This is a genomic window from Paraburkholderia sp. TE9906, assembly GCF_056279605.1.
The window spans coordinates 114,084-170,955 of the sequence record NZ_JBWCCT010000016.1; the positions used below are offsets into that span (position 1 = coordinate 114,084).

At 63.5% G+C, this 56,872-nt stretch carries 48 protein-coding genes and 2 pseudogenes (1 of these 50 running past the window's edge); 21 read left to right on the plus strand and 29 right to left on the minus strand.

Translation table 11 applies throughout. The features are described from left to right. Window positions 1-1,309, minus strand: the 5' portion of a protein-coding gene (locus ACZ9H4_RS31105; protein WP_408146351.1) for a UvrD-helicase domain-containing protein. Its footprint begins 1,043 nt before the window's first position; the window shows 1,309 of its 2,352 coding nt (coding positions 1-1,309); the start codon lies at window positions 1,307-1,309; its stop codon lies off the left edge, out of view. Between the two features lie 329 nt (window positions 1,310-1,638). Here ACZ9H4_RS31105 and ACZ9H4_RS31110 point away from each other — a divergent pair, with 329 nt between their 5' ends. The 7 genes from ACZ9H4_RS31110 (at window position 1,639) to galU (ending at window position 9,605) form a co-directional block, all read left to right on the plus strand. Beyond that, complete coding sequence (locus ACZ9H4_RS31110) at window positions 1,639-1,881, plus strand: carbonic anhydrase family protein (RefSeq protein ID WP_476122423.1); 243 nt, start codon at window positions 1,639-1,641, stop codon at window positions 1,879-1,881. Window positions 1,882-2,599: 718 nt separating this feature from the next. Next, window positions 2,600-2,839: a hypothetical protein gene (locus ACZ9H4_RS31115; RefSeq protein WP_476122424.1), complete on the plus strand. Its 240-nt coding sequence runs from the start codon at window positions 2,600-2,602 to the stop codon at window positions 2,837-2,839. 165 nt (window positions 2,840-3,004) lie between these two features. Next, window positions 3,005-3,211, plus strand: a complete 207-nt coding sequence (locus tag ACZ9H4_RS31120) for a LysM peptidoglycan-binding domain-containing protein (RefSeq protein ID WP_476122425.1) — start codon at window positions 3,005-3,007, stop codon at window positions 3,209-3,211. Beyond that, window positions 3,195-4,334 carry an N-acetylmuramidase domain-containing protein gene (locus ACZ9H4_RS31125; RefSeq protein WP_476122426.1) on the plus strand — a complete coding sequence of 380 codons (1,140 nt, stop codon included), beginning with the start codon at window positions 3,195-3,197 and terminating at the stop codon, window positions 4,332-4,334. The genes ACZ9H4_RS31120 and ACZ9H4_RS31125 overlap by 17 nt, the downstream gene beginning before the upstream one ends. Continuing rightward, complete coding sequence (locus ACZ9H4_RS31130; protein ID WP_476122427.1) at window positions 4,300-4,932, plus strand: hypothetical protein; 633 nt, start codon at window positions 4,300-4,302, stop codon at window positions 4,930-4,932. The genes ACZ9H4_RS31125 and ACZ9H4_RS31130 overlap by 35 nt, the downstream gene beginning before the upstream one ends. An 841-nt stretch (window positions 4,933-5,773) precedes the next feature. Then, entirely contained in the window at window positions 5,774-8,653 is a 2,880-nt protein-coding gene (locus ACZ9H4_RS31135) for a valine--tRNA ligase (protein WP_476122428.1), read from the plus strand. Window positions 8,654-8,723: 70 nt separating this feature from the next. After that, entirely contained in the window at window positions 8,724-9,605 is an 882-nt protein-coding gene (gene galU / locus ACZ9H4_RS31140; RefSeq protein WP_408146331.1) for a UTP--glucose-1-phosphate uridylyltransferase GalU, read from the plus strand. A 143-nt stretch (window positions 9,606-9,748) separates the two neighbouring features. Here galU and ACZ9H4_RS31145 read toward each other — a convergent pair whose 3' ends face one another. The 4 genes from ACZ9H4_RS31145 to ACZ9H4_RS31160 all read right to left on the minus strand — a co-directional run bounded on the left by ACZ9H4_RS31145 (window position 9,749) and on the right by ACZ9H4_RS31160 (window position 13,024). Continuing rightward, window positions 9,749-9,976 (minus strand): sulfurtransferase TusA family protein, encoded by a 228-nt coding sequence (locus ACZ9H4_RS31145; RefSeq protein ID WP_041759012.1) that lies wholly within the window; start codon window positions 9,974-9,976, stop codon window positions 9,749-9,751. 117 nt (window positions 9,977-10,093) lie between these two features. Next, a complete protein-coding gene (locus ACZ9H4_RS31150; RefSeq protein WP_408325166.1) occupies window positions 10,094-11,134 on the minus strand; it encodes a Gfo/Idh/MocA family oxidoreductase in 1,041 nt (346 codons plus the stop codon). Next, window positions 11,134-12,150 (minus strand): inositol 2-dehydrogenase, encoded by a 1,017-nt coding sequence (gene iolG, locus ACZ9H4_RS31155; protein ID WP_408325133.1) that lies wholly within the window; start codon window positions 12,148-12,150, stop codon window positions 11,134-11,136. The genes ACZ9H4_RS31150 and iolG overlap by 1 nt, the downstream gene beginning before the upstream one ends. Beyond that, window positions 12,143-13,024 (minus strand): MurR/RpiR family transcriptional regulator, encoded by an 882-nt coding sequence (locus tag ACZ9H4_RS31160; RefSeq protein WP_408146327.1) that lies wholly within the window; start codon window positions 13,022-13,024, stop codon window positions 12,143-12,145. Before ACZ9H4_RS31160 ends, iolG begins: the two co-directional genes overlap by 8 nt. 275 nt (window positions 13,025-13,299) lie before the next feature. Here ACZ9H4_RS31160 and ACZ9H4_RS31165 point away from each other — a divergent pair, with 275 nt between their 5' ends. The 7 genes from ACZ9H4_RS31165 (at window position 13,300) to iolB (ending at window position 22,344) form a co-directional block, all read left to right on the plus strand. Beyond that, window positions 13,300-14,346 carry a sugar ABC transporter substrate-binding protein gene (locus ACZ9H4_RS31165; protein WP_408146325.1) on the plus strand — a complete coding sequence of 349 codons (1,047 nt, stop codon included), beginning with the start codon at window positions 13,300-13,302 and terminating at the stop codon, window positions 14,344-14,346. A gap of 146 nt (window positions 14,347-14,492) precedes the next feature. Next, the gene (locus ACZ9H4_RS31170) at window positions 14,493-15,662 is read left to right on the plus strand and encodes an ABC transporter permease (RefSeq protein ID WP_408153817.1); all 1,170 of its coding nucleotides are present in this window, start codon (window positions 14,493-14,495) and stop codon (window positions 15,660-15,662) included. A 13-nt stretch (window positions 15,663-15,675) separates the two neighbouring features. Beyond that, the gene (locus ACZ9H4_RS31175; RefSeq protein WP_408146321.1) at window positions 15,676-16,512 is read left to right on the plus strand and encodes an ATP-binding cassette domain-containing protein; all 837 of its coding nucleotides are present in this window, start codon (window positions 15,676-15,678) and stop codon (window positions 16,510-16,512) included. A gap of 67 nt (window positions 16,513-16,579) precedes the next feature. Then, window positions 16,580-18,640, plus strand: a complete 2,061-nt coding sequence (locus tag ACZ9H4_RS31180) for a bifunctional 5-dehydro-2-deoxygluconokinase/5-dehydro-2-deoxyphosphogluconate aldolase (RefSeq protein WP_476122429.1) — start codon at window positions 16,580-16,582, stop codon at window positions 18,638-18,640. Beyond that, window positions 18,637-20,610, plus strand: coding sequence for a 3D-(3,5/4)-trihydroxycyclohexane-1,2-dione acylhydrolase (decyclizing) (gene iolD / locus ACZ9H4_RS31185; RefSeq protein WP_476122430.1), 1,974 nt, complete (start codon window positions 18,637-18,639; stop codon window positions 20,608-20,610). Before ACZ9H4_RS31180 ends, iolD begins: the two co-directional genes overlap by 4 nt. A gap of 10 nt (window positions 20,611-20,620) precedes the next feature. Further along, on the plus strand, window positions 20,621-21,547 hold the full coding sequence (gene iolE, locus ACZ9H4_RS31190) for a myo-inosose-2 dehydratase (RefSeq protein ID WP_476122431.1): 927 nt from the start codon (window positions 20,621-20,623) through the stop codon (window positions 21,545-21,547). Continuing rightward, the gene (gene iolB, locus ACZ9H4_RS31195; protein ID WP_408146312.1) at window positions 21,544-22,344 is read left to right on the plus strand and encodes a 5-deoxy-glucuronate isomerase; all 801 of its coding nucleotides are present in this window, start codon (window positions 21,544-21,546) and stop codon (window positions 22,342-22,344) included. The genes iolE and iolB overlap by 4 nt, the downstream gene beginning before the upstream one ends. A gap of 36 nt (window positions 22,345-22,380) precedes the next feature. Here iolB and ACZ9H4_RS31200 read toward each other — a convergent pair. The 9 genes and pseudogenes from ACZ9H4_RS31200 to ACZ9H4_RS31240 all read right to left on the minus strand — a co-directional run. Further along, window positions 22,381-22,566, minus strand: a pseudogene (locus tag ACZ9H4_RS31200) (hypothetical protein); the annotation flags it as partial. Beyond that, window positions 22,563-23,276 (minus strand): ABC transporter ATP-binding protein, encoded by a 714-nt coding sequence (locus tag ACZ9H4_RS31205; protein ID WP_408146310.1) that lies wholly within the window; start codon window positions 23,274-23,276, stop codon window positions 22,563-22,565. The gene ACZ9H4_RS31205 and the pseudogene ACZ9H4_RS31200, both read right to left, overlap by 4 nt. Before the next feature lie 146 nt (window positions 23,277-23,422). Beyond that, window positions 23,423-24,169 (minus strand): annotated as a pseudogene (locus ACZ9H4_RS31210) (ABC transporter ATP-binding protein); the annotation flags it as partial. A 67-nt stretch (window positions 24,170-24,236) separates the two neighbouring features. Continuing rightward, entirely contained in the window at window positions 24,237-25,553 is a 1,317-nt protein-coding gene (locus tag ACZ9H4_RS31215; protein ID WP_476122432.1) for a branched-chain amino acid ABC transporter permease, read from the minus strand. After that, window positions 25,546-26,484 (minus strand): branched-chain amino acid ABC transporter permease, encoded by a 939-nt coding sequence (locus tag ACZ9H4_RS31220; protein WP_408146306.1) that lies wholly within the window; start codon window positions 26,482-26,484, stop codon window positions 25,546-25,548. The genes ACZ9H4_RS31215 and ACZ9H4_RS31220 overlap by 8 nt, the downstream gene beginning before the upstream one ends. A 4-nt stretch (window positions 26,485-26,488) precedes the next feature. After that, window positions 26,489-26,947 (minus strand): acyl-CoA thioesterase, encoded by a 459-nt coding sequence (locus ACZ9H4_RS31225; RefSeq protein WP_476122433.1) that lies wholly within the window; start codon window positions 26,945-26,947, stop codon window positions 26,489-26,491. Window positions 26,948-27,141: 194 nt separating this feature from the next. Beyond that, window positions 27,142-27,672, minus strand: a complete 531-nt coding sequence (locus ACZ9H4_RS31230) for an NUDIX domain-containing protein (protein ID WP_408146302.1) — start codon at window positions 27,670-27,672, stop codon at window positions 27,142-27,144. Window positions 27,673-27,791: 119 nt separating this feature from the next. Next, window positions 27,792-28,823 (minus strand): threonine aldolase family protein, encoded by a 1,032-nt coding sequence (locus ACZ9H4_RS31235; RefSeq protein WP_408325121.1) that lies wholly within the window; start codon window positions 28,821-28,823, stop codon window positions 27,792-27,794. A 113-nt stretch (window positions 28,824-28,936) separates the two neighbouring features. Further along, window positions 28,937-30,358 (minus strand): YbfB/YjiJ family MFS transporter, encoded by a 1,422-nt coding sequence (locus ACZ9H4_RS31240; RefSeq protein ID WP_476122434.1) that lies wholly within the window; start codon window positions 30,356-30,358, stop codon window positions 28,937-28,939. A 129-nt stretch (window positions 30,359-30,487) separates the two neighbouring features. Between ACZ9H4_RS31240 and ACZ9H4_RS31245 the strand changes: the two genes are divergently transcribed. Next, complete coding sequence (locus tag ACZ9H4_RS31245) at window positions 30,488-31,450, plus strand: LysR family transcriptional regulator (RefSeq protein ID WP_408146296.1); 963 nt, start codon at window positions 30,488-30,490, stop codon at window positions 31,448-31,450. Between the two features lie 209 nt (window positions 31,451-31,659). Here the strand turns inward: ACZ9H4_RS31245 and alaS are convergent, their stop codons facing one another. Further along, window positions 31,660-34,284: an alanine--tRNA ligase gene (gene alaS / locus ACZ9H4_RS31250; protein ID WP_476122435.1), complete on the minus strand. Its 2,625-nt coding sequence runs from the start codon at window positions 34,282-34,284 to the stop codon at window positions 31,660-31,662. A gap of 319 nt (window positions 34,285-34,603) precedes the next feature. On the opposite strand from alaS, the gene ACZ9H4_RS31255 reads away from it, so the two are divergent. After that, window positions 34,604-35,824, plus strand: a complete 1,221-nt coding sequence (locus tag ACZ9H4_RS31255; RefSeq protein WP_408325115.1) for a CaiB/BaiF CoA transferase family protein — start codon at window positions 34,604-34,606, stop codon at window positions 35,822-35,824. 143 nt (window positions 35,825-35,967) lie between these two features. Here the strand turns inward: ACZ9H4_RS31255 and ACZ9H4_RS31260 are convergent, their stop codons facing one another. After that, complete coding sequence (locus ACZ9H4_RS31260) at window positions 35,968-36,525, minus strand: RBBP9/YdeN family alpha/beta hydrolase (RefSeq protein ID WP_476122436.1); 558 nt, start codon at window positions 36,523-36,525, stop codon at window positions 35,968-35,970. A gap of 273 nt (window positions 36,526-36,798) precedes the next feature. After that, the gene (gene ggt, locus ACZ9H4_RS31265; RefSeq protein ID WP_476122437.1) at window positions 36,799-38,568 is read right to left on the minus strand and encodes a gamma-glutamyltransferase; all 1,770 of its coding nucleotides are present in this window, start codon (window positions 38,566-38,568) and stop codon (window positions 36,799-36,801) included. 677 nt (window positions 38,569-39,245) lie between these two features. Between ggt and ACZ9H4_RS31270 the strand changes: the two genes are divergently transcribed. After that, window positions 39,246-40,955 carry a glutamine--tRNA ligase/YqeY domain fusion protein gene (locus ACZ9H4_RS31270; RefSeq protein ID WP_408325110.1) on the plus strand — a complete coding sequence of 570 codons (1,710 nt, stop codon included), beginning with the start codon at window positions 39,246-39,248 and terminating at the stop codon, window positions 40,953-40,955. Between the two features lie 142 nt (window positions 40,956-41,097). Then, window positions 41,098-42,144, plus strand: coding sequence for a transporter substrate-binding domain-containing protein (locus tag ACZ9H4_RS31275; RefSeq protein WP_408325108.1), 1,047 nt, complete (start codon window positions 41,098-41,100; stop codon window positions 42,142-42,144). A 61-nt stretch (window positions 42,145-42,205) separates the two neighbouring features. Here the strand turns inward: ACZ9H4_RS31275 and ACZ9H4_RS31280 are convergent, their stop codons facing one another. The 3 genes from ACZ9H4_RS31280 to ACZ9H4_RS31290 all read right to left on the minus strand — a co-directional run bounded on the left by ACZ9H4_RS31280 (window position 42,206) and on the right by ACZ9H4_RS31290 (window position 45,236). Continuing rightward, the gene (locus tag ACZ9H4_RS31280) at window positions 42,206-42,655 is read right to left on the minus strand and encodes an NUDIX hydrolase (protein ID WP_408146283.1); all 450 of its coding nucleotides are present in this window, start codon (window positions 42,653-42,655) and stop codon (window positions 42,206-42,208) included. An 82-nt stretch (window positions 42,656-42,737) separates the two neighbouring features. Next, window positions 42,738-43,124 (minus strand): hypothetical protein, encoded by a 387-nt coding sequence (locus tag ACZ9H4_RS31285; RefSeq protein ID WP_408146281.1) that lies wholly within the window; start codon window positions 43,122-43,124, stop codon window positions 42,738-42,740. 654 nt (window positions 43,125-43,778) lie between these two features. After that, on the minus strand, window positions 43,779-45,236 hold the full coding sequence (locus tag ACZ9H4_RS31290; RefSeq protein ID WP_476122438.1) for a cytochrome-c peroxidase: 1,458 nt from the start codon (window positions 45,234-45,236) through the stop codon (window positions 43,779-43,781). A gap of 249 nt (window positions 45,237-45,485) precedes the next feature. On the opposite strand from ACZ9H4_RS31290, the gene ACZ9H4_RS31295 reads away from it, so the two are divergent. Next, the gene (locus ACZ9H4_RS31295; RefSeq protein WP_476122439.1) at window positions 45,486-47,063 is read left to right on the plus strand and encodes an acid phosphatase; all 1,578 of its coding nucleotides are present in this window, start codon (window positions 45,486-45,488) and stop codon (window positions 47,061-47,063) included. A gap of 355 nt (window positions 47,064-47,418) precedes the next feature. Further along, window positions 47,419-47,802, plus strand: coding sequence for a DUF427 domain-containing protein (locus ACZ9H4_RS31300; protein ID WP_408146275.1), 384 nt, complete (start codon window positions 47,419-47,421; stop codon window positions 47,800-47,802). A gap of 448 nt (window positions 47,803-48,250) precedes the next feature. On the opposite strand, the gene ACZ9H4_RS31305 is transcribed toward ACZ9H4_RS31300, so the two are convergent. The 8 genes from ACZ9H4_RS31305 to ACZ9H4_RS31340 form a co-directional block, all read right to left on the minus strand. Continuing rightward, complete coding sequence (locus tag ACZ9H4_RS31305) at window positions 48,251-48,583, minus strand: Rieske (2Fe-2S) protein (protein WP_408146273.1); 333 nt, start codon at window positions 48,581-48,583, stop codon at window positions 48,251-48,253. 3 nt (window positions 48,584-48,586) lie between these two features. Beyond that, window positions 48,587-48,898 (minus strand): YciI family protein, encoded by a 312-nt coding sequence (locus ACZ9H4_RS31310; RefSeq protein WP_476122440.1) that lies wholly within the window; start codon window positions 48,896-48,898, stop codon window positions 48,587-48,589. A gap of 5 nt (window positions 48,899-48,903) precedes the next feature. Further along, the gene (locus ACZ9H4_RS31315) at window positions 48,904-49,773 is read right to left on the minus strand and encodes an intradiol ring-cleavage dioxygenase (protein WP_408146269.1); all 870 of its coding nucleotides are present in this window, start codon (window positions 49,771-49,773) and stop codon (window positions 48,904-48,906) included. Window positions 49,774-49,804: 31 nt separating this feature from the next. Continuing rightward, entirely contained in the window at window positions 49,805-50,872 is a 1,068-nt protein-coding gene (locus tag ACZ9H4_RS31320; protein WP_476122441.1) for a maleylacetate reductase, read from the minus strand. A 7-nt stretch (window positions 50,873-50,879) separates the two neighbouring features. Next, the gene (locus ACZ9H4_RS31325; RefSeq protein ID WP_408325101.1) at window positions 50,880-52,346 is read right to left on the minus strand and encodes an aldehyde dehydrogenase family protein; all 1,467 of its coding nucleotides are present in this window, start codon (window positions 52,344-52,346) and stop codon (window positions 50,880-50,882) included. 32 nt (window positions 52,347-52,378) lie between these two features. Beyond that, window positions 52,379-53,398 (minus strand): hydroxyquinol 1,2-dioxygenase, encoded by a 1,020-nt coding sequence (locus tag ACZ9H4_RS31330; protein WP_408325164.1) that lies wholly within the window; start codon window positions 53,396-53,398, stop codon window positions 52,379-52,381. Window positions 53,399-53,432: 34 nt separating this feature from the next. Continuing rightward, window positions 53,433-53,927, minus strand: coding sequence for a cupin domain-containing protein (locus ACZ9H4_RS31335; RefSeq protein WP_408146262.1), 495 nt, complete (start codon window positions 53,925-53,927; stop codon window positions 53,433-53,435). A 114-nt stretch (window positions 53,928-54,041) separates the two neighbouring features. Next, window positions 54,042-54,971, minus strand: a complete 930-nt coding sequence (locus tag ACZ9H4_RS31340) for a LysR family transcriptional regulator (protein WP_408146260.1) — start codon at window positions 54,969-54,971, stop codon at window positions 54,042-54,044. Window positions 54,972-55,190: 219 nt separating this feature from the next. Here ACZ9H4_RS31340 and ACZ9H4_RS31345 point away from each other — a divergent pair, with 219 nt between their 5' ends. Beyond that, window positions 55,191-55,403: a YciI family protein gene (locus tag ACZ9H4_RS31345; RefSeq protein ID WP_476122442.1), complete on the plus strand. Its 213-nt coding sequence runs from the start codon at window positions 55,191-55,193 to the stop codon at window positions 55,401-55,403. 127 nt (window positions 55,404-55,530) lie between these two features. Here ACZ9H4_RS31345 and ACZ9H4_RS31350 read toward each other — a convergent pair whose 3' ends face one another. Then, entirely contained in the window at window positions 55,531-56,805 is a 1,275-nt protein-coding gene (locus ACZ9H4_RS31350; protein WP_476122443.1) for an MFS transporter, read from the minus strand. Window positions 56,806-56,872 lie beyond the last annotated feature (67 nt).

Here is a 56,872-nt window from a genome sequence, read left to right on the forward strand (position 1 = left end):
CCGCGGCCATCGAGCAGTTGTACAGACGTGCCGCGTCGGCCAGCTGCTCGATCGAACGCGCGCCGATGCCGCGCGTCGGGAAATTGACGACGCGCGCGAACGCGGTGTCGTCGTTCGGATTGTCGATCAGACGCAGGTACGCGAGCGCGTGCTTGACTTCCTGACGCTCGAAAAAGCGCAAGCCCCCGTACACGCGATACGCGATGCCCGCATTGACGAGCGTATGTTCGATCGTGCGCGACTGCGCGTTGCTGCGGTAGAGAATCGCGATTTCGCTACGCGACGTGCCAGTGCTGATCAGCGCCTTGATTTCCTCGACGATCCAGCCGGCTTCCTGCGAATCGGTCGCGGACTCGTAGACGCGCACCGGTTCGCCGTGGCCGGCATCCGTGCGCAGATTCTTGCCGAGGCGCCGCGAGTTGTTGGCGATCAGCTGATTGGCGGCGTCGAGAATGTGGCCGTGCGAGCGGTAGTTCTGTTCGAGCTTGATGAGATGACGCACGCTGAACTCGTGCTCGAAGTCGCGCATGTTGCCGACGTTCGCGCCGCGGAACGCATAGATCGACTGGTCGTCGTCGCCGACCGCGAAGATCGAGTTGGTCTGACCCGCCAGCAGCTTGAGCCACGCGTATTGCAGCTTGTTGGTGTCCTGAAACTCGTCGACGAGGATGTGCCTGAAGCGCGCCTGATAGTGCGCGCGCAACGGCGGATTGTGCGCGAGCAGTTCGTAGCAGCGCAGCAGCAGCTCCGGAAAGTCGACCACGCCTTCACGCTGGCATTGCTGGTCGTAGGCTTCGTACAGCTCGACGAACTTGCGGTTGAAGTTGTCGGTGGCGTCGACGTCTTTCGGCCGCAGCCCCTGTTCCTTCGCGTTGTTGATGAAGTACTGGAGGTTTTTCGCGGGGTACTTTTCATCGTCGATGTTGAGGCCCTTCATCAGACGCTTGAGCGCGGACAACTGGTCGGCGGTGTCGAGAATCTGGAAGGTGGCCGGCAGCCCCGCGTCGCGATGATGCGCGCGCAGCATGCGATTGCACAGGCCGTGGAAAGTGCCGATCCACATGCCGCGCGTGTCGATCGGCAGAAGCGCCGACAGCCGCGACATCATTTCGCGGGCGGCCTTGTTGGTGAAGGTCACCGCCAGAATCGTGGCGGGCGACGCGAGACCGTGCTGGATGAGCCACGCGATACGCGTGATCAGAACGCGGGTTTTACCACTGCCCGCACCGGCGAGAATCAGCGCGGGCTCGTTGGGAAGCGTGACGGCGGCGTGTTGTTCGGGGTTGAGATTGGCTAGCAGATCGGGCATTTTTTTGGAGGGGCGGCAGTTCGTGCGTCATTATATGCCCCGACGGGGGTTGGGTTTTTTTGGGTTTGTTGGGCTTTTTCTGGTTGTGTTTTGGAGTTTTGGCCTTTTCTGGAGGTCGTGGGGTTTTGGCCTTTCCTTGAGGTCCCGGGGGTCTATTAGCGTTGCCCCTATGCGGGGATTTGCATACATCGCACGGGTGCTCCATAACGCATACTATCGTTATAAATCAATATCTTAACGATATACGACAGCATGCACCTTGTGCATGCCAACGCCGACGGAAAACTGTTGGTAGCAGCGGTTCAGTTCGTGACGGGCGCGCCCAATGCGTGCAGATTGATCCGAGCGGTCTATTGCCCGCTAAGCTGGATTACTACACCTATTCCGGTTCGCTCACCACACCGCCTTGTAGCGAGGGCGTTACCTGGATCGAGTTGAAACAGCCCGTAACCATAGCGCCGCGGCAACTGGAAGCCTTGCGCAAGATGTACAACCACAATCAGCGTCCTGCGCAACCGCCCAACGGCCCAACGGCCGGCAAATCTGGAAGTGAACCCGTAAGAATTCACTAATCCCTCTGCACATTACCGCGCCGTCGCGACCGCCTTCGCCAGCTCCGGGCCGAACACGCGATTGAAGTTTGCCGAGACGACCGTGCGCGCGACCATCAAAACCAAGACGCTTTTTTCGACTGGCGTATGGAATGCCACCCGCAGCTTGAGCTTGCTGGCCGTGTTGACGGGTCGATCCTTGCGGCACCGTCGCGGGGAATCGCGCCCTGCTCGCGGCCACGCTCCAGATAATCAGCGAAAAATGCGCGGCTGAGGTGAACACACACATGGGTCCGCTAGCTGCAATCAGCGCACTGCAATGGTCTGCCGGACCCGTTGAGGACGGCATGTGCAATCCGTGGCCATTCAAGGCATCAATCATGTGTTCACCAGGTATTGTTTTCCCGGACGGTTTTTTCTGCCTCAAAAAACAGGAGTCCTATGGACGATCCATCAATACTTTATCTCTTCGTAGCGGCGGGTTGTGTCGCGCTGTTCTGTGTTGTCGTGACTGCCGCGACTCTTGCTGATAGATGGTGGGAAAGAAACTGTCACTTGTCGGGACGCGGTGACAGAATCCGCCCTGATACGCCATGAATCAGACGTGCCGGATTTTCTTCAAGAATTGTCAGGACTGGTCTATCCCATATTAATTCCGTTAACCTAACGGTTTTTTAATGCTCAGCTAGCAGGTTTGGCAGCTAACGCTGCGTCGCGGGTCTTTTTCAGGGAGCACGGAGTGGCAGAATTTGATTCATTCCGCCAGGGTGTCGCGGGACGCCAGGCGTATTGTCTCGACGTGCTTGGCACTGCCAGTGCAGCGGCGCTCTCGGTCATGTCGTTCAAGGCAACAGAAAAGATGTCTGAGCTTCCGCTTTCTCCTGACGAGCGCCTTCTCAGCAACCGGGTTGACCTTTCCGGGCAGGTTTTACCGCAGAGAGTCTCGACCATCCCCGGGCGAACTTTCCCTATGTCGTGACGAGCAGGACGGGCACCCAACCGGATTCTGGCCTGCTGGACCAAGCGGGCACCGGCTGGCGCTTCTTCAGCCGGAAAGCCACAGATGTGCAGGTATGGGTTGGCGCCACGGGATGGGATGCAGAAGAGGAAACGCTACCAGACAACGGGGATGAGGAGAAACCGTATGAGTTCCAATCCGATGACGGACGCGCCGGAAGTCTATGTCGTCCAGCCCGGCGATACGCTGGGCGGGATTGCACGGACCCATGGCACGACAACTCACGTGCTTGCAAAGATGAACAGGCTTCAGAATCCCGACCGGCTAGCCGTTGGTCAGCGGTTGGTGGTCAGCGAAAAGAAGGTGTGCGCGGGTCGTGCCACTGTTCATTGATCGGGACCGCAATCCAATCAAGGGGCTGCGCTACCGTATCGAAAGCAGGCTGGCGTCGACGTTTGAAGGGGTGAGCCAGCTAAATGGTCTTGGTGAGCGGTTCATCACAAAGGCCGAAGGCGATGTTGTTCGCATTCAGGTGCGCAAGCTCGATGGCACGTGGAAGCTCATACACGAAACCCAGGCGAGGGTTGGCGAGAAGCTTGTCACGCTGAAGAGCGGCAAGATTCGCCTGCCCCTCAGGATGGAGCCGCATCCGCAGACGCCGGACGGCTTGCCGGTCAGCGATCCACCATCGGCACCCAAGCCCAAGCCTGTTCCGATTGGTACGCCGCGCCACGCCAGCGGAGACATGCATCATCCGGCGGCGCAAGGCGCGGACAAGGGTATGAAGGGGCGACCGGGCAGGTCTCCTGAAGGAGCTGCCAACACTAAATTCAGCAAGGATTTGCCTGATCTGCGCAAGTATTTTGCGCTGTACACAGGGCAGAAAATTAGCGAGGACGATTGGGTCCAGGCGGCAGGCATTATTAGCTGTGAAATCGAAGTCATCAAGGCATTCGCGCATGTCGAAACGAAGCGCGCCCCGTTCGACCAGTTCCTTCGTCCGGTGATCCAGTACGAACGGCATAAATTCGCCAGGCATACGCATCATCGGTTTGATGCCACGAACGCGGACATTTCAGGGAAGGCCTATACGAGCGCGAAATTCACGAAAGACGGAACGCCGATTGCCGCGACGGATCGCTATGTGTCTGATGCATATGCCCGATTCGAGCGGGCATATCTGCTGGACGCCGATGCGGCAATCCAGGCCTGTTCGTGGGGGATGTTTCAGGTATTGGGTGAAAATTATTCGGACATGCAGATAGACAGCCCTGAAAAATTCATGCAGATGGCCTGCACGTCGGATAGGGAACATTTGCTTGGATTGTTTGTTCCGTTTGCAATGGCCAGGCACGATCCCAAATATGGTCACGGCACACTGAGAAATGCCCTGATACAGAAAAACTGGGCAAATGCAGCGTGGCTGTACAACGGCCCGGACTATCAAAAAAATGACTACGCCAACAAACTCAAGGACGCATATGAAGCAATCAAGGCTGGCCATCTGCACGTATAGTCTTATTCTGCTTTTTGCGTGCGGCATTGCCCGCGCGCAAAATAGCGATCTCAAACTGTATAGACGCGGCCTTGATTATGATCGGCTGCAACAGGCTACGGGACTCCCTTGGGACAAGTTTCGTATAGCCCAAACCCAATCCTTTCGGGCGACCTTGGGCAAAGCCAACTATTTTCTTGTGTCTGGCACAATCTATGAACCCGATCCCTACTTTAGCGGTCACGGCTATCCGGGTGGGCACGGCTGGTGCGAATTCGATTTCTTCGACCAGAACTATAGGTACGTGAATGGCATCCGGGTCAATATTCAGGACCATAGCGACACCAACGTCTGCAACTGGATCGAAGGTGTTTCTGCCGTGACGTATAAGGGCCGGCCCGCATTGCTCACGACGGTTCAATACCATCGCGGCATCGATCCCGCTAAAACCCTGGATGAGATTGGGAACAACTACCACCGTTTCACCGCCCTGCTGCTACTGACGCCTCACCCGGATGGCTCACTCTCGATTCGCGAGGACGATAGTTGCCTGGGTTCGGGGAATCAGATTGGAGAGCTTGCTATCGCGCGTAAGCGCATCGCCGAATGTAGCCAATAGCAAGCCCTTGCTGATGCGTCTGTCCTGCGCAAGGCGAGGTTCAGCTTGAACATGCTTCTCCACAGACTTAGTTGTATGAATTATTTTTTCTTTTTTGCTCGACTTGCAGCGGGCGCGGTTCACGCAGCGGAATGCCGGCCAACGTCGTCAAACTCATACCGAAGGGGTTTGAGGTCTTGAGCTACGCAGTGGGCCAGCTAACTGATGATAATCGTCAAGACTATCTGGCAGTCATCCATCATCCTGTTGACTCTATATAAGAGGCATCTGCGCGCCCTCTACTTATCTTTACTGGCAGTTCCGCCCCATGTGACGAAAGCAGGCGGAAAGCATCCGATTACGTTCGAGGCCTGGAGACCAACTCAGTCATTTACTCTCTGGGAGACTGCCAGCGCTGAGTGCCGTTCACGCCACGGAACAGATAGGCGCCACCCACACTTCCCATCAACGGCCGTTCTGTTCAAGTAAGTCAGTCCGGTGACTCGTGCGTGAGCCCGCGCAACCAGGGGCGCTCTGCGCACGTTCCTGACCTCCGGAGGGGACGCATGTAACGCGTGGGCTTCCGCAAAGCTGCCGCGAATTCCTCACTGGCTCCCACGGCACCTGTTTCAGTGGATGGTGCAAACAGGAAAACGTTGAATCCTTTTCTAGCAAGGGTTCAAGAGAATACGGGTTTACCCGCACGACGCCCCGCGCAGGGGCAACGCTAATAGACCACCGCGACCTCAAGGAAAGGCCAAAACCCCCAAAGCCCCCCTCCACCGCGCCAGGCGCAAAAATCCCCCGGCGCCCCGCGCCGCTTATAATCGAGCATTCTTTGCATCCACCAGCCGATCGACACATGAGCGAGACCCCGAGCGACACCACCTCAACGCTTGCCAAAAGCTTCGAGCCCCACACCATCGAAGCCCACTGGGGCCCTGAATGGGAAAAGCGCGACTACGCCGCGCCCTCCTTCGACGAAAACCGCAAGGATTTCTCGATTCAACTGCCGCCGCCGAACGTCACCGGCACCCTGCACATGGGCCATGCGTTCAACCAGACCATCATGGACGGCCTCACCCGCTATCACCGCATGCTCGGCGAAAACACGCTGTGGGTGCCGGGCACGGACCACGCGGGGATCGCCACGCAGATCGTCGTCGAGCGTCAGCTGGACGCCACGGGCGTGTCGCGCCACGACCTCGGCCGCGAGAAATTCGTCGAACGCGTGTGGGAATGGAAGCAGCAGTCCGGCTCGACCATCACGAATCAGGTGCGTCGCCTGGGCGCGTCGATCGACTGGTCGCGCGAATACTTCACGATGGACGACAAGATGTCGGCCGCCGTGCGCGACGTGTTCGTGCGCCTGTATGAACAGGGCCTGATCTATCGCGGCAAGCGTCTCGTCAACTGGGACCCGGTGCTGCTCACCGCCGTGTCCGATCTCGAAGTGGTCAGCGAGGAAGAAAACGGCCACCTGTGGCACATCCAGTACCCGCTCACCGACGGCTCGGGTCATCTGACGGTCGCCACCACGCGTCCGGAAACCATGCTCGGCGACACCGCCGTGATGGTGCATCCGGAAGACGAGCGCTACGCGCAGCTGATCGGCAGGACGGTCACGCTGCCGCTGTCGGGCCGCGAAGTGCCGATCATCGCCGACGACTACGTCGACCGCGAGTTCGGCACGGGCGTCGTGAAGGTCACGCCCGCGCACGACTTCAACGACTATCAGGTCGGCCTGCGCCACAAGCTGCCGATGATCGAAATCCTCACGCTCGACGCGAAGATCAACGACAACGCGCCGGAAAAATACCGCGGCCTCGATCGTTTCGACGCCCGCAAGCAGGTGGTCGCCGACCTCGAAGCGCTCGGCGCGCTCGAATCGGTCAAGCCGCACAAGCTGATGGTGCCGCGCGGCGACCGCACCGGCGTCGTGATCGAGCCGATGCTGACGGACCAGTGGTTCGTCGCAATGAGCAAGCCGGCGCCGGAAGGCACCTTCAATCCGGGCAAATCGATCGCCGAGACCGCGCTGGACGTGGTCCGCAGCGGCGAGATCAAGTTCGTGCCGGAAAACTGGACCACCACGTACTACCAGTGGCTCGAAAACATCCAGGACTGGTGCATCTCGCGCCAGCTCTGGTGGGGTCATCAGATTCCGGCCTGGTACGGCGAAAACGGCGAAATCTTCGTCGCGAAGACCGAGGAGGACGCGCGCGCCAAGGCCGCCGCAGCCGGCTACACGGGCGCCCTGAAGCGCGATGAAGACGTGCTCGACACGTGGTTCTCGTCCGCTCTGGTGCCGTTCTCGTCGCTCGGCTGGCCGAACGAAACGCCGGAACTGCAGCACTTCATGCCGTCGTCGGTGCTGGTCACCGGCTTCGACATCATCTTCTTCTGGGTCGCGCGCATGGTCATGATGACCACGCACTTCACCGGCAAGGTGCCGTTCGACACGGTCTACGTGCACGGTCTCGTGCGCGACGCCGAAGGCCAGAAGATGTCGAAGAGCAAGGGCAATACGCTCGACCCGATCGATATCGTCGACGGCATCGACCTCGACGCGCTGGTCGCCAAGCGCACCACCGGCCTGATGAATCCCAAGCAGGCCGCCTCGATCGAAAAGAAAACCCGCAAGGAATTCCCCGACGGCATTCCGGCGTTCGGCACCGACGCGCTGCGCTTCACGATGGCGTCGATGGCCACGCTCGGGCGCAATGTCAACTTCGACCTCGCGCGCTGCGAAGGCTATCGCAACTTCTGCAATAAGCTGTGGAATGCCACGCGCTTCGTGCTGATGAACTGCGAAGGCCACGATTGCGGCTTCGGCAAGCCGGAACAATGTGGCGAATGCGGCCCGAACGGCCACCTGAGTTTCTCGTCGGCGGACCGCTGGATCGTGTCGCGCCTGCAACGTGTCGAAGCGGAAATTGCCAAGGGCTTTTCAGACTATCGTTTCGACAATGTGGCCAACGCCCTGTACAAGTTCGTGTGGGACGAATACTGTGACTGGTATCTCGAACTCGCGAAAGTGCAGATCCAGACGGGTCAGCCGAATCAGCAGCGCGCCACCCGCCGCACGCTGCTGCGCGTACTCGAGACGGTGCTGCGCCTCGCGCATCCGGTGATTCCTTTCATCACCGAAGCGCTGTGGCAGAAAGTGGCGCCGTTGGCCGGACGTTATCCCGAGGGTGCAGCCGAGGGCGAAGCGTCCATCATGGTGCAGCCTTACCCCATCGCAGAGCCGTCGAAGATCGACGAGGATGCCGAGCAATGGGCGGCCGACCTGAAAGCGGTGATCGATGCGTGCCGGAATCTGCGCGGCGAAATGAATCTGTCGCCGGCGGTCAAGGTGCCGTTGCTCGCCACCGGCAACGCGGAGCGCCTGCGCACCTTTGCTCCGTACGCCCAGGCATTGGCCCGTTTGTCGGAAGTGCAGATCATTGCCGACGAGGCCGCGCTCGACGCTCAGGCGGATGGCGCGCCAATTGCTATCGTTGGCAATGATAAGCTCGTGCTGAAGGTGGAGATCGACGTCGCGGTCGAGCGCGAGCGTTTGTCGAAGGAGATTGTGCGGTTGAGCACGGAAGTCGGCAAATGCAATGCCAAATTGCAGAATGAAAGTTTCGTTGCGAAGGCACCGCCGGCAGTCGTTGAGCAGGAGCAGAAAAGACTGGCCGAATTCGAAGCCACCGTGGGCAAGCTGAAAGCCCAGCTGGCGCGCTTGCCGGTCTGATTAACGCTCCTCGCCCGCCGCTGAAGGCGGGCAAGGACTGATAGCTAACCAGAGGATGCAGGGTATTCACATGCTAAAAGTTACAAAAGCGGTCTTTCCGGTAGCAGGTCTTGGCACCCGGTTCCTGCCCGCCACGAAGGCGAGCCCGAAAGAAATGCTGCCGATCGTCGACAAGCCGCTGATTCAATACGCGGTTGAAGAGGCGATGGCGGCAGGCATCACCGAAATGATCTTCGTCACGGGCCGCAGCAAGCGCGCGATCGAAGATCACTTCGACAAGTCCTACGAAATCGAAGCCGAACTGGAAGCGCGCGGCAAGGACAAGCTGCTGGAACTGGTACGCAGCATCAAGCCGAGCCACGTCGACTGCTTCTACGTGCGGCAGGCGGAAGCGCTCGGCCTCGGCCACGCGGTGATGTGCGCGGAAAAGCTGGTGGGCGACAATCCGTTCGCCGTGATTCTCGCGGACGACCTGCTGTACGGCACGCCGCCCGTCATGACGCAGATGATCGAGGTGTTCGACCACTATCACAGCTCGGTGATCGGCGTCGAAGAAATCCCGCCGCAGGAAACCAAGTCGTACGGCATCGTCGACGGTAAGGAGTGGGAAGATTCGATCATCAAGATGTCGGGCATCGTCGAAAAGCCGGAGCCGAATGTGGCGCCGTCGAACCTCGGCGTGGTGGGCCGCTACGTGCTCAAGCCGCGTATCTTCGATCACCTTCGCTCGATCAAGCCGGGCGCGGGCGGTGAATTGCAGCTGACGGACGCGATCCAGTCGCTGCTCGCCGACGAACAGGTGCTCGCGTACAAGTATCACGGCACGCGTTTCGATTGCGGCAGCAAGCTCGGTTACCTGAAGGCGACGGTCGAGTTCGCGCTGCGTCACCCGGAAGTGGCCGCCGACTTCGCCGAATACCTGCGCACGCGTTCGCCGGTTCTGGAAGGTTGAGCGGCGCTTGCGCGCGCATCTTCCGGTTTCATCGAACTGAAATGAAAAAGGCGCTGTGTCCCGCATTGGCGGACACAGCGCCTTTTGTTTGACGCGTGCGTGTTCGAGCGCCGTGAAGCCGTGAACGCCGTGGCTTCCGTGGCCTAGCGGCGTTTCATCAGGAACGTGAACACCTTGTCATGCGCCGAGCTTTCGACGATTTCATTGCCGGTTTGCCTGGCAAACGCGGCGAAATCGCGCTGCGAGCCCGGATCGGTGGCCAGCACCTTGAGTATCTGGCCGCTTTCCATGTCGGCGAGCGCCTTCTTGGCACGCAAAATGGGCAGCGGGCACATCAGCCCGCGCGCATCGACTTCCTTGTGAATCTGAATTTGCATCGACGATGACCTTCGGGACGAGGCGTCGTGAGCGACGCCGGACAGAGGGTCAAATTCTACAGCAGGCCGCGCGTCGCCGCCCGAGACGGCACCGGCGCGCCGATTGCAGCGCTATAGCGTCACCGCCTCGCCGCTTTCCAGCGACCGCCGCAACGCGACGCCGATGCGCGTCGCTTCCAGCGCGTCGGCCAGACTCGCTCCCGCCTGCGCATGGGCCGCCGCGCCGCCCTGCACCGCCGCGACGAACGCGCGCGCCTCGTGCAGAAACGCTTCTTCGAAGCGATCGAAGAAGTTCGGCGTGCATTCGTTGCGAATTCCCGTCGCGTCGTATATCTCGACGCGATTCGCGCGCGGATTGTGACCGATCGCAAGCGCGCCGGCCGTGCCGATCACCTCGCTGTGCGTGTCGTTGCCGTGCGCCTGGGTGCGCGAAGCGTAGAACATCGCAAGCTTGCCGTCTTCGAACTCGCAGATCGCCACGCCGTTGTCGACGTCGCCGAATTCACGCAGGCCATCGTGGAGCGCGACCGCGCCCGCCGCGAACACGCGTTTCGCGCGCGGCTTGCCAAGCAGCCAGCGAGCGACGTCGATATCGTGCACCGTGCAGTCGAGGAAGATGCCGCCCGAGGTTGCCGCGAAGCGCACGAAGAAGCCATCGGTGTCGTTCCTGTCAGTGGTCTGCGAGCGCACGAGGAACGGCCGGCCAATCTGGCCCGCGGCGATTTTGTCGAACGCATCGCGGTAGCTCGGATCGAAACGGCGCATGAAGCCGATGGTCGCCTGCAGATGCGGATGCCGCGCGGCTTCGGCGAGCACGCGCTCGCACTCGGCGAGATCGAGCGACAAAGGCTTTTCGCAGAACACATGCTTGCCGGCGCGCAACGCGTCGATGATCTGCTGCGCGTGCAACGACGACGGCGTGACGAGCCACACCGCGTCCACGTCGGGATCGGCGAGCAGGTCCGCGTAATCGGCGTAAAGACGCGGCTCGGGCAGCGTCTCGCGCGCCCATGCCCGCTCGTCTTCCAGCGGACTGCACGCGGCGGCGAGCGTCGCGCCCGGCACACGATACGCGAGATTCTCCGCGTGCCGTTTGCCGAGCCGGCCCAACCCGACTACGCCGACACGAAGCCGCTGCGCGACCGGCCTCATCACGAGGCCTCGCCAAGTGTGACCGCACGGCCCTCGCGCCACGAGCGGGTCGCGGCGTCGGCGAGTTCGAGTGCTTTCAAACCGTCGGCGACGGTCGTGCGCACCGGCTTGCCGTGCGTGACCGCGTCGAAGAAATGCGCGATTTCGAGCGCGTAGGCCGCGCGATAACGTTCGAGGAAAAACGCCTCGGGCACGTCGGTCGACACTTCGGTCTTCGAATATGCGGTGACTTCGGTCGGCCGCACGTTGCCCGCCTGCAGCATGCCGGTACTGCCGAGCACTTCGAAACGCTGGTCGTAGCCATACGCGGCGCGGCGCGCGGTGTTGATCTGGCAGAGGCGCCCGCGCTTCGTACGGATCGTCACGGCGGTCGAATCGATGTCGCCCGCGTCGGCGATCGCCGGGTCGCTCAGACAACTGCCGGTCGCGTGCAGCGTGTCGGCTTCATCGTCGAGAATCCAGCGGAAGATGTCGAAGTCGTGGATCAGCATGTCCTTGAAGATGCCGCCCGAGTGCTTGATGTAGTCGACGGGCGGCGCGCCCGGATCGCGGCTCGTCACGACGAGCATTTCCGGCGTGCCGATCTCGCCCGCGTCGATGCGCGCTTTCAACGCGGAGAAGGTCGGATCGAAGCGGCGCTGAAAACCGATCATGCACACGATGCCCGCGCGCTCCACTGCGTCGGCGCACACCCGCGCGCGCTCCAGCGTCAGATCGACCGGCTTCTCGCAGAACACGTGCTTCTTCTGCGCGGCCGATTTGACGATCAGGTCCGCATGCGTATCCGTGCTCGAACAGATCACGGTTGCGCCCACGGCGGCGTCGCCCATCGCGCCGTCGATATCCGCGACCTGTGCGCCATGCTCGGCGGCGAGCGCCGCGGCGGCCTCGCGATTCACATCGACCACGTACTTGAGCCGCACGCCCGGATGCCGCGCGAGATTGGCCGCATGAATCTTGCCGATGCGCCCCGCGCCGAATATCGCCACATCGATTCTGTTTGCCGCGTCAGTCATCGTACCCTCCAGTGTCTTTGGATTCTTCAACATTCAATTCGAGCTTGTACGCGAGCGCGATGAACAACGCCTGGCACAGGCAGATCGTGCTGGTCAGCGAGCGGAACGCGAACGCGCTGCCCTCTTTCACATACAGTTGCGTAGTGGCGTAGCGCGACAGCGGCGACAGTTGGCTATCCGTAATAACCAGCGTCTTCGCCTGATGATGATGCGCGACGCGCAGGCAGTACTGCGTTTCCTTGCCATACGGCGCAAAGCTGATGGCGATCACCACGTCGCCCTTCTTCACGCTGCGAATCTGTTCGCGGTACATGCCGCCGAAGCCGGACACCAGATGCACGCGCTTGGGCGTGTGCTGCAACGCATAGACGATGTAGCTCGCCACCGGAAACGAGCGCCGCACGCCGACCACATAGATGTTGTCGGCCTGCTGGAGCATCTTCACCGCGGCGTCGAACTGCTTGTCGTCGAGTCCCGCTTCGAGCTCTTCGAGACCGCCGCGCGACGCCGCGATGAATTCTCGCGCCACCGCGCCGCCGGACAACGCGCCGGGCTTCTCGTCGATCAGCTTGCGAATGCGCTGCTGATAACTCGGCGAGGACGTGCCCTGCCCCGTGTAAGCCTGACGAAACACCGCCTGCAGATCGGAGAAGCCGGAAAAACCGAAGCGCTGCGCAAACCGCACCACCGCCGACGGATGCACGCCGCAGCTCGCGGCGATGTCGCTCGTGCGGTCCACCATCACGCTCGAGCGATTCTGTTCGATATAGGTCGCGACGTTCTTCAACTGCCGCGGCAACGCCTCGTAGTTTTCCGCGATGCGCTGCATCAATTCCTCGACGCTCGGCAATTCCTCGGTGCTCTCTTCCGCCATGACTCTCTCTCAAGTGCTTTATTGCAGTGCGGCAGCCATGTGCGAAGCCCGCCGCACGGCATTCCGACGCTGCCGATTATAGGCAGGCTCCCCACCAAATGGAACGTATTTTCCATTTTTATTTGTCATGAAATTTTCATTGCAACGCTTCGGAAGATGACCTACTCTTGGTCGTGAGCGATGGTGCTCGGTGGACCTGCGCCGGCCAGTATGCGGATGGAAAGCCGCCCGCCAGACGCTCCCTCAATAACGACAGACCGAGAAAGGTGGAGACAATGAGACTTTGCAAGGGCAAGGCTACGCTCAGGGTTCTGGTGACGGCGTTGACGTTGGCGACGGGATTCGGCGCGGCATCGGCCGCCCGCGCGGCTGACGCTCACTTCGTGCTGATCAGCCACGCGCCGGATTCGGACTCGTGGTGGAACACCATCAAGAACGCGATCAAACAGGCCGACGAGGATTTCAACGTCGAGACCGACTATCGCAATCCGCCGAACGGCGACATCGCCGATATGGCGCGTCTGGTCGAGCAGGCCGCCGCGCGCAATTACGACGGCGTGATCGTCACCATCGCCGATTTCGACGTGCTGAAAAGCTCGATCGGCAAAGTGACCGCGAAGAAGATTCCGCTCGTCACGATCAATTCCGGCACCGAAGAGCAGAGCGCGCAACTCGGCGCGATCATGCACGTGGGCCAACCCGAATACGTAGCCGGCAAAGCGGCCGGCGAAAAGGCCAAGGCCGCGGGCGTGAAGTCGTTCGTGTGCGTGAATCACCTGGCCACCAACACCGTGTCGTTCGACCGTTGCCGTGGTTTCGCCGATGCGATCGGCGTCGACTACAAGACCTCGACGATCGACTCCGGCCAGGACCCGACCGAGATTCAATCGAAGGTCAGTGCGTTCTTGCGCAACCATCCGAACACCGGCGCGATCCTGACGCTCGGACCGACCCCGGCGTCGGCCACCTTGAAAGCGGTGCAGCAGATGGGTCTGGCCGGCAAGATCTACTTCGCCACCTTCGACTTCTCCGATGACATCGCGAAGGCCATCCAGAACGGCACGATCCAGTTCGCGATCGACCAGCAGCCGTACCTGCAGGGCTATATCCCGGTCGCCGTGCTGGCGATCGTGAAGAAGGAGCACACCACCGACCCCGTGAAGATCCGCCAGATTCTCGAAGCGAATCCGAAGTTCAAGGCACGCCTTGCCACCTATGGCCTCGCGCCGTCGTATGGGCCGAAGAACATCCGTTCGGGTCCGGGCTTCATCACGAAGGAAAACCTCGACAAGGTCATCAAATACGCAGGGCAGTATCGCTGATTCTTTTCTTTAGCTAGTCACGCGCGAGGCGGGTCACGCTCGAAGTCGGAGCGGGCCGCCTGCCGCCCGCGCGCATTTCACCGGCTGTCGTCCTCTCAGTGCGTCCCCGCCTGGCCAGAGACGCAACCGGGCACCAAGGAGACATCATGGGTGTAGCCGGCAAACACTTCCCACCGCACGTCAAGACCACTCCCGGCGCGCCGCGCGAGAACGCCGCGCCGCCACTGCCGGATGCGGATGAACGCGTGCGCAAGGAATCGAAGTTCGGTCACTTGCTCAATCGCCCGGAATTCGCCGCGATTTCCGGCGCAGTGCTGGTGTTTCTCGTGTTCGCGTTGAGCGCCGGCAACTCCGGCATGTTCAATCTCGACGGCGTCATGAACTGGTCGCAGGTGTCGGCGTATTTAGGCATCCTGTCGGTGGGCGCGTGCCTGCTGATGATCGCAGGCGAATTCGATCTGTCGATCGGCTCGATGATCGGCTTCGCCGGCATGATGGTCGCGATTCCCTCGGTCTATTTTCACTGGCCGATTTCGCTCGCGATCCTGTTCGCGTTCGTCGGTTCGATGCTGCTCGGCGCGCTGAACGGTTATCTGGTGATGCGCACACGCCTGCCGTCGTTCATCGTCACGCTCGCGTTCCTGTTCATCCTGCGCGGCCTCACGCTTGCGCTGTCGATCATGTTCGCCGACCGCACCATCGTCTCCGGCGTCGGCGATCTCGCGCAACAGGACTGGCTCGCGAACACGCTGTTTCACGGCGTCGCCTTTCACGGCCTGTTCCTGATGCTCGCGCATCACGGCATCGGCACCCTGCTAGACAACGGCCACGCGCTCGTGCCGGGTATTCCCAAAGTGATTCTGTGGTGGCTCGCGCTCGCCGCGATCTGCGCGTTTGTGCTCGCGAAAACGCGCGCCGGCAACTGGATTCTCGCGGTGGGCGGCGACGCGAACGCGGCGAAGAACGTCGGCGTGCCGGTGCGTCGCGTGAAGATTTCGCTGTTCGTGCTGACCGCGTTCTGCTCGTGCCTGTTCGCGGTGCTGCAAGTGTGCGACATCGGTTCGGCCGCGGCCGACCGTGGTTTGCAGAAGGAATTCGAAGCGATCATCGCCGCGGTGATCGGCGGCACGCTGCTGACGGGCGGCTACGGGTCGGTGATCGGCGCGTGTTTCGGCGCGCTGATCTTCGGCGTGGTGCAAATCGGCATCACGTACACCAACGTCAGTTCGGACTGGTTCCGCGTGTTCCTCGGCGTGATGCTGCTGATCGCCGTGCTGTTCAATCACTACGTGCGCCGCCGCGTCGCGCAGTCGTAACGAGGAGACGATCATGTCCGATACGAATACCGTGACCCCGCCGCCGAATGCCAACGAGGCGCCCGGCGACGACGTGATCCTCGCGCTGGAAAACGTCAGCAAGTACTTCGGCAAGGTGATCGCGTTAAGCGGCGTGACCTTGCGTCTGAAACGCGGCGAAGTGCACTGCCTGCTCGGCGACAACGGCGCGGGCAAGTCGACGCTGATCAAGACCCTGGCCGGCGTGCATCAGCCCTCCTCCGGCCAGTATCTGGTGGACGGCCAACCGGTGCTGTTCGAGTCGCCGAAAGACGCGCTCGATCTCGGCATCGCCACCGTCTATCAGGATCTCGCGCTAGTGCCGCTGCTCTCGGTGGCGCGCAACTTCTTCATGGGCCGCGAGCCGCAGAAGAAACTGTTCGGCTTCCTGAAGGTGATGGACCTCGACACTAGTGCCACGACCGCGCGCGACAAGCTCGCGGAAATGGGCATCAACGTACGCGACCCGCATCAGCCGATCGGCACGATGTCCGGCGGCGAGCGGCAATGCCTCGCGATTGCACGGGCGATTCACTTCGGCGCGCGCGTGCTGATTCTCGACGAGCCGACTGCCGCGCTCGGCGTGAAGCAGAGCTTCAACGTGCTGAAGCTGATTCACAAGGCGCGCGCCAAAGGCATCTCGGTGATCTTCATCACGCACAACGTGCACCACGCGTATCCGATCGGCGATTCGTTCACGCTGCTCAACCGCGGCAGGTCCCTCGGCACGTTCACCAAGGACACCATCAGCAAGGACCAGGTGCTCGACATGATGGCCGGCGGCGCCGAGATGCAGAAGATGATCGGCGAACTGGAAGGCGCGACGATCTGACCGATTCGCGCGTATCGACCGGCGCCTCGTTCGCCGGTGACACGCGCTCAGCTACTCAGGGATACTCATGGATCACTCCAGCACATCCAGCGGGACCACGCCCGCTTCGGCGGACAGCGGACGGTTCGCGCCGGGCCGCAGCCGCGACATCGTGTGCCTCGGCCGCCTCGCCGTCGATCTCTACGCACAGCAGGTCGGCGCGCGGCTCGAAGACGTGTCGAGCTTCGCGAAGTATCTCGGCGGGTCGTCGGCGAACATCGCATTCGGCTGCGCGCGGCTCGGGCTTTCGGCGGCGATGCTCGCGCGCGTCGGCAACGATCACATGGGGCGCTTTCTCGCCGAGACGCTCGTCAAGGAAGGTTGCGACGTCAGCCACGTGCGGATCGACAATGAACGCCTGACCGCGCTGGTACTGCTCGGCCTGAAAGACCGCGACACGTTCCCGCTGATTTTCTACCGCGAGAACTGCGCGGACATGGCCGTCGACGAAGCCGATTTCGACGAAGCGTTCATCGCGTCGTCGAAGGCGCTCCTGATTACCGGCACGCACTTCTCCACCGAACAGGTGAACCGCACGAGCCGCCGCGCGCTCGACTACGCGCGCCGCAATCAGGTGCGCACGGTGCTCGACATCGACTATCGGCCGGTGCTGTGGGGGCTTACCGGCAAGGCGGACGGCGAGACCCGTTTTGTCGCGAGCGAAGGCGTCACCGCGCATTTGCAAAGCATGCTGCCGCTGTTCGATCTGGTGATCGGCACCGAGGAAGAGTTTCGCATCGCCGGCGGCAAAGCCGAACTGGCCGATGCGCTCGCGGCGGTGCGCGCCGTCACGCCCGCGACGCTGGTGTTAAAACGCGGGCCGCTGGGCTGCCAGATCATCGACGGCGCGGTGCCCGCTTCGCTCGACGCGACGCCGCTTCACGGCGGCGTGGAAGTCGAAGTGCTGAACGTGCTCGGCGCGGGTGACGCCTTCGCGTCCGGCTTTCTCTCCGGATGGCTGCGCGATGAACCGCTCGAAGCCTGCGCGCGCGCCGCGAATGCGAGCGGTGCGCTGGTCGTGTCGCGACATGGTTGCGCGCCGGCCATGCCGACGCCAGCCGAACTCGACTACTTCCTGCGCGAAGCGAAAGCCGATCCGCAACGGATGCGCCGCCCCGATCGCGACGCGACGCTCGCGCGTCTGCATCGCGTGTCGCCGGCTCGCAAGCCGTGGCGCGAAGTGCTCGGCTTCGCATTCGATCATCGCAACCAGTTCTTCGAACTCGCGCAGCAAACTGGCGCCGACGAAGCACGCATCGCGCGGTTGAAGGGGCTGTTCGTCGAAGCCGTCGCGCAGACCGAAAGCGCGTTGGGCTTGCAGGATCGCATCGGTGTACTGATCGACGACCGCTACGGTCAGGACGCGCTGAACGCCGCCACCGGCCGTGGCTGGTGGATCGGCCGCCCGGTCGAATTGCCGGGCTCGGTGCCGCTGGTGTTCGATCATGGCCGCTCGATCGGCACGTCGCTGATCGCGTGGCCGCAGGAACACGTCGTCAAATGCCTCGTGCAGTTCCATCCCGACGAGCCCATCGAACAGCGGCTCGAACAGGAGGCGCAACTGCGCGCGCTCTATGACGCGGCGCAGGCGAGCGGCCATGAACTGCTGCTCGAAGTGATTCCGCCGAAGCACGCGCAGCTGCCGCAGGCGCCGGACATCGTGTACCGCGCGCTGAAGCGGCTGTACAACATCGGCATCTATCCGGAGTGGTGGAAGCTCGAACCGATGGACGCCTCGCAATGGCAAGCCGTCGACGCGCTGATCGCCGAACGTGATCCGTATTGCCGGGGCGTGGTGCTGCTGGGGTTGTCGGCGGGCGTCGAGCAGTTGAACGAGGGCTTTCGCGCGGCCGCCCGATCGGCCACGTGCCGAGGCTTCACGGTGGGTCGCACGATCTTCCACGAGCCGAGCCATGCATGGCTCGCCTGCGAAATCGGCGACGACGAGTTGATCGCGCGCGTGCGCCATACCTTCGAAACGTTGATCGCGTCATGGCGTGCAGCACGTGACGCGAGCACGGGGGACAACAGCGGCAACGTACCGGCGGCGGGCGCATCGAATCACGTTCATCAGGAGCAGGCGGCATGAACCAGCGCGCAATGCACAATGAGCATCACGACACGGCGTCCGCGAGCGACGCCACGCCGGCGCGTCCGCTTTCAGGCGGCACCGTCCGTCTGACGACGGCCCAGGCGCTCGTGCGCTATCTCGCCGCGCAGCGCGTGACGACCGAGGACGGCAACGGCACCGAGCCGCTGTTCGGCGGCGTGTTCGCGATCTTCGGCCATGGCAATGTCGCGGGCATGGGCGAAGCGCTCTATCAGCATCGCGAGGAATTGCCCACGCTGCGCGCCCACAACGAACAGGCGATGGCGCACAGCGCGATCGCGTATGCGAAGGCGCATTTCCGCCGCCGCATGATGGCGGTCACCACGTCGATCGGACCGGGCGCAACCAATCTGCTGACGGCGGCGGCGCTCGCGCACGTGAACCGTCTGCCGGTGCTGTTGCTGCCGGGCGATATCTTCGTCTCGCGCGCGCCCGACCCTGTGTTGCAGCAGGTCGAGGATTTCAACGACGGCGGCGTGTCCGCGAACGATGCGTTCAAACCGGTATCGCGTTACTTCGACCGCATCGTGCACCCCGCGCAATTGCTGAGCGCGCTGCCGCGTGCGCTGCGCGTGCTGACCGACGCGGCGTTGTGCGGCCCCGTCACGCTCGCGTTGCCGCAAGACGTGCAGGCGCAGGCGTGGGATTTCCCGGCGGATTTCTTTGCGCCGCGCGTCGTGCGTTTTCATGCACCCGCGCCGCGCGTCGACGAGCTCGACGCCGCTTGCGCGCGCTTGCGGCACGCGAAACGTCCGTTGATCGTGGCGGGCGGCGGTGTGCTCTATAGCCGTGCGGCCGATGCATTGCACCGCTTCGCGACCACGCACGGCATCCCGGTCGCGGAGACGCAGGCTGGCAAGAGCTCGCTCGCATGGAACGATCCGCTGAACGCAGGCGCGTTGGGCGTGACCGGCTCGCCGGCCGCGAACGCACTCGCGCATGACGCGGACTGCGTGCTCGCGATCGGCACCCGCTTGCAGGACTTCACCACCGGCTCGAACACGCTGTTCACGCAGGCCGACGTGATCGCCATCAATGCAAACGCGTTCGACGGCCTCAAGCATCGCGCGCTGGTCGTCGAAGCGGACGCACGGCTCGCGCTGGACGCCCTCGCCGAGGCGCTGCCAGGCTGGCATGCGGAGCGCACGTGGACCGCGCGCGCACACAAGCTCGCGTCCGGCTGGCGCGATACGGTCGGCACGCTCACGCATGCGCCGCAACGCGACACCGTGCTGCCCTACGAGGGCGATGTGATCGGCGCGGTGCAGCGTTCGAGTGCCCACTCCGCGACGCACGACATCGTGGTGTGCGCGGCCGGCACCCTGCCCGCCGAATTGCATAAACTGTGGCGCGCCGGCAAGCCGGGCGCGTACCACGTCGAGTATGGCTATTCGTGCATGGGCTACGAGATCGCCGGCGGCCTCGGCGTGAAACTCGCGCGACCCGAGCGCGACGTGATCGTCATACTCGGCGACGGCAGCTATCTGATGATGAACAGCGAGATCGCGACCTCGGTGATGCTCGGCGCGAAACTGATTATCGTGGTGCTCGACAATCGCGGCTTCGGCTGCATCAACCGCTTGCAACAGGCATGCGGCGGCGCGCCGTTCAACAATCTGCTCGAGAACTGCGTGCAAGGACCGCTCGGCGCGCCCCCCATCGACTTCGCCGCGCATGCGCGCTCGCTCGGCGCGCAAGCCGAACATGCCGCCAATATCGCCGAACTCGAAGCCGCGCTGCAACGCGCGCGCGACGCGGATCGCACCTACGTGATCAGCATCGACACCGACCCGGCCCGCACTACCGACGACGGCGGCTGGTGGTGGGAAGTCGCCGTCCCCGAGGTCTCGTCACGCGATGCCGTGCGGGACGCACGCGCGCAATACGACGCACAGCTCGCCGCGCGCGCCGACCCGGCCGCCTCCGACGAACCCGCCGACCACGAATGAGGACATTCGCATGACTGCTTTCGAGGTACGCATCGGCATCAACCCGTTGTCGTGGATGAACGACGATCTGCCGTCGCTCGGCGGCGAGACGCCGCTCGACGTTGCGCTGACGGAAGGCCGCCAGATCGGCTATCAGGGCTTCGAACTCGGCAACAAGTTTCCACGCGAGCCGCACGCGTTGAAAACACTGCTCGCGCAGTACGATCTCGCACTGGTCTCCGGCTGGTATTCGGGACGCCTCGCTCGACGCAGCGTCGAAGAAGAAATCGCCGCGGTCGGCCCACATCTCGAGCTGCTCGCGCAAAACGGTGCGACAGTGATGGTGTATGGTGAAGTGGCCGATTCGATTCAGGGCGCGCCGCAGCCGCTCTATCAACGGCCGCGTTTTTTCAGCGACGCGCAGTGGGCCGCGTACGCGGCACGCGTCGACGAATTCGCGCGCTATACGTTAAGCCGCGGCGTGCGGCTCGCGTACCATCATCACATGGGCGCGTACGTCGAGACGCCCGCCGACGTCGATCAACTGATGGCGCGCACCGGCGAGGCCGTCGGGCTGCTGTTCGACGCCGGGCATATCACGTTTGCCGGCGGCGATCCGCTTGCGGTGCTCGACAAACACATCGCACGGGTATGCCACGTGCACTGCAAGGACGTGCGCCCTGCCGTGATGAAGCTCGCGCGCAATCGCAACTGGAGTTTTCTCGACGCGGTGATTGCCGGCGCGTTCACGGTGCCAGGCGACGGTGCGGTGAATTTCGCGGCGATCATCGAGCGCCTGAAGCGGCACGGTTATCGCGGCTGGCTGGTGGTCGAGGCGGAACAGGACCCGGTGGTGGCGCCGTCGTTCGACTACGCGCAAAAAGGCTACCTGACCTTGCGTGCGTTGGTCGATGCGCCGCTCGACACCGCGAACACAACGACGAAGGAGGCAGCATGAGCTTATTGGTGAAAGCACAAAGCGAAGGCCAGACGATCGTGCGAGTGACGCCGCAGTCCGCATGCTGGCGCTACGTGGGCTTCGCCGCGTATCGGCTGGAGACGAACGAAGTCGTGCACGTGCTCGAAGCGTCGCGCGAAGTGTGCATCGTCGTGCTCACCGGTGCGGTGGATATCGAAACCGCCGACGCCACGTGGAGCTCGCTCGGCTCACGCGACAGCGTGTTCGAAGACGCCGCGCCGTATGCGGTGTATCTGCCGCCCAACGTGCGGGCGACGGTGCGCGCGTGCCGCGCTGCGGAGATCGGCGTGGCGAGTGCGCCTGCCAAGGGCGAGTTTCCTGCACGCCTGATCGAACCGGCCACCCTGAAGCGCTCCACGCGCGGCAAAGGCCTGAATACGCGCTACGTATGCGATATTCTTCCGCAAACCGAGCCCGCCGAATCGCTGCTCGTGGTGGAAGTCAGAACGCCGGGCGGCCACGCGTCGAGCTATCCGCCGCATAAGCACGACACCGACAACATCCCGCAGGAGAGCTCGCTCGAAGAGACTTACTATCACCGGCTCGACCCACCGCAAGGATTCGCGTTCCAGCGCGTGTACACCGACATGCGCGACATCGATGAGTCGATGGCGGTGGAGAATCACGACGTCGTGATGGTGCCGCGCGGCTACCATCCGGTCGTCGTGCCGTATGGCTACGACTCGTACTATCTGAACGTGATGGCCGGCGCACAACGGGTCTGGCATTTCCGCAACGACCCGGCGCACGAGTGGATCATTAATAAGGATGCTTGATCGTTTCGCCCGCGTTGCGCGGGCGAAACATGCCTGCTACTTTCGCACCGCCAGATCGACACTCAAGCCGCCGTCGGCACCCATGCGCACCGTGCCCTTCGCCACGTCGCGGCGGTAGCCGTACAGGTCGAACTTCATGACGCCGGAGTTCGAACTGTCCTCGATGTAGGTGCGCGTATTCGTGACCAGTGAATTGAACATCTTCACGTCGCCGGACTTCAACCGACGCCCAACCACTCCTGTATCACGTCGGCGCGCTTCAGAAACGACGTCATCTCACCGTCGAACACGATCTCGCCATGCCCCATCACGGCGACACGGCCAGCAATCTCCCGCGCGATCACGAGGCGTTGTTCGATCAGCAGCATCGCGACGCCACGCTCGCGCAGCATCCGCAGACAGTCCGCGACCTGCTCCATCACGAGACTCGCGAGACCTTCGCCGGGCTCGTCGATCACCAGCAAGTCGGGATCGCCGAGCAGCGCCCGCGCGAGCGTGAGCATCTGCTGCTCGCCACCCGATAGCGCACCGGCCCGCGTGCGTCTGCGTTCGGCGAGAACGGGAAACAGCGCGTAAGCGTCGTCGAAAGTGAAGCGCGGCGTGCGGCCGCGAGCGCGTGGCGCGACGCCGAGTTGCAGATTCTCGTGGACGCTCAGCGCCGGAAACACGTCCCGATGCTCCGGCACATAGCCCAGCCCGAGGCGCGCTCGCTCGAAAGTGCGCAGACCGTCGAGCGGGCGGCCCGCGAAGCGCAGTTCGCCCTCGCTGCGCACGAGGCCCATGATCGCGCGTGCCAGCGTCGAGCGGCCGGAGCCGTTGCGCCCGACCAGCGCGAGCACTTCGCCTTGCTCGATGCGCAGCGTGACACCATGCAAGGCCTGGCTTGCGTCATACCACGCGTTCAGTGCGCGAATGTCGAGCAGTGTGCTCATGCGTCTCCTCGCGTGTCGCGACGGTTGACGGGTCTTTCGGCGGTCTTTTCGCCGGACGCTGTGCCGGACTCTTTGCCGATCTGTCCGCGCAACTGTTCGGCGGTCTGTTCTCCGGTCCGTCCGCGAGCCTGTTCGCCGGCCCTCCCGCCGGATCCTTCACCCAGATACGCCGCGCGCACCGCCGCATCCGCGCGAATCGCCGCCGGCGTGCCGCTCGCGATGATGCGCCCTTGCACCAGCACGGAAATCCGGTCGGCGAGCGCGAAGACCGCGTCCATGTCGTGCTCGACCATCAGCAGCGTGCGGCCTGCGGTCGCCTCGCGAATCAGTTCGATGGCGCGCACTGCTTCCGCGCGGTTCATGCCGGCGGTCGGCTCGTCGAGCAGCAACGTATGCGCGCCGCCCGCGAGCGCGATGCCGAGATCGAGCGCGCGCTGCTCGGCGTAGCTGAGCGTGCCGGCCTGCATGTCGCGGCGCGCGCTCAGGCCGACCGCGTCAAGCACCTGAGCGGCGTGGGCATCGACCGTACGCGCGCCGCTCAAACGCTGCCACCAGCGCATGCGGCCGCGCTCGGCCAGCATCGCCGCGCAGCGCAGGTTGTCGAACACGGTGAGGCGCGCGAACACGCTGGTGCTCTGGAAGCTGCGCGCGAGCCCGCGACGCGCGATCGCGGCCGGCGCGAGACGCGTGATCTCCACGCCGAACAGATCGATGCGCCCCGCGTTCGGCCGCACGCCGCCGGCGATCAGATTGAAGAGCGTCGACTTGCCCGCGCCGTTAGGGCCGATCAGCGCATGGCGCTCGCCGGGTTCGATCGCGAGGTCGACGCCGCGCAGAATCTGCGTGGACCCGAAACGCTTTTTGATGCCGTAGAGGGCGAGTGCGGGGATCATCGCGGATCTCCGGGCGGTGACGTCGGGCCTGGGTGAACGGCGAGACTTGCTGGCGTGGGAGATTGAATCATCGCGGACCTCTAACCGTCTGCGCCGAGCCCAACTGAGCAGCGAGTCGCGCGCGAGCGCGACTCGCATATCGCGTGGCAAGCGCGCCCGACACGGCAAGCATGAAGACGATGACGCCGAGCCAAAGCGGCGACACGGCCAGCGGCCACGGCGCGCCAGCATCGCCGAAAGCGGGACCGTCATCGACACCAAATTGCACCGCGTAGGCCCACTGCACTACGAGCACGACAGCCGCACCCCACAACAACGCGCCAGCCGTGCCCCACAGATAAACCGGGCGGCATCGACGCCAGCCATGCACCGCGAGCCGCGTCGCATGCCGTTCGACGAAACCCGCCAGACCATCCGGCGACGCCACCACGACGACGACAAAGAAAAGCCCGAGATAGAACAACCACGCACGCGTCACGCTCGCCACCACGACGCTGAAAAACGTCAGCACGAGCGCACCCGCGACCGGCCCGAAAAATGCCGCCGTACCGCCGATCACCGTGGCGATCAGCACCGCCCCCGAGCGCATCATGCCGACGCTTTCCGTCGATACCAGTTCGATATTGATCAGCCCCAGCGTGCCCGCGATACCCGCGAAAAACGCCGCCGCCACCACTACGCCGTAGCGAACGCGCCGCGGATAGCAGCCGATCGCCGCGGCCCGCGCCGGGTTGTCGCGCACCGCGTTCGCCAGCCGCATGAACGGCGTGCGCGACAACGCGAACATCGCCGCACTCGCCAGCACGCACCATAGCGCGATCAGCGCATAGGCTTCGCGCGCCGGACCGAAACGCCACGCGCCCAGCGGTGTTCCGCTCGCACGATCGATCGCCACGCCCGCCTCGCCGCCGAACCAGTCGGGCAGCGCCCACGCGGCCGCCACCACGAGTTCGCCGAGGCCGAGCGTGATCATCGCGAACGCGGTGCCTGAGCGCCGCGTCGCGATGAAGCCGAACACCACGCCGCACAGCGCGCCGCCGAGCCCGCCGATCAACGGCAGCAGCGCGAGCGGCGCGCCGATCCGGTTGAACACCTGCGCGGCGGCAAGCGCGCCGAGCCCGGCATACACCGCATGCCCGAACGACAGCAGCCCGGTTTCGCCAAGCAGCAGGTTGTATGAGAGTGCGAAGACGATCATCGACGCGCTCTGCGCCAGATAGGCGAGCAGCCAGCTTTGCGGCCAGACGAACGGCGGCACCGCGAGGAACGCGACGAGCGCCAGCCACGGCGCGACAGTGCGCCAAAGCCCGCGAACGGGTGGCGCGGGCGCTGCCGGAGGACCCGGCGTGCGGGACGGTTCAGCCACCCTGCCGCGCTTACGCATGATCGCCGTGCCGTCCGAACAGCCCGCGCGGACGCAGTACCAGCATCGCGACGAGTAGCAGGTAAGGGATCAGCGGCGCGAGTTGCGCGAGCGTCAGCGCGTCCCATTCGGCCGGCGCCGATGCCCCGATGATCGACAGCACCTCGCCCAGCGACACAGTGCTCGCGACCGCCAGCGTCTGCACACAGCCGACCAGCAGCGACGCCACGAGCGCGCCGCTCAACGAGCCGAGCCCGCCGATCACGACCACCACGAAGACGATCGAACCGAGCGACTCCGCCATCGCCGGTTCGATCACGAAGAGTGGCGCGCCGATCACGCCGGCCAGCGCGGCGAGCGCTGTGCCGGCGGCGAACACGCCGGTGAACACGCGCGGGACGTTGTGGCCGAGCGCTTCGACGGCGCTCGCGTGAGTGAGCGCCGCGCGCACGATCAGCCCCGCCTTCGACACGCGCAATACCGCGTACAGCACCGCCAGCATCGCCAGCGAGACCGCCATCATGAACGCGCGGTAACGCGCGAACGCCGCGCCGTAGACGGTGAACAGCGGGCCGTCGAGCATGGGCGGCACCGTCGCGGAAAGCGGGTTGAGGCCCCAGCCGAGCTTGACCAGTTCGCCGAGCAGATACGCGGCGCCGAACGTCAACAGCAGTTCGGGCAGATGGCCATGCACGCGCACGCGCCGCAACAGCCAGCGCTCCAGCGCCGCGCCGACGAGGCCGACCACGAGCGGCGCGACCACGAGCGCGCTCCAGAACCCGGCGCGCGCCGCCACCGAGAAACCGACGTACGCACCGAGCATGTAGAAGCTCGCATGCGCGAAGTTCAGCACGCCGAGCATGCTGAAAATCAGCGTCAGCCCGGCCGACAGCATGAACAGCAACAGGCCGTAGCTGACGCCGTTGAGCAGATTGATGACGAACGACTGCACGCGGCTATTCCGTCTGGTCCACCCGCACGGCGGCGCAAAGCGGTTCGAGCGCCGCGCGCAACTCGGCGGGCAGCTTCACGGGACGCCGCGTGACGCGGTCCACGTAGACGTGCACGAAGTGCCCCTGCGCGGCGGGCTGCGCGGCGCCTTCCTTGAAAAGCCCCACTTCGTAGCGCACGCTCGATGTGCCCAGACGCGTCACCCGCAAGCCCGCCTCGACGCGATCGGGAAACACCAGCGGCGCGAAGTAGCTGCAATGCGTTTCGACCACGAGTCCGATCGTCGCACCATGTTCGAAGTCGAGCACGCCCGCGCGGATCAGATACCCGTTCACCACGGTGTCGAAGTAGCTGTAGTAGACGACGTTGTTCACGTGGCCGTAGACGTCGTTGTCCATCCAGCGGGTGGTGATCGGCAGGAAATGCGGATACGCGGTGCGGACGGCGGGAGCAGGTTTGTTCATTGGACGTGTGGCGTGGCCGTTATGCGGTTGGGTAATTGCGCCGATGCGGCTCGGGCGGCTCGGGCGACTCGGGCGGTATGCGGCGGCGGCCGTCGGCGAAGGCTTCGTGGATGACGGCATCATCCGCGTAGCCGGTTGCCTGCGGCTTCGCTGCTTGGTCCGCGTCGGCCTGGATGGCGCGCTCATCGCGTTGCTTACTGCCCCGGCTTCTCAACGAACTCGAACGGCAAGCCGCGCCGCCGCATCCATTCGCCGAGCGCCTGACCGGTGCCCGCGCGCCACGGCCGCAATTTCGCCGGCTCGACCAGCCGGTACTCGAGCAACTCGGGCGACAGCGCAACGGTTCCATGCGCCTTCACGTGATACGCGATGATCAGTTCGTTCTTGCGGATGAACTCATAGACGCCGATCAGCTCGACCGTCTCCGCATGCAGCGAGGTCTCTTCGAACACCTCGCGGGCGATGCCCTGTTCCGGCGTCTCGCCATTTTCGAGGAAGCCGGTGATCAGCGCGAACATGCCCTCGGCCCACGCGGCATTGCGCGCGAGCAGAATCTTGCCTTCGTATTCGACGATTGCCGCCACCACCGGCAGCGGATTGTTCCAGTGGACGTAGCCGCACGCGGCATCGGGACAGCTTTGACGGATACGGCCGCCTTCATGCGCGGGATCGGCGCGCTCGGCCAGCGGGGTGGCGCAGCGAGGACAAAATCGGTATTCGGTCATGGCGTGAGGTGTCGTGAGGTGTCTCTTCTGGCTTGTGTCTGTTTTGCCTGATCGTGTCTGGCTGTGTCTTGTGCGCGGTGTCAGGCACGGCTTCGGCCACTCACCGCGTCACCACGCTTTCACGCCGCGCACAACTCGCGCACTTCGGCGGCGAAACGCTCGACCGTCTCCGGCTGCGTGTCCCACGCGCACATCAACCGGCAACCGCCCGCGCCGATGAACTCGTAGAACTTCCAGCCGCGCGCGCGCATCGCCTTCGCGGCCTGCGCGGGCAGTTGCGCGAAGACCGCATTCGATTCACGCTCGAACATGATGCTCACGCCGGGAATTTCCCGCAACCGCGTCTGCAGCAATTCCGCCATCGCATTCGCGTGACGCGCATTGCGCAGCCAGACGTCGTTGTCGAGCAGGCCGAGCCACGGCGCCGAGATGAAGCGCATCTTCGACGCCAGTTGGCCCGCCTGCTTCAGGCGGTAGGCGAAATCGTCGGCGAGTGCGCGGTCGAAGAACACCACCGCCTCGCCGACCGGCAAACCGTTCTTGGTGCCGCCGAAACACAGCACGTCGACGCCCGCGCGCCACGTGATCTCCGACGGATGCACGTCCAGCGCCGCGACCGCGTTGGCGAAACGCGCGCCGTCCATATGCACTTTCAGATGACGCCGTTTGGCGATCGCCGCGATCGCCCGCACTTCCTCGACGCTGTAGACGGTGCCGACTTCCGTCGATTGCGTGAGCGTGACGACCTTCGGCTTCGGGTAGTGGATATCGGCACGGCGCGTAACGACCGCCTCGATCGCATCCGGCGTGAGCTTGCCGCCGATGCCCGGCGCGGTCAGCAGCTTCGAGCCGCCCGAGAAGAATTCCGGACCGCCGCATTCGTCGGTTTCGATGTGCGCGAGTTCGTGGCAGATCACCGAGTGATACGACTGGCACAGCGACGCGAGCGCCAGCGAATTGGCCGCCGTGCCGTTGAACACGAAGAAGACTTCGCAATCGGTCTGAAACAGCTCACGCAGACGGTCGCAGACCTGGTTGGTCCAGGAGTCGTCGCCGTAGGCCGGCTCGTGACCGCTGTTGTTGGCGGCAATCAGCGCGTCGAGCGCTTCGGGACAGATGCCGGCGTAGTTATCGGACGCGAAATGTTGCATGGGAGGCGCAGCGCCTGGCGACGGGCGCGGTAATGACGGAAAGCGGTCATTTTAGTGCGGCGGCGGGTTATTTGTTTTCCGCTTGCGCGTTGGGCCGGGCAACTCCGCGAGCGCTAATTGCAACCGCAGTCCGGCATACGCCCCCGGCCTCGGCCATGCGGCACGCGCGCCACCACGACCAGACCCGCCGCGCCGAGCAGCAGCGCGGCCGCCGCCAGCCAGAGCGCCGGCGAGAACGATCCCGTGTGCCCGGCGATCGGCGCGGCAACCAGCGGCCCGACGATCTGACCAATGCCGTAGGCCGCCGTCGCGTAGCCCATCAGACCGGCCGCGTCGTCGCCGCGCAGACGCCGCGCCTCGCGCATGGCGAACAGCGTGATCGCGGTGAACGGCAGGCCGATCAGGATGCTGCCCAGAGAAAAGCCACCCGCCGTCGGCCAGACGATCCCGAGTGCGATGCCGAAGGCTTGCAGTACATAGCTGCCGGCGAGCAGTGTGCGGTTATCCCAATGCGTCGGCAGACGCGCCGCCAACAGCGCGCCGACCATCAGCGCCACGCCGAACATCGGCCAGAACAGGTCGGGCCACGACGATCCAGGCAGCGCATGACGTGCGATCACCGGCAGGAAAGTCGCAGTGATGATGTAGCCGAAGCCGGGGATGCCGTAGAGCAGGATCAGCCAGAGGGCGTCGGCGCGGTGCGGAGCGGGGGTTGGGTGGGCCTGGCCGGGGTTTGACTGGCTAGCGGGATGTTTGCCGGGGAGCGCTGCGTCGGGTTGGCCCACGGCGCGCTCGCCAGAAGCAGGGTTGGCGGTGAACCGGCTCGCCGCCCGTTCGCTGACCGCTTGTTGCCCGCCGACACGCCGCGCCGCATCCCCGCTGTCCGCTGGAGCGGCCTTGCGAGCCGCCGCCAGTTTCCCACTGACGCCGGACGCGCCGCCAAAGACCGGCCAAACCACAATCGACAGAACCGCGCCGATCAACCCAAAGCCGATCCACCCAGCGGCCGCGCCATAGCCGCCTGCAGCACTCACCAGCAACCCGGTCCCGGCGATCCCCAGCCCCGGCCCGGTATAAATCACCCCACTCCACGCCTGCGCGCCGAGTTCGGCGAGCCGCCGCAGGCCCCACTGCGACGCGAAGACGAACGTCCACGCGCTGACCGCGCCGGCGATAAAGCGCACCGCCGCCCACACCCAGAACTGGCTCGTGACGCCCATCGCCAGCGTCAGCAGAACCGTGGCGACAAGCCCCACACGCACCATCCGAGCCGGTTCGACCCGCAACGCGGCGCAACTGACCGCGCCGATGAAATAGCCCGCGTAGTTGAACGACGCCAGCCAGCCGCCCTGCTGAATGTCGAGCTGCGGCTGACCGGGCGCGCCGCCATGCAGCATCAGCGGCAGCAGCGGCGTGAACGCGAATCGCCCGATGCCCAGCGTGACGGCCAGCGTCACCATGCAGGCGAGCGCCGCGCGGCGCGCGGCATGGGGCTCGGAGAAGCGATCGTAGGTGCGGGAAGCGAGGTCGGTCATGATCGGCGATAGATGACGGTGAGGCGGGCCGGCGCAGCAGCCGGGTCGGTCGGTCAAGTGCATATTAGCTTGACCTTTTGATCACGAAAAATGAATAATTCGGATACAAGCCATCACCCGGAGAGAATCATGGATCTGGCCGCCTTGACCATTTTTCGCGCGGTCGTGCGGGAAAACGGCGTCACGCGCGCCGCTGCCAAGCTCAATCGCGTGCAATCGAACGTGACCACACGCATCAAGCAGCTCGAGGAGCAACTCGGCACCGACCTGTTTATCCGCGACGGCCGCCGGCTCGTCCTGACGCCGGCGGGCGAAACGCTGCTGCCGTACGCCGAGCGCCTGCTCGCGCTCGCCGACGAGGCGCGTCACGCGGTGCGCGAGGATCGTCCGAGCGGTCGCTTGCGTTTGGGCACGATGGAAAGCGTCGCGGCGACGCGCCTGCCCGCCCTGCTCGCGCAATATCACCAGCAGTGGCCAGCCGTCGCGCTGGAACTGGAGACTGGCACGACCGGCAAGCTGATCGAGCGAGTGCGCGAGTTCGAAGTGGATGCGGCGCTCGTGGCGACGCCGCCGGACCCGGCTTCGCTCGGCGACCTGTTCGAGACGGTGCCGGTGTTCAAGGAAGAACTGGTGATGCTCACGCCGCGCGGACATCGGCCGATACACGAAGTGCGCGACATCGCGCTATCGACGCTGATCGCGTTCGAGCGTGGCTGTGCGTACCGGGCTTATATCGAGAAGTGGTATCTGGAGCACAGCGTGCGGCCGGCGCGCGTGCTGGAACTCGGCTCGTATCACGCGATCGTCGCGTGCGTGGCGGCCGGTGCGGGCGTGGCGGTGGCGCCGCGCTCCGTGCTGGATCTGCAAGCCGACGCCAGCAATATCACGGTTCACGAACTGCCCGATATCGGGGCGATCGAAACACTGCTCGTGTGGCGACGCGGCCATTTTTCGTCCGCGCTCAATGCGCTGCGGCGCACGCTCGTGCCGGCCGAAGACGGAGGTGTGGCCGCACCGGTGGACGCAGCGACCGGGATGGACACAATGGCCGCGACGGCCAGGGCAACGGCCGCGAATGCGGGCGCCGTCTGATCGTTGCCAGCGGCGCCCGCACAAGACGCCACTGCCGAATCCGCACAAACGCCGGGAACCGACCGCAGCCCCGCTCGCGTGCGAACCCGTGAATCGCGCCGCGTCAGCACACAACCCGGCGCGACGACGGCACGGCAAAAAACCTGGGCCACGCGACACGCCCAACTTCTGGCGCCCTACGTGGCCCAAACGGTTCAATCAGACTCGAATCAGAGCTGGCCTTCGACCCAGGCCTTCACGCCAGCCAGCGCAGCAGGCAGATTCGCCGGCTCGGTGCCGCCAGCCTGCGCCATGTCCGGCCGGCCACCGCCCTTTCCGCCGACTTGCTGCGCAACGAAGTTGACCAGTTCGCCCGCCTTGACCTTCTTGCTTGCATCGGCGGTCACACCGGCGATCAGGCTCACCTTGCCGCCTTCGACCGAAGCCAGCACGATCGCCGCGCTCTTGAGCTTGTCCTTGAGCTTGTCGACCGTCTCACGCAGCGTCTTGACGTCCGCACCGTCCAGCGTGGCCGCCAGCACGTGCACGCCGGCGACTTCGATCGCCTGACCGGCCAGTTCGTCGCCCTGGCTCGACGCCAGCTTCGACTTCAACGCGCTCAGTTCTTTCTCCAGCGACTTCACCTGCTCCTGCATCTGGCTGATCCGCTGCGTCAGTTCCGACGGCTGCGCCTTCAACACCGCCGCGGCCGCATTGATGCGCGCGTCGAGGTCCTGCACGAAGCGCACCGCGTTGTCGCCCGTAATCGCTTCCACGCGGCGAATACCCGCCGCCACGCCGCCTTCCATCACGATCTTGAAGAGGCCGATGTCGCCGGTGCGATGCACGTGCGTGCCGCCGCACAGCTCACGCGAGAAACCGAGGTCGAGTACGCGCACTTCGTCGCCGTACTTTTCGCCGAACAGCGCCATCGCGCCGCCCTTCACCGCTTCGTCGTAAGGCATCACACGCACGATGCCCGGCGCGTTCGCCAGCACTTCGGCGTTGACGATTTCTTCGACGCGGCGAATCTGCTCGTCCGTCATCGGCGCGTTGTGCGCGAAGTCGAAACGGGTCTTGTCGGCGTCGACGAGCGAGCCCTTCTGCTGCACGTGCGAACCGAGCACTTCGCGCAGCGCCTTGTGCATCAGGTGAGTAGCCGAATGATTGCGCTCCGTGCGGGCGCGGCGCACCGCGTCGATTTCCGCCTTGACGACGTCGCCCACCTTCAGCGTGCCCTGCTCGAGCGTGCCGTGATGGCCGACCACGTCGGCCTGCACCTTCAATGTGTCGGCGACGGCGAAGCGCACGCTGGCGTTCGCCAGCAGGCCCTGGTCGCCAACCTGGCCGCCCGACTCCGCGTAGAACGGCGTGTGGTCCAGCACGACGACGGCCTGCTGGCCGTGCGCCACTTGCTGCACCGATGCGCCGTCCACGTACAGCGCGATCACTTTGGCGTCGTCGAAGACGATTTCTTCGTAGCCATGGAACGTGGTCTTCGCGCCCGAGTATTCGAGGCCTTGCGCCATCTTGAACTTGCCCGCCGCGCGCGCCTGTTCGCGCTGGCGCGCCATCGCTTCGTCGAAGGCCGGTTCGTCGACCGTCACTTCGCGCTCGCGGCATACGTCCGCAGTCAGGTCCAACGGGAAACCGTAGGTGTCGTGCAGTTTGAACGCGAGTTCGCCGTCGAGCGTCTTGCCGCCTTTCGCTTCGAGGTCGGCCAGCGCGGCGTCGAGAATCGACATGCCGTGCTCGATGGTTTCGAAGAAGCGCTCTTCTTCCTGACGCAAGACATCGGTCACGCGCTGCTCCGCGTCCTTCAGTTCCGGATAGGCGCCGCCCATCTGCGCGACGAGATCCGCGACCATGCGATGGAAGAACGAACCCTTCTTGCCCAGCTTGTAGCCGTGACGGATCGCGCGGCGCACGATCCGGCGCAGCACGTAGCCGCGGCCTTCGTTGCCCGGGATCACGCCGTCGACGATCAGGAACGAGCATGCGCGGATGTGATCGGCGATCACCTTCAGCGAGTTGTTGGTCAGGTCGCTCACGCCGGTTTCGCGGCCCGCCGCCTTGATGAGCGCCTGGAACAGGTCGATCTCATAGTTGCTGTGCACGTGCTGCAGCACCGCGGCGATACGCTCCAGACCCATGCCGGTGTCGACGCACTGCTTGGGCAGCGGCGTCATGTTGCCCTGGGCGTCGCGGTTGAATTGCATGAACACGAGATTCCAGATCTCGATGTAGCGGTCGCCGTCTTCTTCGGGCGATCCCGGGGGCCCGCCCCACACGTCCGGGCCGTGGTCGTAGAAGATTTCCGAGCACGGGCCGCACGGGCCGGTGTCGGCCATCTGCCAGAAGTTGTCCGACGCGTAGCGCGCGCCCTTGTTGTCGCCGATGCGGATGATGCGCTCGACCGGCACGCCCACTTCCTTCGCCCAGATGTCGTGCGCTTCGTCGTCTTCGTGATAGACGGTGACCCAGAGCTTGTCCTTCGGCAACTGGTACACGCCCGTCAGCAATTCCCACGCGTAGTGAATCGCATCGCGCTTGAAATAGTCGCCGAACGAGAAGTTGCCCAGCATTTCGAAGAACGTATGGTGACGCGCGGTGTAGCCGACGTTTTCCAGATCGTTGTGCTTGCCGCCCGCGCGCACGCTGCGCTGCGCGGTGGTGGCACGCGAATACGGACGCGATTCCGCGCCGAGGAACACATCTTTGAACTGCACCATTCCCGAATTCGTGAAGAGCAGTGTCGGGTCGTTGCCGGGCACAAGGCTCGACGAGCGAACGATCGTATGGCCCTTCGATTCGAAGAACTTGAGGAATTTCTCGCGGATTTCGGCGGCTTTCATAGCGTGCGGGGGACGGTCCTGGCTGTTACCGGCGGCATCATGGGATGCGCCAACTGTTTGTTTCTTAAACGACTGATTATACGGGATCGGCGCGGCTGCGCGGCAGCCCGCCCAGCACGGTTAGCCGTTTGGCCAGGTTTGCCTGAGTAGCCTGTGGTATCGAGACAGGCGCGGGATGCGCGCCGGGCCAGGTGCGGGCTACGCGCGATTCGTCCTATGACCTTCGGCTGACTGCGCCGGCATGCGGGAATCGCTTAAGATTGCCCCCATCCGTGGCGCCTTGCGCGCCGCTTGGGCTACCTAGGAGACATTCAACAAGATGGGCGCTCTCAGTCATATCCGCGTGCTGGACCTCACTCGCGTGCTCGCCGGGCCCTGGTGCGCGCAGACGCTCGCCGATTTCGGCGCCGACGTCATCAAGATCGAACGTCCCGAAGTCGGCGACGACACTCGCCACTGGGGGCCTCCGTATCTCAAGACACCGGAAGGCACGGACACGCGTGAGGCCGCGTACTACCTCGCGGCGAATCGCAACAAGCGCTCGGTCACGGTCGATATCGCGTCGCCCGAAGGCCAGCGGATCATCCGCGAACTGGCCGCGCAAAGCGACGTGGTTCTGGAGAACTACAAGGTTGGCCAGTTGAAGAAGTACGGGCTCGACTACGCGTCGCTCAAAGAGGTGAAGCCCGACCTGATCTACTGCTCGGTGACAGGTTTCGGACAGACCGGCCCCTATGCGCAGCGCGCCGGCTACGACTTCATCGTGCAGGGAATCGGCGGCTTCATGAGCATTACCGGCGAGCGCGACGGCCAGCCAGGCGGCGGCCCGCAAAAGGCCGGCGTCGCGATCGCCGACCTGATGACCGGCATGTATTCGACCATCGCCGTGCTCACCGCGCTCACGCACCGCGACCGCACCGGCGAAGGGCAGTACATCGACATGGCGCTGCTCGACGTGCAGGTGGCGATGCTCGCCAACATGAATTCGAACTACCTGGCGAGCGGCCAGCCGCCGGTGCGCTGGGGCAACGCGCACCCGAATATCGTGCCCTACCAGACCTTCCAGACGAGCGACGGCTGGATCATCGTCGCGGTCGGCAACGATGGGCAGTTCCGCAAGTTCGTCGAAGCGGGCGGCCGCCCCGAACTCGCCGACGACGAGCGTTTCGCGACCAACCCGGCGCGCGTGCGTCATCGCGACATCCTCGTGCCGATCCTCGCCGACATGGTTCGACTGCAAGGCAAGCAGCAGTGGATTGCCGCGCTCGAGGCGGCCGGCGTGCCCTGTGGGCCGATCAACGATCTCGGCGAGGTGTTCGAGAACGAACAGGTGGTGGCGCGCGGGATGCGAGTCGATCTGCCGCATCCGTCGGGCGGCACGGTCAAGCTGGTACGCAATCCGATCAACATGAGCGGCACACCGCCCGAAGCGCTGGCGCACCCGCCTATGCTCGGCGAACACACCGGGAGCATTCTGCGCGACGTGCTGGGCTATGACGAAGCGAAGGTTGCGGAGCTGCGGGCGAAGTCGGTAATCTGAGTCGAGCGGCGTGGCGGGGCGGGGTTCGGAGCGGTGCGGTCGTGACGGTTTGATGGCCTGGCGGCCGCCACATCGCGCACCATGCGGTGATCACGCTCTCACGTCGGCCCTGCTGGCGGCGCAGTGCAGCGCCGACACCCGGCTCAACCCCGCGCGACCACCGAAGCCAGCCAGCGCCGCCCCTCGTCCCAATCGCCGAGTCCGCTGTCCGCGTTGATGTGGCCGCGCGCGCCGATATCGATCCAGCGGCTGCCCCACGCGTTCGCACAGGTCTGCGAAAACGGCACGTCGCCATAGGGATCGTCGCTGCTCGCCACGACGATGGTCGCGAACGGCAAGCGGGTGAGCGGCACCGGCGCGAAGCCGCTGGCGTCCTGTGGAAAGTGAGGCTCTGAGGGGTCGGGCACCGCAACCAGCAATGCGCCCGCCACCTTCGCAAGCTGCGCCGCGCTCGCGTAGTGCGACGCCCAGAAAGCGGCCGTCAGGCAGCCGAGACTATGGGCGGCGAACGCCACCGGCGCATCGGCGGCGGCCACGGCGGCGTCGAGCGCGCGGCACCACGCGTCGCGCGCGGGATGGTCCCAATCCGGCATCTGCACGCGCGTGAGCGCGGGATCGAGTGCCTCCCAGCGGGTTTGCCAGTGGCCGACGCCGGAGTTCTGGTAGCCCGGCAGCACGAGTATGTTCAGGTTTTCGCTCATTGTGTTTCCCCGCCTGTAGTTGTTTTTTGCCGTTTGCCGTTTGCCGTTTGCCGTTTGCCGTTTGCCGTTTGCCGTTTGCCGTTTGCCGTTTGCCGTTTGCCGTTTGCCGCTTGCCGCTTGCCGTTTGCCGTTTGCCGTTTGCCGCCGGCCTCGTGCCGTGCCCGCCCATTACAACTAGCCTATTGCATCCGGCTCATTGCGGCCCCGCCTCTCACAACCCACTGCCAAAGCCCGCGTCATAGCCGCTTCCCTCATTTCCGTACGCCCCCCGGTTCACCGCATCACCCGCCCCACCCCCACACCGCGCGGATCCGCCGCCGGCTCAGGCGTCGCGCCCTCGACACGAATCATCTGCACATCGCCATTGAACGACTGTTCCTCCAGCGTGTAGCCCATCGCCTTCAACTGCTCGGCCAGCTCGCCGCTAACCGGATGAAACGGCTCGAAGTAGATCGTCTTCTGCGGCAGCAACTGATGGTGAAAACGCATCGCGGCCAGCGCATCCGTCGGCGTCATGTTGAAGTCGTACAGGTTGGTCATCACCTGGAAAATCGACGTCAGAATGCGCGAGCCGCCAGGCGTGCCGATCACCAGCGCCACACGGTCGTCCTTCAGCAAAAGCGTCGGCGTCATCGACGAAAGCGGGCGGCGTCCCGGCGCCACCGTGTTGAGTTCCGCGCCGCTCGGGCCAGCCGCGCCCTCGCCGCCCGGCTTGGTTACGAAATCATCCATCGCATCGTTCAGCAGGAAGCCGCCGCCGTCCACCACCACGCCCGCCCCGAAATCTCCGTTCAGCGTATAGGTGTTCGACACCGCATTGCCCCACGTGTCGACCACCGAGAAATGCGTGGTTTGCGCCTTCTCCGGCATCGCGTCGCCGAGGCCGGGCTTCACCAGCGCCGCGCCCGGCACTTCGTCGGGCTTGACTTCGTCGGCGCGCTGCGCGAGATAAGCGTCGTCGATCAGCTTGTCGGTCGGCACCTTGTACGAGTCCGGATCGGCGAGGTATTGCTGCCGGTCGGCGAATACGTGGTCCTCGATCTGAGCGATCAGATGAATGTACGGCGCGGAATTCAGCTCGAGACCGTCGAACGCCTGCTTCAGATCGGCTCTCATCTTCAGCATCTGGATCAAGCCGATGCCGCCCGAGCTCGGCGGCGGCGCAGTGATCACGCGGTAGCCGTTCCAGTCGGCCGAAAGCGGCTGGCGCCATACCGCCTTGTACTGAATCAGGTCCTGCTTCGTGATAAGGCCGTGACCGTACATCTGCTGGGCGATCAGGTCCGCGGTGCGGCCTTCGTAGAACTCGCGGCCGCCGTCGCCGGCGATCCGCGACAAGGTCTGCGCGAGTTCGGGCTGGCGGAATGTCGCGCTTGCCTTCAGGGTCGAAAAGTAGGCATCGAAATTGGTCCTGCCGGCGAAATTTTTCAGAGCAGCATCGCGACGCTGTTGCAGCGACGGGTCGACCATGAAGCCATCGGTCGCATAGCGGATCGCGGGCGCGAGCACCTGCTTCCACTTCAGCTTGCCGAAACGCCGCTGCGCCTCCCACATGCCGTCGACGGTTCCCGGTACGCCCACCGCGCGATGGCCGACCACGCTCATGCCGGGCACCAGGTTGCCCTTGTCGTCGACGTACATGCCGCGGGTCGCCTGTTGCGGCGCGCGCTCGCGGTAGTCGAGAAAATACGGCTTGCCGTCCATGAACACCGTCATGAACCCGCCCCCGCCGATGTTGCCCGCGTCCGGCCGGGTCACGGCCAGCGTGAAGGCGATCGCCACGGCGGCATCCACCGCGTTGCCGCCCGCAGCGAAGATCTGCTGCGCGGCGTCGGCGCTATAGCGATCCGGCACGGCTACCGCCGACGCGTCGAGCACCGTCCTGGGCGGCGGCGTTTTCGCCAGCGCGGGGGCCGGTGCGACCGCGCCGCCGACGAACGCGGCAAACAGGGCCGAAGCCATGACGATCCGGGAGCGGTAAAAAGAGGAGCGGCAAACAGAAGCCAAAGGCGCGCGTAGCGCGCCGTGCGTCGGGACAGACATCCGAGAACTCCGGCAACGAAGGGCGCCATGGTGCACGAACGGCGGCCGTTCGTGCAAGGCGACAACGGGCGGTGCGGCCTGTGCGGACGGCTGCGGCAGGTGCAAGCACTGCGCGCCGACGCGCAGGCCGCACGGCCCAGGGAAATTTCGAGCGGCGGGTAAGGCGGGCCTCGAAGAGCGGGCCTCGCCTCATGCGAGGCGTGTGACCGGCCGCCGTTGTGTTCACGCAGTCGCGGGCGGCCCGCAGGCGGCCTGATGCGGATCAAGGCGAATTAAAACCGTCCGTCCGCCGGGTTGACATACGTTCGACGTGAACGCGACGCGGCTGCGATGGGAATACGGCCAACACCGTGCGGCCAACCCCACGCCCACGCCACGTCACGGACCACCTCCCGCGGCTTCGAAAACCCCGATAAACCCGAGGCAAGGAGGCCCAGGCCTGCCAGCGCCGCGTGCGTCGGACGAACCCCGCGCCGCTGGCATACTAAGTCGCTCGCGAGCACGCGAACAAAACGTTTTACCTCCTGTTACAGCGCCCCGGCACCCCCAAAATCCGCGCCAGAAGCGCTCAACCGTTGGCTGCGCGCCGCATTCGCCTGTCGTCGCCGGACTGCTCAGGTAGAATTGTCGGATAAGTGGACGCACCACGCGCCCCCGACAGACTTTCACCTTCTCGCATGAATACCGAACGCAACGACGCGCCAGCGGCATCCAATTTCATCCGCAACATCATTGACGACGACAACCGCACCGGCAAGTGGGACCAGCGCGTCGAAACGCGCTTTCCGCCCGAACCGAACGGCTATCTGCACATCGGTCACGCGAAGAGCATTTGCCTGAACTTCGGCATCGCGCGCAGCTACGGCGGCGTGTGCCATCTGCGCTTTGACGACACCAATCCGGAAAAGGAAAGCGTCGAATACGTCGACTCGATCATCGACTCGGTGCGCTGGCTCGGCTTCGAGTGGGAAAAAGACGGCAAGGAGCAGCTCTACTACGCGAGCGACTACTACGACAAGCTGTACGAATTCGCCGAGCTGCTGATCGAGCGCGGCAAGGCCTACGTGGACAGCCAGTCGGCCGAGGAAATGCGCGCGAACCGCGGCTCGGCCACGGAAGTCGGCACGCCGTCGCGCTTCCGCGAGCGCTCGGTGCAGGAGAACCTCGACCTGTTCCGCCGCATGAAGGCGGGCGAGTTCAAGGAAGGCGAGCACGTGCTGCGCGCGAAGATCGACATGTCGTCGCCGAACTTCAACATGCGCGACCCGGTGATCTACCGCATCCGCTTCGCGCATCACTATCGCACCGGCGACAAATGGTGCGTGTACCCGATGTACGACTACACGCACTGCATCTCGGACGCGCTGGAAAACATCACGCATTCGCTGTGCACGCTCGAGTTCGAAGATCATCGGCCGCTCTACGACTGGATTCTGAACGAGCTCGCCGACGCGGGCATCTTCACGCGCCCGCTGCCGCAACAAATCGAGTTTTCGCGCCTGAACCTCACCTACGCGATCACCAGCAAGCGCAAGCTGCTGCAACTCGTCAACGAAGGCCACGTGGACGGCTGGGACGACCCGCGTTTGCCGACCATCGTCGGCCTGCGCCGGCGCGGCTTCACGCCTGAGTCGATCCAGCTGTTCTGCGAGCGCATCGGCATCACCAAGGTCGATTCGTGGATCGACATGAGCGTGTTCGAAGGCGCGCTGCGCGACGATCTCGACGAGAAGGCGCCGCGTATCGCCGCCGTGCTCGATCCGCTCAAGCTGATCATCGACAACTTCCCCGAAGGCGTCACCGAGCCGTGCAGCGCGCCGGTCCACCCGCATCATCCAGAACAGGGCGTGCGCGAATTTCCGATTTCGCGCGAACTGTGGATCGAGCGCGAGGACTACAACGAAGCGCCGCCGAAGGGCTACTTCCGCCTGTTCCCAGGCAACAAGGTGCGGCTGCGCTACGGCTACGTGATCGAATGCACGGGCGCGGACAAGGACGAGAACGGCAACGTCGTCGCGGTCCATTGCAACTACTTCCCGGACAGCAAGTCGGGCACCGAAGGCGCGAACACCTACAAGGTCAAGGGCAACATTCACTGGGTCAGCGCGGCCGCCGCCTGCCCCGCCGAAGTGCGCATCTACGACCGGCTGTTCAAGGAGCCGCAACCGGACGCCGGCGGGCGCGACTTCCTCGAAGCGCTGAATCCGCATTCGAAGCGCGTGGTCAACGCCTACCTGGAGCCGGGCGCGCGCGACGCGCTGCCGGAGCAGCGCTATCAGTTCGAGCGCCACGGTTATTTCGTCGCCGACCGCGTCGATTCGAAGCCGGGCAAGCCCGTGTTCAATCGCATCGTCAGCCTGCGCGACAGCTGGGGCAAGCCGGCGTAAGCTGGAGCGGCCGCCGGTCTTCGCGCATCTGAAGTTGCAGACGGCGTGCATCCCGCTTCACGGGCTGCACGCCGTTTCGTTGCATGATGGTCTATCGACAGTCACAGCGCGGCCTGGTGGGCGCGCCGGTCCGGGAGGCCCGATGAAAGTTGCAGCCCGCCACCGCGGGGCAAGTGCCGGAGCAAGTACCGGAACGTTGACGACGCCGGGCACGGCTCACGGCGCACGCCACGCACAGCGCACATGCGCCGTTCGTGCGGCGCGCGCCGCCTACCCCGCACGTTTCGCCTATCGGGCGCGTTGCGCGCTCGTGGCGCTCGCCACGCTCGGCGCGGCTTCGCTTGTCGACCCCGCTCACGCGGACGAACTCACCGGCACGCTGAGAAAAATCCACGACGACGGCGTGATCGTGCTCGGCGTGCGTGAAGCGTCGATCCCATTCTCGTATTTCGACGGCAAACAGACGGTCGGCTATTCGCAGACCATCGCGCTGCAGATCGTCGATGAAATCAGGAAAACGCTCGGCATGCCGCAGTTGAAGGTTCACGAGATCACCGTGACCTCGTCGAACCGCACGCCGATGCTGCTGAACAACCAGATCGATCTGGAATGCGGTTCGACCACGCACACTGTGGAGCGCGAAAACGTGGCCGCGTTCTCGAACAGTTTTTTCCAGTACGCGGTGCGCATGATCACGCGCAAGAACAGCGGCATTACGGATTTTCCGGATCTGGCCGGCAAGACGGTGGTGACGACCGCGGGCACGTCCGACGAACGTCTGTTGCGCCGCCTGAATACCGACAAGCATCTGAACATGCGCATCACCAGCGCGCGCGATCATCTGGAAGCCTTTACCGCGGTCAAGGAGGACCGGGCCGTGGCCTTCGTGATGGACGAGCCGATCGTGTATGGCTTCAAGTCGACCGATCCACGCCCCGACGACTTCGTCGTGACGGGCACGCCGCTCGGCTACGAAGTCTACGCGTGCATGTTCCGCAAGGGCGACGAACCTTTCCGCACGCTCGTGAACCGGGTGATTTCGCGCTCGCAGACTTCCGGCGACGCGGAACGTCTGTACAGGCAGTGGTTCACGCAGCCGATCCCGCCGCACGGCATCAATCTGAATTTTCCGCTGTCGGAATCGAACCGCGCACTGTTCGCGCATCCGAACGACCGCGCGCTGGATTAAGCGTGGCGCGTGGCGCGTCAGGGAGTGGGGGGCGAACGGCAAACGGTCGCCGTCTCCGCCTCTATAAGGACCGATGCAACTCCGCCAGCGATAGCGTCGTCTGAAAGAGCCGCGCGAGACTGCGGCTCGCATACTTAGGAATTTCATCGATCGCGGCCCAACGGTACGCGTCCATCTCGGGAATCAGCGTGCCATCGGAGCGCCGCGGGAACAGCGACGTGCAGGTGCATGCGCTCAGATCGAGTTCGTCGGCGCTGGCGCGCGCGGCGAACAGATGCAGGTCCTTGTCGCGCCGGTAGACGAACAGGCCGAGATCCTTCAGACGCTCCGGCGCGATCGCGATGCCGGTCTCCTCGACCATCTCACGCAACGCGGTGACGTGCGGCGCTTCACCCTCTTCGCCGTGCCCCTTTGGAATGTCCCAGTGCGACGTTTCGGTGGCGTGCGCGAGCAGCAACCGGCCATCCGGGTCGAGCAGAACGATCCCGCAAGAAACGACCCGCGGGCTCATCGACGCTCCGCGCCGCCGCAGCGCGCGGCTTCGAGCGGCGCCGGCAGCAGGCCGGCGCGCGCAGCCATCACGACCTGCATCCTCAGTTTTTCTTCTGCAATTGCCAGGCGGCGCCTTGCTTGCAGAACTGCGGACGCAGATGCATCGACTGGCCCTTCGCATTCAGTTCGACGGCCAGATTGCGGCAGGTACGCCCACCATCGTTGGTGGTGTCGACGACGGCGATCGTTGCGTCGATCTTCACGCTGTTGCCTGTGCCTTCGTTGACCCAGTGGGCGCTTTCGCCGTCCTTCGTGTCGTTGAGCGCGGCGAAGACGGCCTTCTTCACGGACTCCACGTCGCGCTGCTTCATGTAGGACATCGGCGTGTCATTCAGAAAGCCGAGATTCGCCGCCTGCGCGCCGATTGCGCCGCCCAGCAGCAGGCTCGCGCAGGTCAGATGAAGCAGCACACGGGTTCGTATCGACATGAAAGATTCTCCTCGAAAGTGTTCGGAGCGGTTTCGAGCGCGTGGGCCGCGGCTCTTGATCTGGACCCCAAAAGGATAGCATGCCCTCGGGAAAGGCCAGCGCGACGCGGCTTGCCATTGACGCGCGGCAAGCGGATCGACTCGACGCGGGCCTGCAGGCCTTCAGCTACCGCATCGTCCGCCAACGGCGCGGCAGACGCTGTCGATTTTAGGGCGATTCCCCTAGCGTCTTATGAAGCGTCTTATGAAGCGTCTTATGAAGCGTCTTATGAAGCGTCTTATGAAGCGTCTTATGAAGCGTCTTCATAAGATTAGCGATTCCCTTCCCACAGCCGTCAAGCTTCCGACTGCTCGTCCTGAACTTCTTTCTTGCCCGGGAGATTTTCGCCGCCACCCTCGCGCTGCTGTGCGTCGCGCTCGTGCCGGCCGCGAGCGGCCCCGATCCCGGATTGACGCAACGTATCGTACGGATGGGCGGCGTGCCGGCCGCGCGCTGGCCCACTCTGCGCATGCGCGTCGGCGTCACCTGTGTGTCCTTCGCTGCTGATCGGCGCCTGCTATTGCATCCTCGCCGGTTCAGGTCGACTGAGCGCAGCCGCTCGTCACCCGGAGGCAGGCCACGGAAACCATAGCCCGGCCTGCCCTCTTCCACCGTCAGTTTGCGGCCGCACCGGTGGTCGCCACATGGACCCGTGCGCCGGGCGCCTGGTACCCATCGGTCAGCGTCTTCAGAAACGCCACCACATCCTTGATCTCAGCTGCGTCGAACACCGGCTTGTCGCCCGGTTTGCGGTCGAACGGCGCGTCGGTATTCAGGTTGGCCCAGTAGCGCTGCGGCAGATCGTCGAACTTCTGCACCTTGCCCTTCGAGACCGGATAGAACTTTGCCGGGTTCGTGTCGCGTTCGGCGTAAAAGCGCACCGCCTGCTCGAGCGAATGATAGATGCCGTTGTGGAAGAAGCTCTGCTTCAACGCGACGTTGCGCAACGTCGGCGTGCGGAAAAGGCCGCAGAATTCGTCGCGCCCCTTCAGGTCGGTGCGCTCCGGGCCGCATGCGCCGAGGTCGTAGAAGCGCGGATCGCGATTCACCGGCAGCGCGCGATTGCGCGGCACGCCGATCGCGATCAGACCGAAGTCGCTGAACTGCGGCGGCGCGCCGTCCCGGGTGCGCTGGCTGATGTGGCAGCTCGCGCAATTGCCCTTCTGTTCGTCGTTGAAGAGTTGCAGGCCATGCAGTTCGGCTGGCGTCAGCTGTGCCTTGCCCGCCAGATACGCGTCGTACTTGCTGGTGTACGGATAGAAGACCTCGGGCGTTTGCTCGAACGTTTCGAGCGCCTGCAGCACGGCCTTGAAGGTGGCGGCGTCGTTGTCGAAAATGTGCTCGCCGAAGGCCGCGCGGAACGCGTCGGCGTATGGCGCGGCCTTGACCGCCGCGGTGACTTTGGCCGGCGTGCTGCCCATCTCGAACGACGACAGCAGCGGAATGCGCGCCTGCTCGCCACCACGGTCGACCCGCCCGTCCCACGTGAGGCCGCCGGTGGGTCCGGCATCCACGCTTTCGTCGCCTTCGTCGTCGGACTCGTGGTAGTGCTCGGCGAACGCAGGCACCGCTTGCAGATACTTCAGCGTCGGCGCGGCGCGCATGCCGGTGCGGTGCATGTCGCTGCCGCCCAGCTGTACCGACAACGCATTAGCCGGCGCAAAGCCGTGCCCCGGACTGTGGCACGACGCGCAAGCGAGCTTGCCCGAGCCGGAGAGCGACGCGTCGAAAAAGAGCTGCTTGCCGAGCGCCGTCATTTGCCGCACGGATTCGTAGACCTGCGCGCGCGACCGGCCGGCGTCATGGCCTGCGACCTTCACGGCGGAGGCCGCCTCGGGTGCGGCGGAGACGGGCGCATTGGCGTGGTTCGCCGCGGAAGTTGCGCCTGCACTCGCTCCGGCTTTCGCGCCGCCCTGCGCATTCGCTCCTGCGACGGCATCCGCGCTGACACCGCCCGCATCGCAAGCCGCCAGCATGACGGTCACCGTCATCGCGCTCATCGCGGCGAACACCGCCCGCCGCGCACCCGCTCCCGCTTGCCCGGCGCTCCGCCGTTCGCCTCGTCGCATCATTGTTTCCCGAATCCCCGTCAGACCAAGCCGCATATGAACGATGTGAGTGTGCGATATCGAAGTCGGCGAGCATATTTCATTTTCATGTCTATCAAATGACACTCAGCCGACGGAAAATTCCCGACAAAGGCGTTTCGTAATTAATTACATCTCTCTGTCAAATTCCCTTGCGAAACTTTCGCCGGCGGTCGCTCGTGTAAGGAATGCGCGCGGCCCGTCCCCAACGCGAGAGAGAGAGAAATCATTCAAATGAACAAGAAACTGATCTGCGCGACGCCCATCGCGATCGCAGCGGCACTGAGTCTGTATGCGTGCGGCGGCAGCGAAGTCACGCAGCGGGACATCACGTCGATCAAGACGGTCGTGGTGATCTACGCGGAAAACCGCAGCTTCGACAATCTGTACGGCAACTTCCCGGGCGCGAACGGTCTGCAGAACGTGAGCGCGGCGAACTCCACCCAGGTGGACCGCGACGGCACGCCGCTCGCGACGCTGCCGCAGGTATGGAACGGCCTCACGCAAACCGGCGTGACGCCGGTGGTCACGCAGGCGATGACGGCCAATCTGCCGAACAGCCCGTTCGCGATCGACGACCCGAAGGGTTTCAACACGCCGATCACCGCGACGACGCGCGACCTCTATCACCGCTTCTACGAGAACCAGATGCAGATCAACGGCGGCAAGAACGACAAGTTCGCCGCCTGGGCCGATTCGGGCGGCCTCGTGATGGGCCACTACTCGCTCAACGCCGACAAGCTGCCGCTCTGGAAGATCGCCCAGCAATACACGCTCGCCGACAACTTCTTCATGGGCGCGTTCGGCGGCTCGTTCCTGAATCACCAGTGGCTCGTCTGCGCGTGCACGCCGATCTATCCGAACGCGGACAAGAGCCCGGCGGCCGCCTCGATCTCGGCGGTGGAAAGCGACGGCGTGACGCTCAAGGTCGCGTCGAACTCGCCGGCTTCGGCGCAAAGCGGTCCGCCCAAGTACGTGCTGTCGGGCAACCTGACGCCGGACTTCTACGCGATCAACACGATGCAGCCGGCGTATCAGCCGAGCGGCAACAAGGCGGCGTCCGGCGGTGACGCGAATCTCGCCGATCCGAGCCAGGCGACCACGCTGCCGCCGCAGACGCAAAAGCACATCGGCGACCTGCTGAACGACGCGAAGGTGTCGTGGGCGTGGTACGGCGGCGCATGGGGCGCAGCGGCAGCCGCGGCGCAGAACGGCACGTCGAATGTGATCTACGGTGCGAACCTGACGGCACCGAACTTCCAGCCGCACCATCAGCCGTTCAACTACTTCGCCGATCTCGCACCGGGCACCGCAAACCGCGCGCAGCATCTGCTCGACGGCGGCATGGGCGGTTCCGAGTTCATCAAGGCGATCGATGCCGGCACGCTGCCGCAGGTATCGTTCTACAAGCCGCAGGGCAACCTGAACGAGCACCCGGGCTACACCGACGTCGCGAGCGGCGACCAGCACATCGCCGACGTGATCTCGCATCTGCAGAAGAGTCCGCAGTGGAACAACATGCTGGTGGTCGTGACCTACGACGAAAACGGCGGTTTCTGGGATCACGTGGCGCCGCCGAAGGCCGACCGCTGGGGTCCGGGCACGCGCATTCCCGCACTGATCATCTCGCCGTTCGCGAAGAAGGGTTACGTCGATCACACGCAGTACGACACGACGTCGATTCTGCGCTTCATCACGCATCGTTACTCGCTGCCGACGCTGCCGGGTATCGCGGCGCGTGACGCGGCGCTGACCAGCAACGGCGGCAAGCCGCTGGGCGACCTGACCGCGGCGCTGGATATCAAGCATTAAGGACGTGGCAGCCGGGCGCGGCGCATTGGTTTCGGCCCGGCTATCCATGCCAGCCCCAGCGGGTCGGCAACGCCCATTCGGCGCACCACGGAGCGCGGACAGTGGACGCGCAATCGACAAGCAACAGTCCGCCTGATGGCGAGACTTCGACGGGCAGCCTCGGCTGCCCTTTTTTTCGTCCTGGGCATGGCCCGCGCGGCCTGTCCGCTTCTCCGCCATCGAGGCACGCGCCGAGCGCACGCGTTTTCGTGAGCGGCGTATGCTTCGACCCAAGGCACGCGCGTTGCCGTCGATGCCGGCCGCCATCCTTCCTCACGCGTGGCAGCACTGCCCGCTCATTCAGGAGTTCGACGAGATGACTGAAAAAACCATCAAGGTGCCCGGTCCCGCTCATCCCATCACGGTCGAGCCGGCGCGGGCCCGCGTGGTCGTGACCGTGGCCGGACGGGTGATCGCCGATACGCACAAGGCACTGGTGCTGCACGAAGCGGCTTATCCGCCGGTGTATTACGTGCCGCGTACCGATGTCGAAATGACCTTGCTGGAGCGCACCGATCATTCGACTTACTGCCCGTATAAGGGCGACTGCGCATACTACAGCGTGCCGATCGGCGGCGAGCGGACCGTGAATGCGGTGTGGACGTATGAGGCGCCGTACGCGTCGGTGAAGGAGATCGCGCAGCATCTGGCGTTCTATCCGGACCGGGTCGATTCGATCGATGTGCAGCCGGGCAAGTAGGAACCTCGTGCCTGGCGAAACGGCCGAGGTCCCGCTTCGCGGCGCGCGTGATGAGGTGCGATGGGGTCGCCGGCGCTCACATCGATCACGAACCTGGTCACGTGGTCAACGTGTTGGATAGCATGAGCATCGGCGTAGGAAAACTGGCTGAGAACGTGAGCGCAATGGCGTTGTGAGCTGCGAGCGCAACATCTCCGACAGTACACAAATACACGGGACATCCTTGGCGCATAACGCTTCGTTTTTTGCTACTTGCGCGTCCAAACAGAGGAGCCTTCTTTCCGTGCGCCCTGAAAAAAGAGCTCCGTCCGCCATATGGCCTTATGTGTCGAAGAAAGTCTTTAACTTATGATGAAGTAAAGACATATCTGGCGAGTAAGTTCATGTGCAATGAAATCTAAAAATTGAGCGACGCCGCGTTGATTCCCTGACGACGTGCCTATCGCGGCTATCGAGTGAGGACCACCCACCCGCTTTGTTCGACCTCGACCGGCACCGCTTCCAGGGCCGAGCCTTCACATGGTCCTTCGATGCACCGACCATCATCGAATCTGAACAGCGCGCTATGATGCGCGCACATGAGCACCTGCGCCTTGTAACAAAAGACGGTTCCAGGCTCAAAATCGAGAGGAACCGAAAAATGCGGGCAACGATTGACGTATGCCCACACCTGTAGCCCACGCCGCACGACCACCACGGGACGTCCAGCACGCTTTTCGTCAATGACGCGCGCACCGCCATCCGGGACTTCGGCAAACCAGCACAATCGGCTTGCGCACATCGCTCACACCCGCCGCTCAGGGTTGCCGAGGCTCCAGTCCCAAGGGCGCACTTCCACACGCGCGAAAAGACCTTCCTTCATGTATGGGTCGTTTCCGACAAATTGCATGACGGCATCGAGGTCGTCTGCCTCCACCACCAGCAAGGTGCCATTCATGGCATCGCATTGCGGCGCCAAAGTGGGGCCGCCGAGACGCACAAACACACCGTGCTGCGCCGCGCTTCGCAAATAGGTTCGGTGGTTCAGGCGAACGCGTTCACGGACTTCTCGCATGTCCGGCTTGTCCGTGGCGAAGACGGCGTAAAAGCGGGCCATTTTGATTAGCTCCGGTCGAGGACAAAGTCGTAACACGCTTCGCGGTATGGGCCGGCCAGTTTGAACTGTCGCGCCAGCTCATCATTCGCGGGACGGTCCCGGTATGCGACCATTAGAGAAGGTTTGACACCGAAGACTGCGTCCGACTCCAAAAATTGGTCGTCCTCATCAAACAGATGAGTGACTAGCTTGCGCCGCCCTGGCGCATCAATCATGAAATGCAGATGCGCAGGTCGCCATGGGTGCCTGCCGGTTGCGCCGAGCATCCTGCCAACCGGACCATCGGTTGGGATTGGATAGCTGACGGGCAAGATTGTGGTGATTGCGTAGCGCCCTTCGGAGTCGCTCCGATAGCGTCCTCGAAGATTGCCGTGCGGCTGAGCGATATCCTGGCCTGAATACATGCCGTTCTCCGCGGTCTGCCAGACGTCGAGAACGGCCCCTGCTACTGGCTCCCCATCGGTATCCAATACGCGCCCCCGCACGACGACCGGGGACCCCGGCGTCAAAGCCATGTTCTCCCCATATGCGCGCTCAGGCATTCCCTTGATGTAGAACGGACCAAACACAGTCGTGTCTGTCGCCCCCGTTGCATAGCGGTGGTTTATCGCGTCGACGAGCATCGAGACCCCAAGCGTATCCGATAAGAGAATGAACTCCTGACGAACGAGGTCATCGCACATCTTGCCGGTCTCGGTGAGAAAGCGAATAGCTCCCATCCACTCCGCTTCAGTCGGTTCCACCTCGCGCACGAATGCGTGAAGATGCTGGACCAGGCTTTGCATCAAGATGCGCAAGCGTGCGTCCGGCGTGCCTGCGAAGCTGGCGATGACCTGTTCGGTCAACGCGCTGTCGCCCTGTTGGTTTTCAATCATCAAGTCTGCTCCATTTACCAGACTCTTTGCCTCAATGTGGCGCCCGGCCCTCCCATGCATCCTGCAAAAGCTGACGAATCGCTCCGCGCTCAACGGGACGAGGGTTCACATACGGGTTCTTGCACGCCAGTTCAGCGGCCTCATCGAGGCCGCTTTCAGGTAGTCCGACATCTGCCAGCGCAACCGGAATCCCCAGTTGCCGAATCAGTTCGAATAAAAGGCGACCCGCTTCGGCGGGCTCATGGCCGCCAAGGGCTCTCGCAACTTTCTGTAACGCCTCGGGCGCGGCACGGTGGTTATAGTGGGCTGTGTGCGCAAGCATAGCCGCATGCGTTTGGGCATGAGGCAAATTGAATGTGCCGCCGAGCGTATGGCAGAGCTTGTGGTGAAGTGCCATGCCGACTGCACCAAGACAGGTTCCCGCAAGCCATGCACCATACAGTGCCTGGCTTCGCATCTCGCTGTCGCCTGGCGCACGCACGATTTTCGGCAACGACTCGCCCAAGACGCGTATCGACTCTTCCGCCATCAGACTGACTATGGGATTCGCATCCTCTGCATACAGCGCCTCGACTGCATGCGCCATGGCGTTGATTCCGGATGCAGCGGAGATGTCCACCGGCAAGGAAAGCGTCAGGGACGGGTCATATAACACGGTACGGGGCAACACGCGGGCGTCACGTCCGGTTCGCTTCAGGCGTCCCTCGGTGAGGCCAAAGATTGGTGTCATCTCTGAACCCGCATAGGTAGTCGGCACGGCGATGATTGGCAGTGACGACTCAAGCGCTATCGCTTTACCCAGCCCAATCGTAGAGCCGCCACCTATCGCGACACAGCAGTCCGCGCCAAGCTCCGCGGCCATCTCACATGCCGCGCGTGCGACCTCAACCGGCACATGCATGACTGCTTGTGCGCACACGCCAGCGGCGCGCTCACCCAATATGCCCCTCACCCGGTTAGCCAACTGCAACGGCTCAGGGGTCGACAGGATGAGCGCGCGTCGGGCCCCCAGCCTATCCAGCTCTTCGGGGAGCTTCGAAAGCGCGCCGCTCCCGAAAACCACGCGGGAGGGCGTACCCTGGTAGACAAAGCGCTCCATTCAGGCCTCAGCGCTTGAAGTGCGGCGGCACGTTGCCGTCGACGTTGACCCACACGGACCGTGCTTCGGTGTAGTCGTGCATAGCCTCGAAGCCCATTTCACGACCGTATCCCGACTGCCCCACACCACCGAACGGGCTGCCAGGATTGACTCGCTTGTAGCAATTAATCCAGCACATGCCCGCGCGGATTTGCGCGGCAGTCTTGTGCGCACGCGACAGGTCACGAGTCCAGAGACCACTACCAAGACCATAGTCAGTGCCATTCGCGATAGAAAGAGCCTCTTCGTCACTGCTGAAGCGAAGCACGGTGACAAACGGCCCGAATACCTCTTCCTGCGCGATACGGTCGGCGGCAGTCTTTGCCTCGATAACCGTAGGGCGGACGTAGTAACCATTTGCAAGCGCAGGGTCTTGCGGCGCGCTCCCGCCCGCGAGCACACGGCCGCCCTGTTCGCGCGCAACGTCGACGAACGTCAGCACGCGGTCCAGGTGCTGCTTCGAGGTAAGCGGCCCCATCTCCGTATTGGGGTCAAGCGGATTGCCCACGCGGACAGAAGACGCCAACGAAACGAACCGCTCAAGGAACTCGTCAGCGATGCGTTCGTGTAAAACAAGACGCGAACCAGCAATGCATGCCTGCCCCTGGTTGTGAAAGATCGCCCATGCCGCGCCGTTAATCGCGGCATCGAGGTTGGCGTCGTCGAAGACGATGTTGGCGCCCTTGCCGCCCAGCTCCAGCTGGACACGCTTCAGGTTTCCCTGTGACGCCTCGACAATGCGTCGGCCCGTCGCCGTCGAGCCCGTGAACGCAATCTTGCCTACACCCGGGTGCTCGGCGAGACGCTGACCGGCCGTGTGGCCATACCCGGGAACGATATTCACCACGCCCGTGGGGAACCCGACCTCATCCATGAGTTCGACGATGCGCAGAGTCGATAGCGGTGTGATTTCCGAAGGTTTTAGCACCACTGTGTTCCCTGCGGCGAGGGCGGGACCCATTTTCCAGCTCGTGAACATAAGCGGAAAGTTCCACGGCACAATCTGCCCGACAACCCCGATCGGTGCGCGCTGCACGTAGTTCAGGAAGCCGGTCTCGACGGGAATCACGGAGCCTTGCAGCTTGTCGGCCATACCGCCGAAATAGCGGAAGCAGCCAGCGGTGCGCGGTACGTCGAGAGCCCTCGAGTCGCGAATCGGATGGCCCGTGTCCAGCGACTCCAGTTGGGCGAGCTCCTCCGCATTTGCCTCGATAGCATCGGCGAGGCGCAACAAAAGTCGTCCGCGTTCCGCTGCAGCCATGGTCGACCATTTCGGGAAAGCGCGCGTTGCTGCCTCGACAGCCAGGTCAACGTCTACTTCGCTGGCCGCCGCAATCTTCGTGATGAGCGAGCCGTCGTGAGGATTAAGCACGTCGATGGTGCCGCCGTCGACGGCATCGACAAAGCGTCCGTCGATGAAGAGTTGGGTTTGCATGAATCGTCCTCGGGTTATTGCTGGCTCGCTACTCAAAACTCGATCGGGTACGGCGCAAATTCGCCGCTCTCGTACCGTTGCGGAAGGTCCGGAGTTGCGTTCTCCCAGACAAGCAACATCGAGCGCTTCGTCGAATACCCTTGATGTCGGATGTCGGCCGGCATCGCGCAGATGTCGCCCGCGCGCATCGTGATGCGGGCACGCGGTGCACCCGTGTTTTTGTCGCCGACATCCCAGACGATTTCGTCGGAGAGTTGCAGGAACCATTCGACCCGGTCGTTCCCATGAAACACCGGCAGAATGAATTCCTCGGTCGTCGGACAGAACAGACTGCGACCGCAGACGGACGTGACGGACGGATTCCATGTCACGTCGGAGCGCGACAGATACTTGAAGAGGTTGAAGGCATGCAGCTCGCCCTCGAAGCCAGGCTCGGCATGAACTTCAGGCTCGTCCTGTACGACATCGAGGAATGCCCGATTGACCGGCAGGTCGTTGCGCAAGGGCGAATCACCTTCGAGACCAGGCATCCTGCGCGTTGCGATACGGGTACGTTCGATTGCCGCGCCGTTTTCGCCATGTTTGCGGCCGAACGCGGTGCCGGTTTCCTCTGGTGCAGCAAACGGGTCGAAGCCCTCATTGGTCCAGTCGTGCAACATGGCTTTGAAGGTGGCCATGATGTTCGGCGTTTCGAAGGTCTCGGTATAGTCGACCCCGGCGTCTTTCATGACGCCGTTGAACGTGCCGGCATAGACATCGACCTTGCCGTAGTGATTGCGCGTGCCAAACACGTGGTCGAAATTCACCCATCCATAGAAAAATCCCCACGCGACATCACGCATCATTGCGCGCAGGAACGCGTCCGCGGGAACTGCGTGCGTGCGCGTCTGGCCTTTCGCCGGCCAGTTGATCTTCACGAAATACTCGTCGCGTTGAAATTCGAATGCACCGAGGGTGAAGCGACGATACCCGGTTATTGCGTCGGGTTCAGTCGCACGCACGGTGTCGGCAGCAAAACCGATGGAGTGGTCATTGGTTTCAAGGGTGGCCATAGCTTGTCTCCTTGGAATGTTCGATGAGCGAATGTCAATGCAGGCAGACGTCTGCCCATTTCTGCACCGACAGTTCACCCAGGATGGTCTGCACGAGCGCAACCCCGGGCTTGCGAGCCGTGAACCGGTACGCGCAGCCTGCTGGCAACATGGCCTGATGCCCTTTTCGCAGTACGACATGCCCCATCCGACGGCCAGCAGGCTCATCTCCAGCGAGAACGGTCCCGCTTCCTGTCGTAGGCGGCGTATCGAGCTTGATGAAGTCGATTCGAACCTCGCCATCCATCAGAATGGTGAACTCGTCATGCGCGCAGACGAACCATGCCGAACGGCCCTCGGTCCGGACCACTTCGATGACGTACTCAAGATTTTTGCCGACTACGATCTTCTCGTAGGGAGCCGATTGGGAAGCCACCTCGAAGACGTTCGAGAAGGCATAGTGGCGAGCACTTCCGCTCGTGATTTCAATGTCGCCCTTGTGATAGCTATCGAGCGAGCCAAAGACGGTATGGAATGCCGTGTCGGTCATTGCTGTCTCCTGTTGTTAAGCTTTCGTTAGCTTGAACTTTAGGAGCAGGAGGCAGCTGCAACAACCCGCGTGATGACGATTACGGCATTTGCGCTTCGCGAATAATCGACGTCGTCAAGACACCCAGCCGCGCTCAATCAAGGGCACGTCCCAAGCGGGTTCAGGACCGATATGCTCCGCGAGAAACTCGACTAAAGCCTTGACCTTCAGGGCCTGCCGCTGCGTGGCGGGATAGACCGCTGCGAAACTCAGATGCGAAAGCTGGTACTCCGTCAAAATAGGCACCAGCGAGCCGTCGAGAAGCGAAGCGCTAGCGACTAGCGTCGGCAAGCACACGACACCGCCGCCAGTCAGCGCGTAATCGCGAAGTAGATGGACCGAGTTTGACCGAATCATGCCCGGCAGTTCCATCTCGACAACCTCTTCTCCGCGCGTTAGCGTCCAGCGGTTGCGTGAGGGATATCCCGAATAGAGAGCTGTTGTGTGCTGCAACAAGTCGCGCGGGTGCCGCGGCGCACCATGGGCAGCGATGTAGGCTGGGGCCGCGCAGAATAGGCGGCGGACAGTGAAGAGGCGTCGCTCAATGAGCGATTCCGAAATCGCAGGGAATATTTGAAATGCTATGTCGAACCCTTCTTCAACCGGGTCAACGACGCGGTCGTTGACTATCACGTCAAGCTGTATGCCAGGATAGCGCCGGTTGAACTCGGCCATCGGAATACCAAAGTGGCCAAGCGCAAATCCCGGCAGCATCTGAATGCGAAGGCGACCTGTAGGCGTTGCGCGCAGCTCACGCATCTGGTCGGTTAGCTCATTCACCCGACCCACTACTTCCGCGCACTCGCGGTAAAACGCTTCTCCCACCTCTGACAACCGCACATGGCGCGTGCTTCGGTGAAAGAGAGGAGCATTGACGAATTTCTCCAGCTGCTGAATCCGATTCGTCACGACTGAACTGGTCACACCAAGCTGTCGGGCGGCTTCAGCGAAGCTGCTCGCTTCTGCGACCCGCACGAACGCCTCGATGCTCAGAAACCGGTCCATACGCATCCTTCCATCGTCAGCAAAAGTGTCAGTGTATATGGACAGGAGGACCCGCTGCGCGTCACGTACAACGTCGCGCCCTCACAGCGGATGCGCGTGTGGCGCGGTGACTTACCGCCGCCAGAATGCCGGTTTGTGGAATGCCCATTTCGCACCTACGCCAGGAAAACTCCCGTCACTTTCGCCCTTCATGCCGCAACACTTCTCAGGAGGATGCTCATGTTTTACGTCATTCACGCGCTCGACAAACCTGGCCAGGCTCAGATCCGGCTCGACAACTATGCGGACCACAAATCGTACCTCTCAAACGCGAATATCAAGACAGTCGTCTCAGGTCCTTTGCTGGACGACGATGATGAAACCAAGATTGGCTCTTTTTTTCCTGATCGAGGCAGAGCGCAAAAAGGATGTCATCGAGTTCAATGCCAATGACCCATTCGCCAGAATTGGGTTATGGCAAAGCGTTTGCATCCATGCTTTCAACAAGCGTGTTGATAACCGCGATGATTCGAGTGCCTCATCGTAGGGCCCGCGTTCGACACCAGGGTCCCGTCATGGTCTATCTCGGCTGCTCTCCTGCCGCCAAACCGGCACGCATGGGCTGACGACGCTGCAGGACAGCCGGCGCGGTCTCCCTGAGCAGCAGGCTAACGACGATGCCGAGCACCACGGCGAACATCGGCAGCCAGAGAATGTTTTGAATTCCAAAGTGCGCGGCAACATAGCCGCCAAGGGCAGGCGCGATTCCGCCGCCGAAGATTTCACCGACACCGACCACGACACCGATGGACGTCGATACAAGTCCGACAGGCGCAGCTTCAGTCGCGACCGGCCCCGAGAGCAACGACACCAGACCCAGCGTGAAGAATGAAGCCACGAACAGGACAGCAAACAGCGGTAACGGCTGCGGGCCGAGTTCGCGGAAGATGTACAGCATCGCGGCGGTCCCTGCAAAGCCCACGATGCTTGCCAGGCGGCGTCCGACGATGTCGGACAGACCCGGCAAGCCAAATTGACCAAGAAACCCGCCGAAACCGATGGCCGAGACGACCAGTCCCATTCGCTGCGTGTCGAGCAACAGGTACCCCGTTAGATACAAGGGCAAGAGTGCGCCGAGGACGAAGACGCCAGTCATCGCGCAGCAAAGTGCTCCCATCGCCACGATAATGTTTCTGCTCTTCAGAACGTGGCGGAGCGAAGCAGGAGTCTCCTCGGAGGCGACTTTCGGCGCCGGCTTCGGCTCGCGAATGACATAAAACATAATCAAACCGAGTATCAGCCCCGGGACTGCTACGAGAGCAAACACCCACCGCCATGTGACGAAGCCCAGCAGCTGTGTCGCGATGATTGGTGCGAGCGCCAATCCGAACAGAGCAAACCCACTTTGCTGAAGGCCGAGGTTCAGGCCGCGTCTGCGTGGGTGCGATGCATCAGCGGTGGCAGCAAAGCTCGTGGGGCAGAAGGAGCCTTCTGCGACGCCCATTAAACCTCGGATGGCAATCAGGCTGAACAGTCCGCCCGCAAGTCCGGAGAAACCGGACAGGAGCGAAAACGCGAGGATTGCCGGGATAAGTACTTTCCTGCGCCCAATCTTGTCCGAGATGCCACCCATCAGTGCCGCAAAGACGCCCCACGAAAGGCCGAGCACGCCAATGCAGTTACCGACGTCCTGCGCGTTCAGGTTGAGGTCCTTCATGATGGATGGAAATAGCGGCGCGATGAGCCAGCGGTCCAGTTCAACCAGGCCAAAACCAAGCGCCAGTAGCGTGACTGCTTTCCATTCGTAGGAGCTGTCCCACTTGTTTGCTGGAGTTGACCCTGTAATTCCGGACACAGCGTCACACTAAGGTTGCTGAATCCATCGCGCGGCGAAACGCTCGTGGCGAGCGGTATTTCAACGC

What these genes read in the sequence shown, in the direction of transcription:
- ACZ9H4_RS31120 (WP_476122425.1), top strand. Translation starts at nt 3,005, where the DNA reads ATGAGTTCCAATCCGATGACGGACGCGCCGGAAGTCTATGTCGTCCAG.
- ACZ9H4_RS31130 (WP_476122427.1), top strand. Translation starts at nt 4,300, where the DNA reads ATGAAGCAATCAAGGCTGGCCATCTGCACGTATAGTCTTATTCTGCTT.
- ACZ9H4_RS31135 (WP_476122428.1), top strand. Translation starts at nt 5,774, where the DNA reads ATGAGCGAGACCCCGAGCGACACCACCTCAACGCTTGCCAAAAGCTTC.
- galU (WP_408146331.1), top strand. Translation starts at nt 8,724, where the DNA reads ATGCTAAAAGTTACAAAAGCGGTCTTTCCGGTAGCAGGTCTTGGCACC.
- ACZ9H4_RS31150 (WP_408325166.1), bottom strand. Translation starts at nt 11,134, where the DNA reads ATGAGGCCGGTCGCGCAGCGGCTTCGTGTCGGCGTAGTCGGGTTGGGC.
- iolG (WP_408325133.1), bottom strand. Translation starts at nt 12,150, where the DNA reads ATGACTGACGCGGCAAACAGAATCGATGTGGCGATATTCGGCGCGGGG.
- ACZ9H4_RS31160 (WP_408146327.1), bottom strand. Translation starts at nt 13,024, where the DNA reads ATGGCGGAAGAGAGCACCGAGGAATTGCCGAGCGTCGAGGAATTGATG.
- ACZ9H4_RS31165 (WP_408146325.1), top strand. Translation starts at nt 13,300, where the DNA reads ATGAGACTTTGCAAGGGCAAGGCTACGCTCAGGGTTCTGGTGACGGCG.
- ACZ9H4_RS31170 (WP_408153817.1), top strand. Translation starts at nt 14,493, where the DNA reads ATGGGTGTAGCCGGCAAACACTTCCCACCGCACGTCAAGACCACTCCC.
- ACZ9H4_RS31175 (WP_408146321.1), top strand. Translation starts at nt 15,676, where the DNA reads ATGTCCGATACGAATACCGTGACCCCGCCGCCGAATGCCAACGAGGCG.
- ACZ9H4_RS31180 (WP_476122429.1), top strand. Translation starts at nt 16,580, where the DNA reads ATGGATCACTCCAGCACATCCAGCGGGACCACGCCCGCTTCGGCGGAC.
- iolD (WP_476122430.1), top strand. Translation starts at nt 18,637, where the DNA reads ATGAACCAGCGCGCAATGCACAATGAGCATCACGACACGGCGTCCGCG.
- iolE (WP_476122431.1), top strand. Translation starts at nt 20,621, where the DNA reads ATGACTGCTTTCGAGGTACGCATCGGCATCAACCCGTTGTCGTGGATG.
- iolB (WP_408146312.1), top strand. Translation starts at nt 21,544, where the DNA reads ATGAGCTTATTGGTGAAAGCACAAAGCGAAGGCCAGACGATCGTGCGA.
- ACZ9H4_RS31205 (WP_408146310.1), bottom strand. Translation starts at nt 23,276, where the DNA reads ATGAGCACACTGCTCGACATTCGCGCACTGAACGCGTGGTATGACGCA.
- ACZ9H4_RS31215 (WP_476122432.1), bottom strand. Translation starts at nt 25,553, where the DNA reads ATGCGTAAGCGCGGCAGGGTGGCTGAACCGTCCCGCACGCCGGGTCCT.
- ACZ9H4_RS31225 (WP_476122433.1), bottom strand. Translation starts at nt 26,947, where the DNA reads ATGAACAAACCTGCTCCCGCCGTCCGCACCGCGTATCCGCATTTCCTG.
- ACZ9H4_RS31230 (WP_408146302.1), bottom strand. Translation starts at nt 27,672, where the DNA reads ATGACCGAATACCGATTTTGTCCTCGCTGCGCCACCCCGCTGGCCGAG.
- ACZ9H4_RS31235 (WP_408325121.1), bottom strand. Translation starts at nt 28,823, where the DNA reads ATGCAACATTTCGCGTCCGATAACTACGCCGGCATCTGTCCCGAAGCG.
- ACZ9H4_RS31240 (WP_476122434.1), bottom strand. Translation starts at nt 30,358, where the DNA reads ATGACCGACCTCGCTTCCCGCACCTACGATCGCTTCTCCGAGCCCCAT.
- ACZ9H4_RS31245 (WP_408146296.1), top strand. Translation starts at nt 30,488, where the DNA reads ATGGATCTGGCCGCCTTGACCATTTTTCGCGCGGTCGTGCGGGAAAAC.
- alaS (WP_476122435.1), bottom strand. Translation starts at nt 34,284, where the DNA reads ATGAAAGCCGCCGAAATCCGCGAGAAATTCCTCAAGTTCTTCGAATCG.
- ACZ9H4_RS31255 (WP_408325115.1), top strand. Translation starts at nt 34,604, where the DNA reads ATGGGCGCTCTCAGTCATATCCGCGTGCTGGACCTCACTCGCGTGCTC.
- ACZ9H4_RS31260 (WP_476122436.1), bottom strand. Translation starts at nt 36,525, where the DNA reads ATGAGCGAAAACCTGAACATACTCGTGCTGCCGGGCTACCAGAACTCC.
- ggt (WP_476122437.1), bottom strand. Translation starts at nt 38,568, where the DNA reads ATGTCTGTCCCGACGCACGGCGCGCTACGCGCGCCTTTGGCTTCTGTT.
- ACZ9H4_RS31270 (WP_408325110.1), top strand. Translation starts at nt 39,246, where the DNA reads ATGAATACCGAACGCAACGACGCGCCAGCGGCATCCAATTTCATCCGC.
- ACZ9H4_RS31275 (WP_408325108.1), top strand. Translation starts at nt 41,098, where the DNA reads ATGAAAGTTGCAGCCCGCCACCGCGGGGCAAGTGCCGGAGCAAGTACC.
- ACZ9H4_RS31280 (WP_408146283.1), bottom strand. Translation starts at nt 42,655, where the DNA reads ATGAGCCCGCGGGTCGTTTCTTGCGGGATCGTTCTGCTCGACCCGGAT.
- ACZ9H4_RS31285 (WP_408146281.1), bottom strand. Translation starts at nt 43,124, where the DNA reads ATGTCGATACGAACCCGTGTGCTGCTTCATCTGACCTGCGCGAGCCTG.
- ACZ9H4_RS31290 (WP_476122438.1), bottom strand. Translation starts at nt 45,236, where the DNA reads ATGATGCGACGAGGCGAACGGCGGAGCGCCGGGCAAGCGGGAGCGGGT.
- ACZ9H4_RS31295 (WP_476122439.1), top strand. Translation starts at nt 45,486, where the DNA reads ATGAACAAGAAACTGATCTGCGCGACGCCCATCGCGATCGCAGCGGCA.
- ACZ9H4_RS31300 (WP_408146275.1), top strand. Translation starts at nt 47,419, where the DNA reads ATGACTGAAAAAACCATCAAGGTGCCCGGTCCCGCTCATCCCATCACG.
- ACZ9H4_RS31305 (WP_408146273.1), bottom strand. Translation starts at nt 48,583, where the DNA reads ATGTGCGCAAGCCGATTGTGCTGGTTTGCCGAAGTCCCGGATGGCGGT.
- ACZ9H4_RS31310 (WP_476122440.1), bottom strand. Translation starts at nt 48,898, where the DNA reads ATGGCCCGCTTTTACGCCGTCTTCGCCACGGACAAGCCGGACATGCGA.
- ACZ9H4_RS31315 (WP_408146269.1), bottom strand. Translation starts at nt 49,773, where the DNA reads ATGATTGAAAACCAACAGGGCGACAGCGCGTTGACCGAACAGGTCATC.
- ACZ9H4_RS31320 (WP_476122441.1), bottom strand. Translation starts at nt 50,872, where the DNA reads ATGGAGCGCTTTGTCTACCAGGGTACGCCCTCCCGCGTGGTTTTCGGG.
- ACZ9H4_RS31325 (WP_408325101.1), bottom strand. Translation starts at nt 52,346, where the DNA reads ATGCAAACCCAACTCTTCATCGACGGACGCTTTGTCGATGCCGTCGAC.
- ACZ9H4_RS31330 (WP_408325164.1), bottom strand. Translation starts at nt 53,398, where the DNA reads ATGGCCACCCTTGAAACCAATGACCACTCCATCGGTTTTGCTGCCGAC.
- ACZ9H4_RS31335 (WP_408146262.1), bottom strand. Translation starts at nt 53,927, where the DNA reads ATGACCGACACGGCATTCCATACCGTCTTTGGCTCGCTCGATAGCTAT.
- ACZ9H4_RS31340 (WP_408146260.1), bottom strand. Translation starts at nt 54,971, where the DNA reads ATGGACCGGTTTCTGAGCATCGAGGCGTTCGTGCGGGTCGCAGAAGCG.
- ACZ9H4_RS31345 (WP_476122442.1), top strand. Translation starts at nt 55,191, where the DNA reads ATGTTTTACGTCATTCACGCGCTCGACAAACCTGGCCAGGCTCAGATC.